Annotated in this window: 45 protein-coding genes (2 of these 45 running past the window's edge); 16 read left to right on the forward strand and 29 right to left on the reverse strand. The window is 62.5% G+C overall.

Annotation, left to right across the window (positions count from 1 at the left end; all coding sequences use genetic code 11):
- Both IF199_RS16835 and IF199_RS16840 read right to left on the reverse strand, forming a co-directional pair.
- On the reverse strand, window positions 1–458 hold the 5' portion of the coding sequence (locus IF199_RS16835) for a FecR domain-containing protein (protein ID WP_192558162.1). It extends 493 nt beyond the left edge of the window; only the first 458 of its 951 coding nucleotides appear in the window; it begins with the start codon at window positions 456–458; the stop codon falls past the left edge of the window.
- Complete coding sequence (locus IF199_RS16840) at window positions 455–961, reverse strand: sigma-70 family RNA polymerase sigma factor (RefSeq protein ID WP_096819977.1); 507 nt, start codon at window positions 959–961, stop codon at window positions 455–457. Before IF199_RS16840 ends, IF199_RS16835 begins: the two co-directional genes overlap by 4 nt.
- A 298-nt stretch (window positions 962–1,259) precedes the next feature.
- On the opposite strand from IF199_RS16840, the gene IF199_RS16845 reads away from it, so the two are divergent.
- From IF199_RS16845 to IF199_RS16860, 4 genes are all read left to right on the forward strand, one after another.
- On the forward strand, window positions 1,260–2,978 hold the full coding sequence (locus IF199_RS16845) for a hydrogenase maturation protein (protein WP_192558163.1): 1,719 nt from the start codon (window positions 1,260–1,262) through the stop codon (window positions 2,976–2,978).
- An 84-nt stretch (window positions 2,979–3,062) separates the two neighbouring features.
- Window positions 3,063–3,926, forward strand: a complete 864-nt coding sequence (locus IF199_RS16850; RefSeq protein ID WP_192558164.1) for a LysR family transcriptional regulator — start codon at window positions 3,063–3,065, stop codon at window positions 3,924–3,926.
- Between the two features lie 110 nt (window positions 3,927–4,036).
- Complete coding sequence (locus tag IF199_RS16855; protein ID WP_096819979.1) at window positions 4,037–5,182, forward strand: sterol desaturase/SRPBCC family protein; 1,146 nt, start codon at window positions 4,037–4,039, stop codon at window positions 5,180–5,182.
- Between the two features lie 56 nt (window positions 5,183–5,238).
- Entirely contained in the window at window positions 5,239–6,255 is a 1,017-nt protein-coding gene (locus tag IF199_RS16860) for an SMP-30/gluconolactonase/LRE family protein (protein WP_425220389.1), read from the forward strand.
- A gap of 77 nt (window positions 6,256–6,332) precedes the next feature.
- Here IF199_RS16860 and IF199_RS16865 read toward each other — a convergent pair whose 3' ends face one another.
- From IF199_RS16865 to IF199_RS16880, 4 genes are all read right to left on the reverse strand, one after another.
- The gene (locus tag IF199_RS16865) at window positions 6,333–6,518 is read right to left on the reverse strand and encodes a hypothetical protein (protein ID WP_096819981.1); all 186 of its coding nucleotides are present in this window, start codon (window positions 6,516–6,518) and stop codon (window positions 6,333–6,335) included.
- Window positions 6,519–6,625: 107 nt separating this feature from the next.
- Window positions 6,626–6,868 carry an HP1242/YdcH family protein gene (locus IF199_RS16870; protein ID WP_096819982.1) on the reverse strand — a complete coding sequence of 81 codons (243 nt, stop codon included), beginning with the start codon at window positions 6,866–6,868 and terminating at the stop codon, window positions 6,626–6,628.
- A gap of 141 nt (window positions 6,869–7,009) precedes the next feature.
- Window positions 7,010–9,121 (reverse strand): PAS domain-containing hybrid sensor histidine kinase/response regulator, encoded by a 2,112-nt coding sequence (locus IF199_RS16875; RefSeq protein ID WP_192558166.1) that lies wholly within the window; start codon window positions 9,119–9,121, stop codon window positions 7,010–7,012.
- 130 nt (window positions 9,122–9,251) lie between these two features.
- The gene (locus IF199_RS16880; RefSeq protein WP_096819983.1) at window positions 9,252–9,941 is read right to left on the reverse strand and encodes a GntR family transcriptional regulator; all 690 of its coding nucleotides are present in this window, start codon (window positions 9,939–9,941) and stop codon (window positions 9,252–9,254) included.
- 151 nt (window positions 9,942–10,092) lie between these two features.
- Here IF199_RS16880 and IF199_RS16885 point away from each other — a divergent pair, with 151 nt between their 5' ends.
- The 7 genes from IF199_RS16885 to IF199_RS16915 all read left to right on the forward strand — a co-directional run bounded on the left by IF199_RS16885 (window position 10,093) and on the right by IF199_RS16915 (window position 17,387).
- Window positions 10,093–11,178, forward strand: coding sequence for an ABC transporter ATP-binding protein (locus tag IF199_RS16885; RefSeq protein ID WP_096819984.1), 1,086 nt, complete (start codon window positions 10,093–10,095; stop codon window positions 11,176–11,178).
- Between the two features lies 1 nt (window position 11,179).
- A complete protein-coding gene (locus IF199_RS16890; protein WP_192558167.1) occupies window positions 11,180–12,097 on the forward strand; it encodes an ABC transporter permease in 918 nt (305 codons plus the stop codon).
- The gene (locus IF199_RS16895) at window positions 12,094–12,882 is read left to right on the forward strand and encodes an ABC transporter permease (RefSeq protein ID WP_064597101.1); all 789 of its coding nucleotides are present in this window, start codon (window positions 12,094–12,096) and stop codon (window positions 12,880–12,882) included. The genes IF199_RS16890 and IF199_RS16895 overlap by 4 nt, the downstream gene beginning before the upstream one ends.
- Window positions 12,883–12,897: 15 nt before the next feature.
- The gene (locus IF199_RS16900) at window positions 12,898–13,950 is read left to right on the forward strand and encodes an extracellular solute-binding protein (RefSeq protein WP_096819986.1); all 1,053 of its coding nucleotides are present in this window, start codon (window positions 12,898–12,900) and stop codon (window positions 13,948–13,950) included.
- An 85-nt stretch (window positions 13,951–14,035) separates the two neighbouring features.
- Window positions 14,036–15,232, forward strand: a complete 1,197-nt coding sequence (locus tag IF199_RS16905; protein ID WP_192558168.1) for an amidohydrolase family protein — start codon at window positions 14,036–14,038, stop codon at window positions 15,230–15,232.
- Complete coding sequence (locus IF199_RS16910; RefSeq protein WP_192558169.1) at window positions 15,229–16,716, forward strand: amidohydrolase family protein; 1,488 nt, start codon at window positions 15,229–15,231, stop codon at window positions 16,714–16,716. Before IF199_RS16905 ends, IF199_RS16910 begins: the two co-directional genes overlap by 4 nt.
- A gap of 11 nt (window positions 16,717–16,727) precedes the next feature.
- Entirely contained in the window at window positions 16,728–17,387 is a 660-nt protein-coding gene (locus IF199_RS16915) for a flavin reductase family protein (protein WP_085730718.1), read from the forward strand.
- A 39-nt stretch (window positions 17,388–17,426) separates the two neighbouring features.
- Here the strand turns inward: IF199_RS16915 and IF199_RS16920 are convergent, their stop codons facing one another.
- The 8 genes from IF199_RS16920 to IF199_RS16955 all read right to left on the reverse strand — a co-directional run bounded on the left by IF199_RS16920 (window position 17,427) and on the right by IF199_RS16955 (window position 26,149).
- On the reverse strand, window positions 17,427–18,086 hold the full coding sequence (locus IF199_RS16920) for a DUF799 domain-containing protein (RefSeq protein ID WP_102621786.1): 660 nt from the start codon (window positions 18,084–18,086) through the stop codon (window positions 17,427–17,429).
- A complete protein-coding gene (locus IF199_RS16925) occupies window positions 18,083–18,451 on the reverse strand; it encodes a DUF4810 domain-containing protein (RefSeq protein WP_192558170.1) in 369 nt (122 codons plus the stop codon). The genes IF199_RS16920 and IF199_RS16925 overlap by 4 nt, the downstream gene beginning before the upstream one ends.
- Before the next feature lie 29 nt (window positions 18,452–18,480).
- Complete coding sequence (locus IF199_RS16930; protein WP_162130490.1) at window positions 18,481–19,167, reverse strand: CsgG/HfaB family protein; 687 nt, start codon at window positions 19,165–19,167, stop codon at window positions 18,481–18,483.
- Window positions 19,168–19,461: 294 nt separating this feature from the next.
- Window positions 19,462–22,560: an error-prone DNA polymerase gene (locus IF199_RS16935; protein WP_208491896.1), complete on the reverse strand. Its 3,099-nt coding sequence runs from the start codon at window positions 22,558–22,560 to the stop codon at window positions 19,462–19,464.
- Window positions 22,536–23,951, reverse strand: coding sequence for a Y-family DNA polymerase (locus IF199_RS16940; RefSeq protein ID WP_192558171.1), 1,416 nt, complete (start codon window positions 23,949–23,951; stop codon window positions 22,536–22,538). The genes IF199_RS16935 and IF199_RS16940 overlap by 25 nt, the downstream gene beginning before the upstream one ends.
- A 7-nt stretch (window positions 23,952–23,958) precedes the next feature.
- Window positions 23,959–24,576, reverse strand: a complete 618-nt coding sequence (gene imuA, locus IF199_RS16945; protein ID WP_011334534.1) for a translesion DNA synthesis-associated protein ImuA — start codon at window positions 24,574–24,576, stop codon at window positions 23,959–23,961.
- On the reverse strand, window positions 24,576–25,193 hold the full coding sequence (gene lexA, locus IF199_RS16950; protein ID WP_192558172.1) for a transcriptional repressor LexA: 618 nt from the start codon (window positions 25,191–25,193) through the stop codon (window positions 24,576–24,578). The genes imuA and lexA overlap by 1 nt, the downstream gene beginning before the upstream one ends.
- A gap of 38 nt (window positions 25,194–25,231) precedes the next feature.
- Window positions 25,232–26,149 carry a LysR family transcriptional regulator gene (locus IF199_RS16955; RefSeq protein WP_192558173.1) on the reverse strand — a complete coding sequence of 306 codons (918 nt, stop codon included), beginning with the start codon at window positions 26,147–26,149 and terminating at the stop codon, window positions 25,232–25,234.
- A gap of 103 nt (window positions 26,150–26,252) precedes the next feature.
- Between IF199_RS16955 and IF199_RS16960 the strand changes: the two genes are divergently transcribed.
- A complete protein-coding gene (locus tag IF199_RS16960) occupies window positions 26,253–28,007 on the forward strand; it encodes an amidohydrolase (RefSeq protein WP_192558174.1) in 1,755 nt (584 codons plus the stop codon).
- A gap of 102 nt (window positions 28,008–28,109) precedes the next feature.
- A complete protein-coding gene (locus tag IF199_RS16965; RefSeq protein WP_192558175.1) occupies window positions 28,110–28,847 on the forward strand; it encodes a TorF family putative porin in 738 nt (245 codons plus the stop codon).
- Window positions 28,848–28,869: 22 nt separating this feature from the next.
- Here the strand turns inward: IF199_RS16965 and IF199_RS16970 are convergent, their stop codons facing one another.
- The 11 genes from IF199_RS16970 to IF199_RS17020 all read right to left on the reverse strand — a co-directional run bounded on the left by IF199_RS16970 (window position 28,870) and on the right by IF199_RS17020 (window position 39,097).
- The gene (locus IF199_RS16970; RefSeq protein ID WP_192558176.1) at window positions 28,870–29,148 is read right to left on the reverse strand and encodes a DUF971 domain-containing protein; all 279 of its coding nucleotides are present in this window, start codon (window positions 29,146–29,148) and stop codon (window positions 28,870–28,872) included.
- Complete coding sequence (locus IF199_RS16975) at window positions 29,145–30,107, reverse strand: HEAT repeat domain-containing protein (RefSeq protein WP_192558177.1); 963 nt, start codon at window positions 30,105–30,107, stop codon at window positions 29,145–29,147. The genes IF199_RS16970 and IF199_RS16975 overlap by 4 nt, the downstream gene beginning before the upstream one ends.
- On the reverse strand, window positions 30,104–30,952 hold the full coding sequence (locus IF199_RS16980; RefSeq protein WP_192558178.1) for an ABC transporter ATP-binding protein: 849 nt from the start codon (window positions 30,950–30,952) through the stop codon (window positions 30,104–30,106). Before IF199_RS16980 ends, IF199_RS16975 begins: the two co-directional genes overlap by 4 nt.
- Window positions 30,952–31,725, reverse strand: coding sequence for an ABC transporter permease (locus IF199_RS16985; protein ID WP_192558179.1), 774 nt, complete (start codon window positions 31,723–31,725; stop codon window positions 30,952–30,954). The genes IF199_RS16980 and IF199_RS16985 overlap by 1 nt, the downstream gene beginning before the upstream one ends.
- A 48-nt stretch (window positions 31,726–31,773) precedes the next feature.
- Window positions 31,774–33,177 (reverse strand): ABC transporter substrate-binding protein, encoded by a 1,404-nt coding sequence (locus IF199_RS16990; protein WP_192558180.1) that lies wholly within the window; start codon window positions 33,175–33,177, stop codon window positions 31,774–31,776.
- Between the two features lie 110 nt (window positions 33,178–33,287).
- Entirely contained in the window at window positions 33,288–33,533 is a 246-nt protein-coding gene (locus IF199_RS16995; RefSeq protein ID WP_007959413.1) for a 4Fe-4S dicluster domain-containing protein, read from the reverse strand.
- 25 nt (window positions 33,534–33,558) lie between these two features.
- Window positions 33,559–35,289 (reverse strand): fumarate reductase/succinate dehydrogenase flavoprotein subunit, encoded by a 1,731-nt coding sequence (locus IF199_RS17000; RefSeq protein ID WP_192558181.1) that lies wholly within the window; start codon window positions 35,287–35,289, stop codon window positions 33,559–33,561.
- Window position 35,290: 1 nt separating this feature from the next.
- Window positions 35,291–36,037, reverse strand: coding sequence for a GntR family transcriptional regulator (locus tag IF199_RS17005; RefSeq protein WP_192558182.1), 747 nt, complete (start codon window positions 36,035–36,037; stop codon window positions 35,291–35,293).
- Window positions 36,038–36,132: 95 nt separating this feature from the next.
- On the reverse strand, window positions 36,133–37,101 hold the full coding sequence (locus IF199_RS17010) for a Gfo/Idh/MocA family protein (RefSeq protein WP_192558183.1): 969 nt from the start codon (window positions 37,099–37,101) through the stop codon (window positions 36,133–36,135).
- 16 nt (window positions 37,102–37,117) lie between these two features.
- Window positions 37,118–38,005 carry a Dyp-type peroxidase gene (locus IF199_RS17015; protein ID WP_192558184.1) on the reverse strand — a complete coding sequence of 296 codons (888 nt, stop codon included), beginning with the start codon at window positions 38,003–38,005 and terminating at the stop codon, window positions 37,118–37,120.
- 57 nt (window positions 38,006–38,062) lie between these two features.
- Window positions 38,063–39,097, reverse strand: coding sequence for an AraC family transcriptional regulator (locus IF199_RS17020; RefSeq protein ID WP_192558185.1), 1,035 nt, complete (start codon window positions 39,095–39,097; stop codon window positions 38,063–38,065).
- Window positions 39,098–39,308: 211 nt separating this feature from the next.
- Here IF199_RS17020 and IF199_RS17025 point away from each other — a divergent pair, with 211 nt between their 5' ends.
- From IF199_RS17025 to IF199_RS17035, 3 genes are all read left to right on the forward strand, one after another.
- A complete protein-coding gene (locus tag IF199_RS17025; protein ID WP_192558186.1) occupies window positions 39,309–40,256 on the forward strand; it encodes a SphA family protein in 948 nt (315 codons plus the stop codon).
- Window positions 40,257–40,511: 255 nt separating this feature from the next.
- A complete protein-coding gene (gene relB / locus IF199_RS17030; RefSeq protein WP_192558187.1) occupies window positions 40,512–40,706 on the forward strand; it encodes a type II toxin-antitoxin system RelB family antitoxin in 195 nt (64 codons plus the stop codon).
- Window positions 40,639–40,980 (forward strand): type II toxin-antitoxin system RelE/ParE family toxin, encoded by a 342-nt coding sequence (locus tag IF199_RS17035; protein ID WP_192560966.1) that lies wholly within the window; start codon window positions 40,639–40,641, stop codon window positions 40,978–40,980. The genes relB and IF199_RS17035 overlap by 68 nt, the downstream gene beginning before the upstream one ends.
- 49 nt (window positions 40,981–41,029) lie before the next feature.
- Here the strand turns inward: IF199_RS17035 and IF199_RS17040 are convergent, their stop codons facing one another.
- The 4 genes from IF199_RS17040 to gspE all read right to left on the reverse strand — a co-directional run.
- Window positions 41,030–53,524: a filamentous haemagglutinin family protein gene (locus IF199_RS17040; protein ID WP_192558188.1), complete on the reverse strand. Its 12,495-nt coding sequence runs from the start codon at window positions 53,522–53,524 to the stop codon at window positions 41,030–41,032.
- Window positions 53,525–53,716: 192 nt separating this feature from the next.
- Window positions 53,717–54,826 (reverse strand): substrate-binding domain-containing protein, encoded by a 1,110-nt coding sequence (locus tag IF199_RS17045; protein ID WP_102621803.1) that lies wholly within the window; start codon window positions 54,824–54,826, stop codon window positions 53,717–53,719.
- A 347-nt stretch (window positions 54,827–55,173) separates the two neighbouring features.
- Entirely contained in the window at window positions 55,174–56,385 is a 1,212-nt protein-coding gene (gspF, locus tag IF199_RS17050) for a type II secretion system inner membrane protein GspF (RefSeq protein WP_085654186.1), read from the reverse strand.
- Window positions 56,385–57,671 carry the 3' portion of a type II secretion system ATPase GspE gene (gene gspE / locus IF199_RS17055; RefSeq protein WP_192558189.1) on the reverse strand. 120 nt of this gene lie beyond the right edge of the window, so 1,287 of the gene's 1,407 nt are visible here — the last part of the coding sequence; the start codon falls outside the window, past its right edge; it ends in the stop codon at window positions 56,385–56,387. Before gspE ends, gspF begins: the two co-directional genes overlap by 1 nt.

Genomic DNA, 57,671 nt, shown 5'->3' on the forward strand with positions numbered 1-57,671 from the left:
CTGCGCAAGGCCAGAAGACGCTCGACGTTATCGAATCGCGGCACCACGCGGCTGCGGGCGTTCAGCGTCAGAGCGCTGCCATCCTCCAGCGTGAATTGACGTCGCTCCCCGGTCCCGGTCGACAACTCGCCGGCCTCCGGCAGCCAGCCATAACGTCGACCGAGCAAACCGGCCAGCACCGCAATGCCGAGCACACTCAAGCTGCCGCTGATGAATCGGCGGCGACTGCTGGAGGGCGCATTCAGGCTGTGCAGCACACTCTCACGCGGCAACCCGCGCAGGTTCGAATGACGCAGCAGACTCAGTCCGCCGCCCATCTGCTCGATGATCTGTTGATGCCGTGGATCCGCCGCACGCCAGACGTCGAACGCTGCGCGCTCCTGCAGGCTGACGTCCCCTGATTGCAACAGCGCCATCCATTGCGCGGCTTCGTCGATCAGCGTTTCGTCCGGTCTCATGCCTGCATCGCCTGATAGCAACGCTTGAAGGCTTCGACCATGTACTGCTGCACGCGGCTGGTGGACACGCCGAGGCGCTCGCCGATTTCACTGTAGGTCAGGCCGTCGAGCTGATGGTAGAGAAACGCAGCCTTGGCCTTGGCCGACAGACCGTTGAGCAAGCGATCCACCGCCAGCAGTGCTTCGATCACCAACGCCCGCTCTTCGGGCGACGGATGCACCGGTTCTGGCGCCAGGGCCAGGCTTTGCAGGTAGGCACGTTCAAGATCCTGCCGGCGCCAGCCTTCATACACCAGCCGCCGGGCAATCGTGGTCAACAGTGCGCGGGGTTCGCGTATGGCCAGTGGATCGGGCAATGCCAACACCCGAAGAAAGGTTTCCGAAGCAATGTCCTGTGCGCTGTGCGGGCAACCGAGGGTACGGCTGACTGCGGCGCACAACCATCGGTAGTCCTTTTGGAACATTTGCCCGATGACCTGGTAATGCGGGTTGTGACTCCCCATGCCTTACTCCCTGAAAACGGGCTCCACCCGCTGCGAAAATCCATGGATACGCCGGGATCGTCCGGCGTTGATCAGGGGAGCGACTGTGCAATAGCGTCGAAGACATTTGAAGTAATAAAAAATCAGGATCAGCAAACCTTTGAGAATAAGGCACGTCGTCGCCACGGCAACATTGGCTGACACAACGTTGATCTCGATCAGTGGTGCCGGCCACGCCAGTCTCTAACCTTGCGCCTCCATCGATAGCCACGGACGGCTCACCGGGAGCCTGCGGCTGACCCTTCAAGGAAGAGCAATCATGCGATCACTCAACATCATTCTTTTGTCGTCGGCATTCAACGGCCTGACCCAACGTGCCTGGCTGGACCTGCGTCAGGCGGGCCATTCGCCCAGCGTGGTGTTGTTCACCGACGAAGCTGCCGTGTGCGAACAAATCGAACACAGCGGCGCCGACCTGGTGATCTGCCCGTTCCTCAAGGACCGCGTTCCCCATGCGCTGTGGAGCAACCCGCAACGTCCGGTGGTGATTATTCACCCCGGCATCGTCGGTGATCGCGGCGCCAGCGCGCTGGACTGGGCGATCATGCGCGAACTGCCGTCCTGGGGCGTGACCGCCCTGCAAGCGGTGGAAGAAATGGACGCCGGCCCGGTCTGGGCTACCTGCGAATTCAACTTGCCGACAGGCTTGCGCAAATCCGAGCTGTACAACGGCCGGGTCAGTGACGCAGCGATCCGTTGCATCCGTGAAGTGGTGGAGAAATTCATCGACGGCTTTGTCCCGATGGACCTGGATTATGCCGATCCCAAGGTTCTGGGACGCCTGCAACCGAACATGAAGCAGGACGATCGCACCTTCGGTTGGCACGACTGCTCGCGCTTCATCAAGCGCTGCATCGACGCGGCTGACGGTCAGCCCGGCGTGCTCGCGAGCCTCGCTGGCGGCCAGTATTACGTGTACGACGCGCACCTTGATCAGCGCACCGGGATACCCGGCGAGATCCTCGCGGTGCACGACGATGCGGTGCTGGTGGCGACCGGTGATCACAGCCTGTGGATCGGCTCGCTGCGGCGCAAACCGCAACCGGGCGAAGAAACCTTCAAGCGACCGGCACGGCATGTGCTGGCCGGGCAACTGGCGCACGTGCCGGTGCTGGACTGGTCGATTGCCAATGCGCCGTTCAGCGACGAGGCGTATCAGCCGATCCGTTATCGCGAATCCGGGCAGGTCGGCGAGCTGACACTGGAGTTCTACAACGGCGCCATGAGCACCGAGCAGTGCCAGCGCATGGTCGAGGCCCTGCGCTGGGCCAAATCCCGCGACACTCAGGTGCTGTTGATCAAGGGTGGACGCGGCAGTTTTTCCAACGGTGTGCACCTGAACGTGATCCAGGCCGCCGAAGATCCGGGCGCCGAAGCCTGGGCCAATATCCAGGCGATCGACGATGTGTGCGAGGAATTGCTCAGCGCGCGGCAACTGGTGGTCAGCGGCGTCACCGGCAATGCCGGCGCGGGCGGTGTGATGCTCGCCCTGGCGGCTGACATCGTGTTCGCTCGCGCCGACATCGTGCTCAACCCGCATTACAAGAGCATGGGCCTGTACGGCTCGGAATACTGGACCTACAGCCTGCCCCGTGCCGTCGGCCCGGCCATGGCCGAACAACTGACCCAGGCCTGTCTGCCGGTCAGCGCTGCTCAGGCGTTGCAACTGGGTATGGTTCAGGAAATAGGCCCGCGCTGCCCGGACGAGTTTGGTTTGTGGTTGCTGCAACGGGCCAATTCGGTACTGAGCGATCCGACGTATGCGCCAGTGCGTGAACGCAAGCTGCGGGTCGATCATGAGCTGATCCGCCAATGCCGCGAAACCGAGCTGCAAGAGATGCAGGAAGACATGCTGTACAACCGCAATCAGTTTGCCGAGAAGTGCCGGAATTTTGTGTACAAGCGCAAGACTTGCTGCACGCCGGCGCGGTTGGTGGAGGATTGGGCGCGAGTGCGTGAGGCTGAGCTCGCCGGTTGAGTCCCGATGCAGGTTCGCGATTTCACGATGACGCGATCGCGAGCCTGCACCTACAATGCGGGCACCTCAGACACCGGCCCGCCCATGGACATCGACCTCGCCCGCACCTTTCTGGAAATCGTCCGCCACGGCAGCCTCGCTGCGGCGGCCGAGAAGCTGTTCGTCACCCAGACCGCCATCACCGCCCGTGTGCAGAAACTCGAAAGCCAGTTGGGCAGCACGCTGTTCGTGCGCAACCGCGCCGGTGCGCGCCTGACCGCCAACGGTGAGGCCTTCGTGGTCTACGCCAATCAACTGGTGCAGACCTGGGAAGCCGCCCGCCGTGACCTGCCGCTGCCCGAAGGCTATGACAACGTGCTGCACATCGGCGGCGAGGTCAGTCTGTGCAACCCGTTGATGCTCAGTTGGGCTGCCGAACTGCGCGAGAAGATTCCCAGCCATGCCCTGCGCATGGACATCCGCGACGGCGAGAACCTGCTGCGCCAACTTGAACTCGGCGTGCTCGACGCAGCGCTGGTCTACCAACCGGAATACTGGCCGGGATTGCAGGTCGAGCAAGTGCTGGAAGAGAAACTGATTCTGGTCAGAACCCCCAACCGCCCTGCTCCCTACGTGTACATCGATTGGGGCGAGGACTTCCGCCGTCAACACGACGCCGCACTGCCGGAAAAAGCCAAGGCAGCCCTGAGCTTCAACCTCGGCCCGCTGGCCCTGCAATACATTCTGGAGAACGGCGGCAGCGGCTATTTCCGCACGCGGGTGGTACGCACTTATCTGGAAAGCGGCGCACTGGAAACCGTCACCAAAGCCCCGGAATTCGGCTACCCGACCTACCTCGTCTACTCCCGTGACCGCGATTCGGCGACGCTGCAGCAGGCATTCGATCTGCTGCGCGAAGTGATCAAGGCCGATGACGACTGGTCGCAACGCTGGAACCCGTTGAGCTGACGACCGCTATGCACCGGAGCATGGCAGTTGTGACCTCAAGGTAGACCCTGCACAAACGGCGGGATCGGCTAATCTGCCGGGTATAACGACAATATCCGCAGGTGACCGCAGTGAGGCAGACCACCGAGGCATTTCGCAGCCGCTATCGTGCGGCGATTCATCCGCTGTACAACCCGTGGCTGCACGGAGCCTTCGTGCTGCTGTTCGGCGTGCTGGCCATCGGCGGGTTCTGGAGTAGCGCACATCAGGTGCGTCCATTGGAATGGCTGGCCCTGCCGCTGACCTTGCTGTTCTTCAATTTCGGTGTGTACGTGGTGCACCGCCACCTCGGGCATCACAAGAAAGCCTTCGCCAAGATGTTCTATGCCCGTCATGCCGGCGACCATCACAGCTTCTTCACCCCCGGCCACATGACCTGGGACAGCGCCCGCGACTGGCGGGTGATCCTGTTTCCGGCGTGGTTGATCGTGGTGCACACGCTGGTGATCACCCTGCCCCTGTGGTGGCTGTTCGCGCAGGTCAACGCCAACGTCGCCGGACTGTTCGGCGGCAGCATGGTGCTGGGCTACCTGACCTACGAGGTGTTTCACGCCTGCGAGCACTTGCCGGCGCAACACCCGCTGAGCCGCCTGCCGTGGATCCGCCAGATGCGCCGTCTGCACGAGTTGCATCACCGGCGCGAGCGCATGCAGGAGCGCAATTTCAACATCGTCCTGCCCCTGATGGATTACCTGTTCGGCACCCTCTATTGGGAGCCGGAGCCCGTCCCTTTGACCGATTCGAGAACGCCCATGACCCGCATGCAGCATCCGATCGACATCGCCGGCGACCCGATTGCCGTACTCGCCTACGCCGCTACCGTCAGCCGCTGGCCAGAATGGCACCCTTCCTCGCTGAAAATCGATGGCCCCGCCGGGCCGCTGCATGCCGGCGCGCGTTTCGAGGAAGACATTCATGCCGGTGGCCGCGAAGGCCATTTGAGCTGGGAAGTCACCGAATACCTGCCGGGGCGGCGCTGGTGTGCCCGGGCCCAGGGCGATCATGGGCTGTCGTTGCATTTGACCTATGAATGCTCGGCCGCAGGCGAAGGCACGGCTTTCGTACGCACCCTGGATTACCGCTTCGAGAGCCTGGGCATGCGCATCGCCAACCAGTTGCTGCTCAAACGCCGCATCGAACGTGAATCGGCGGCCTCGATGCTGGCCCTGCGCGACAGGGCGACCCGGCATCTGGCACTCGCGGGAGCTCACGTGTGAAGCTGCGCCATCTGATCTTGCTGCTGATTGCCCTCATCCTGGCCTTTCTGCTGCTGATGCCGACCAAGGTTGAACCGGTGGCATGGACGCCACAACCGGCACCGTCACTGACCGAAGGGATTTACGCCGAAAATCAGCGACTCAAAAGCGCGGCACAGGTCGGCCCCAGCGACATCGAAGGCCCGGAAGCCCTGCTGCTGGAAAACGATGCGCTGATCACCGGATTGCACGATGGGCGCCTGATCCGCACCAGCCTCGACGGTCAGCAACGCAAAGTGCTGGCCGATACCGGCGGTCGGCCGCTGGGTCTGGCACGGCACCCCAACGGCTTGCTGGTGATCGCCGACGGGGTCAAGGGTTTGCTGTCACTCGATGCTCAGGGCCGACTGACCGCGCTGACCACTGAAGCCAATGGCCTGAAGTTCGGTTTCACCGATGACGTGGCCATCGACAAGTCCGGGCATTACGCCTACTTCAGCGATGCCTCAAGTCGCTGGGGTTACGGCCATGACGGCGAAGCGATCATCGAGCACGGCGGTGACGGGCGTCTGCTGCGCTATGACTTCCAGACCGGCAAGACCAGCGTTTTGCTCGATAAACTGGAATTCGCCAACGGCGTGACCCTCGGCCCGGAAGACGCCTATGTGCTGGTCAACGAAACCGGCGCCTACCGCATCAGCCGCTATTGGCTGACGGGGCCCAAGGCCGGCACCCATGACCTGTTCATCGACAACCTGCCGGGGCTGCCGGACAACCTTGCGTTCAATGGGCGGGATCGTTTCTGGGTGGCGCTGTACACGCCGCGCAATCCGTTGCTGGATCGCACCGCCGGCCATCCGTTCGTGCGCAAGATGCTGGTGCGGGCGATGACCGTCCTGCCCAAACCGCTGGAAAAACGCGGGTTCGTGTTGGGGCTGGATATGGACGGCAAGGTGATCGCCAATCTGCAGGATGCCAGCGCCGGCAATTACTCGCCGATCACCACGGCGCGCGAGTATGGCGACTGGTTGTATTTCGGCTCGTTGAAGGCCACGCACATGGCGCGGATGCCGCTGGATGCGGCCTTGAAATGAAGGCCTGAAATTCGCGTTGAACCGGCGGGCGCCATCGCTGCGATGCGGCGGGCCGACGATCCAGCGATGGCGGACGGTCAGTTGTTGGACCGATCGAATTTTTCCGGGTCTTCATCTTCCGGCAGATCCGCGATCTTCCGTTCCTCCTCAGGATGGCGGACGGTATGCGCCGGGCTGTTGGGCTCGGGATGCGTGGGAACCGGGTCGAATGCGCCCAGCTCTTCACTGGGGAACTTGTAATTGGGGAGCTTGGGTTTGTTCATGAGGCACCTCGCAGAGAGTCGCCAAGTGAAGACTCTGTACATTCGAGGTGCCGTCGTGGCTGTCGTTCCAGTCGTGCACCATCGAAGATCAATGGCGCGACTGACGGTCAGGTTCGCGCCTGCAACTGCTGAACGATCTTGTCTTTGACCTGCAAGCGTTTCTCTTTGAGTTTCTTCAGCGTGTCGTCGCTCGGCGCATCCGAGGTCGCCGTCTCGGCCTTGACGACTTCGGCGTCCGCCTGGGAGTACTTGTTGATCAGTGCATCCAGATGTGGATCCGCGGTGCGTTTTTGCTGGATCTCTTCCTTCGTAAGCTTCAAGTCCTGTAACAGATCATGGGTCACCGGCATGGAACACCTCCGTCAGTTGATCGGCAGCCAACGCGACCGATTGCGCTGGCCAGTTATCAGAATGGCCTCGGTTGACCGGTTCTGTCGACCACCTGTCAGACCAGCGGTGCCCGTTCGTCGCCCTTCGTTGATCCGCGACAGTCAGGTACTCAACACCGCACGGATCATCTGCAACAACGCCTCAGGCCCGTAAGGTTTGCCGAGCAAATGGGTGTCGGGGCTGAGCTGGTGATTGCGCGAGATGATGTCCCGGGTATGTCCCGACGTGAACAGCACGGCCACCGGCGGCATCTGCACCTTGGCCCACGCCGCCAGGTCGGAGCTCTTGATCAGCCCGGGCATGACCACATCGGTAAAGATCAGGTTGACCCGGGCGCCCTCCAGCAACATCTGCATCGCCGTGTCGCCATTGCCGGCGACCAGCACGCGGTAGCCTTCTTCACGCAGCAATTCGACCGCCGAAGTACGCACCGCTTCGTTGTCCTCGACCACCAGAATGGTTTCGTTGCCGCCCGCCTGCTGACGACGCACACCGGGCGCCTCATCGATCAGCGGCCGCAGGCTGCGCGGGAAATACAACTGCACCCGCGTGCCCTCGCCGACCTGGCTGTCGATCTCGACATGCCCGCCGCTCTGTTTGACGAACCCGAACACCATGCTCAATCCGAGGCCCGTGCCCTGGCCATCGGCCTTGGTGGTGAAGAACGGTTCGAAGACCTGCTCCAGCATGTGCGGCGCAATGCCCACGCCGCTGTCGCTGACCGATACCCGCACAAAATCCCCCGGCACGATGCCCTTGCCGGCGCAGAACGCCCGGTCGAGCGAGGTGTTGGCGGCCCCGAGCACGATGGTGCCCTCGCCTTTCATGGCGTCCCGGGCATTGATCGCCAGATTGAGAATGGCGTTTTCCAGTTGGTTGCGGTCGACGTTGATGTGCCACGGTTCCTCGGGCAACTGCACATCGATCTGGATGGTTTCGCCCAACGCCCGTTGCAGCAGCTCGCCGACGCCTTCGAATATCTGCCGCGGATCACACACCGCCGGCGACAGCGGCTGGCGGCGGGCAAACGCGAGCAGCTGCGAGGACAGCTTGGCGCCGCGCTCCACCGCTGCCAGCGAGGCGCTGACCCGGCGTTGCACGTTGGCATTGTTCGGTTCGTGACGGGCCAGCAGGTGCAGGTTGCCGGCGATCACTTGCAGCAGGTTGTTGAAGTCGTGGGCCACGCCACCGGTCAGGCCGCCGATGGCTTCGAGCTTCTGCGACTGGCGCAATTGCTCTTCGGCACTCAGGCGCGCCTCAACCTCATCGGCCACACGCTGTTCGAGGTTGCGGGTGAATTTGAGCAGGGATTCTTCAGCGGTCTTGCGTTCATGAATGTCGATCAACACACCGGGGAATCGAAATGCCTGGCCCTGCTCATCGAATTCGCAACCGCCGCTGGCCAGCACCCACAGATGAGTGCCATCGGCGCGCAATACGCGGTATTCGGCGTTGTACGGTTCACCGGTACGCACCGAGTTTTCGACACATTCCTGCACCCAACTGCGGTCATCGGGATGAATGTGCGCTTCGGCAATGTGCTGCGGCAGGTTGGTCAGGTCCTGGTCCGGCGGAAAGGAAAAGGTGCGGGCGAATCGCTCGTCGGCGGACAGCACGTTGTTACGCACGTCCCAGACAAACGAGCCGAGCAGTGCCCCGGCATTCAGCGCCAGTCGAACCCGTTCGTTGTCGGCGCGATAAGCGTCTTCGGCGGCCTGGCGCAGACGCTCGGACAGCACCAGTTCGGTGGTTTCCACCACCATCGCCATCACCCCCGAAGGCACCCCGGCATCGTTGGCCACCGGGCTGTAATAAAGGTCGAGCCAGACATCCTCGGGCACGCCGTCGCGCAACAGCACCAGTACTTTGTTGCGATATTCAAGCGTGCCGCCCGCCAGACAGGTGTCGACCACATGCCGGTTGAACTCGGCGACTTCCGGCCAGCCCAGTTCCACCGGCACACCCAACAGATAAGGGTGCCGTCCGCCGGCGAACCGCGAGTAGGCGTCGTTGTAGATCATGTAGCCGGCATGGCCCCAGAGCATGACCATCGGCAACGGCGAGGCAAGCATCAACTGCACCGTGCTGCACAGGCTGGCCGGCCAGGTTTCGAGGGGACCCAGGTCGGTCCCGCTCCAGTCAAAGGCGCGGATGCGTCCGGCCATCTCGCCCTGCCAGCCGTCACACCCGTGGCTATCGGATAAAAACTGCATCGACTGCTTCAACGCCTTGTGGTTGGTTCGCTCGATCGCTACGCCCGATGACGTGGCGCCCGTCTGTTTCGAGCGCATCGGGCAGCGATGGTTTCATAGAGGTATAGCCGATTTCACTGGCGGCCGGCGCTCAGACTTCGATCAGGTGTTTGAGCGGGTGGTAGCCGGTCTTGAGCTTCGCAGCGACGTCGAGAATCGCCTTCTGAATGCCGTCCAGGTGCATGCAGGTCAGCTCGATGGCGGCGCTCTGATTGCCGGCCTCGATGTACTCGATCAGGCGCAGATGCTCGTCGTCGCGGCAGGCTTCGTGGCTGTCGTCATCCAGCGCGGCGGCGTACAGCGAGGCGCGGGAAATCAGCTTCTGGAACCAGTCGAGCAACACCGGGTTGTTGAGGCTGCGGGCCAGTTTGATGTGGAACTCGCCAAGCAGGTGAATCAGCCGTTCGTGGTCACCGGCCGCATGGGCCTCGTCTTCCAGCAGCAGGTGCTCGCGCAGGTCCTGCATCGCGGCGGAGTCCTTGCGTCGGCACAGCTCGGTGACGATGCCGATTTCGATCAGGCGCCGGGTTTCGAACAGCGAACGGATCTCTTCATCGCTGGGCAGCGACACCGACGCACCTTTATTGGGCTCGGTGGTGACCAGGCCGTCGGCCTCCAATTGCTTGAGCGCCGCCCGAACCGACGTGCGGCTGACATTGAACAATTCCGCCAGCGACGCTTCGCCCAGTTTCATTCCCGGACGCAGCGAACGCTTGCTGATCGCCTCGTAAACCCCTTGGTAGACGCGGTCGACCGTGGTTTCCAGTTTCTTCTCGGTCATTTGAAAACTCCTTCAGTGCGGGCAACGGTTCCCGGCGCGATCCCTACAAGAGCGTCAGCCAGGGAAAAAGGGGGTTGCACCCGCAGATTAATCCGGGTATTTCTGAATCGCATTCAGATATTGCATACAATAATTAGAGGATTGCACCATTATGGGTCAACCAATAGCAATTGAAGTGCGTAATGTCTCCAAACGGTACTCTGATGATCCTGGCCTCGCGCCGGCCCTCGACAACGTGTCGGTGAACATCGCCGACAACGAGTTCTTCACCCTGCTCGGCCCCTCGGGCTGTGGCAAAACCACCTTGTTGCGCACCATCGCCGGTTTCGAACACGTCAGCGACGGCGAGATCCGTCTGGCGGGCGAAACGGTGAACCACCTGCCGCCGTTCAAGCGTCGGGTCAACACGGTGTTCCAGAGTTACGCGCTGTTTCCGCACATGAGTGTCGCGCAGAATATCGCCTTCGGCCTCGAGATGCAGGGTCTTGATCGCAAGACGATCCCCGGACGGGTCGACGAGATGCTCGCGCTGGTGCAGATGGAGCACCTGGCCGGACGTAAACCGGCGGAATTGTCCGGCGGCCAGCAGCAGCGCGTGGCGCTGGCCCGGGCCCTGGCGCCGAAACCGAAAGTGCTGTTGCTCGACGAGCCGCTGTCGGCGCTGGACTTGAAGCTGCGCAAGGAAATGCAGGTCGAACTCAAGCGCGTGCAGCAAGAAGCCGGGATCACCTTCATCTTCGTCACCCACGATCAGGAAGAAGCCCTGACCCTGTCCGACCGGATTGCGGTGATGTCCGCCGGCAAGATCCTGCAGATCGGCACCCCGACCGACATCTATGAACGCCCGCAGCACCGTTTCGTCGCCCAGTTCATTGGCGACATCAATTTCCTTCCCGGACAGCTCAAGCGCGGCGAGCACAACGAAAACATTTTCGTGCCCAACGGCATGCCGGTGGAAATCCCCTGCCCGCCGCAAGGCGTCAATGGCAGCAGCGTGCAACTGGCGTTTCGTCCCGAGCGTTCGCAACTGGTCACGGCGGACCAGCCGCATCATCTGCGCGGCGTGATCGAGGCCGTGCTGTATGTCGGCACCGCGACCCTGTACCAGTGCCGTTTGAACAACGACATCAAAGTCATGCTGCGGGAAAACAACGAAGGCCTGAACCGTGGTCGGGCGGTCGGCGAGCGCGTGGCGGTGCACCTGCCGCCCCAGGCCTGCCTGTTGATGGAGGCCTGAGATGAGCGTCAGCAGCACTTCCCCCTCCCTCAACCGCGCGCTGTTGCTCAGCCCGGTGGTGTTGACCCTGCTCGCCCTGATCGCCATTCCGCTGGGGATCATGGGCTACATCAGCCTGCTGCCGCGCAACACCTACGGCGGCGTCGACTGGCAGGCCCAATGGCAACTGCAGAGTTACGTGCAGCTGTTTTTCCAGGAAGGTTTCGACGGCGAACTGGAGCTGAACTGGGTCTACGCCCAGGCGCTGCTGCGCTCGGTGTTCCAGGCCGGTGGCACCACGGTGTTGTGCTTTTTGTTCGGGTTTCCGGTGGCGTTATGGATGTCGAGCCTGACCCCGCGCCGACGCAACCTGATGGTGTTGCTCATCACCATTCCGTTCTGGACCAACCTGCTGATCCGCAACTACGCGTGGCTGATCATCCTGCGCGAACAGGGCTGGGTCGCCCAAAGCCTCAACGCGCTGTTCCCGAGCGCCGGCGGCATCACCCTGCTCTACAACGACTTCGCCGTCAGCGTGGGTCTGGTCTACAGCTTCCTGCCGTTCATGATCCTGCCGATCTACTCGACCCTGGAAAAACTCGACTGGCGTCTGGTGGAGGCCGCCTATGACCTGGGCGCCAATCGCTGGCATGCGCTGCGCCGGATCATCCTGCCGCTGTCGATGCCCGGCGTGATTGCCGGTGCGTTGCTGGTGTTCGTGCCGAGCCTCGGCGCCTTCATCACCCCGGCGATCCTCGGCGGCGGCAAGACTTTGATGATCGGCAACCTGATCCAGCAGCAATTCGGCACCGCGCGCAACTGGCCGCTGGGCAGTTCGCTGTCGTTCCTGTTGCTGGGGATTCTGCTGCTGTCACTGGTGCTCTACGCCCTCTACAGCCGCAGCTCGGCGAAAACCCTGAATCGGGGAGCGAAAGCATGATCTCTCTGCACCTGAAGAAACTCCCGGCGACCCGGGAAATCAGCCTGCTGATCCTTGCCTATCTGTACGTACCGATCCTGGTGTTGATCGCCTACAGCTTCAACGCCAACCGCTCGGCGACGGTGTGGACCGAGTTCTCGTTTGCCTGGTACGGGCGGATCCTGGCCAACCCGTCGATCCAGACGGCGGCGCTGAATTCGATCATCGTCGCGACCATCGCCACCGTGTGCGCCACGGCGATTGCGCTGCTCGCAGCACTGGCGACATACCGGCCGTTCTACGGGCAGAAAATGGTCGAGGGCGGGATCAACCTGCCGCTGATCCTGCCGGAAATCGTCACCGCCGTGGCCACCCTGCTGCTGTTCATGGCGCTGGGGATCAAGCTCGGCCTGATGACGGTGATCGTCGCGCACATCGGCTTCTGCATTCCGTTTGCCTACCTGCCGATCCGCGCACGGCTCAACGATCTGGACAAGAGCCTGCTCGAGGCCGCCAACGATCTGTACGCCAACCCGTGGCAAGTGTTCCGCCGCGTGACCTTGCCGCTGCTGTGGCCGGCGGTGTTGTCCGGTTCGGTGCTGGCGTTCGTGGTCAGCCTCGACGATTTCATCATGACCTTCTTCGTCGCCGGCCCCGGTTCGACCACGTTGCCGGTGTACATCTTCTCGGCGATCAAGGCTGGCGTAACACCTGAGATCAACGCGATTTCGACCCTGATGCTGGTGATTTCCATCGTGCTCGTGGTGCTGGCCTTCTGGCTCGGCCAACGCGGCAAACAACAATAAACCTGGAGCGCTCTCATGAAATTGAAAAACATGCGTCTGGCAGTATCCGGTCTGGCCCTGAGTTGTTTCACCGCGTTCGGCGCCCACGCCGCCGAGCCCAAGGAGTTGTTCTTCTACAACTGGACCGATTACTACCCTGTCGATCTGCTGGCCAAGTTCGAAAAAGAGACCGGCATCAAGGTCACCATGGACGGCTACGACAGCAACGAAACCCTGCTCGCCAAGTTGCAGGCCGGCGGCGCCGCGTATGACGTGATCGTGCCGTCGCAGTCGATCATGCAGACGCTGATCAAACAGGATCTGCTGCTGGAAATCGACACCCCGACCTTGAGCAACTTCCAGTACGTCAAAGGCCCGTTCCGCGATCCGAGCTTCGACCCGGGGCGCAAGTTCTCGGCTCCGTACCTGTGGGGCACCACCGGTTTTTCCTATGACAGCGCCCGCGTACCCGGCGGCAAACTCGACGATTCGTGGAAAGAGTTCTTCGAACCGCGCAAGGAACTGCAAGGCCAGCTCGCCGCCCTCGACACCTCCAGCAGCGTGATCAACGCCGCCAGCCATTACCTGAATGTCGACGAATGCACGGAAAACCCGCAGGACGCCAAACGCATCCTCGAACTGCTGCAAAAGCAGAAACCGTTTTTGAAGATGTACAGCTCCGACAACACCGTCGACCGCATGGCCTCGGGCGAAGTGATCATGATGCAGAACTGGAACGGCTCGACGGCCCGCGCCACGTTGCAGAAGAGCACGATCAAATACGTGTATCCGAAAGAAGGCCTGGCGATGTTCCAGGACAACTTCGCCGTACCGAAAAGCGCCCCGCATCCGGGCAACGCGAAGATCTTCATCGACTGGATGATGAAACCGGAAAACGCGGCGGCCGTGTCCAACGCGATTGCCTATGCCAACGGGATTCAGAGCGATCAGTTGCTGGATGCGAAATGGAAGGTCATGGACGCGATCAACATGCCCGAGGAATACGCCTCGCGCCTGCGGCCGGAGAAGGAATGCAGCAACAAGGCGCGGGAGCTGCAGGATCGGATCTGGTCGAAGCTTAAGGGTTGATTGCCTGACTTGAACCGGTGGCGCGGCCATCGCTGGCATGCCAGCGATGAGGCCCACCCAGACAACATAGAAACAGAGGTATGAAATGTCCCACCCCCGCTGGCTCAGAAACATCCGCCCCTACGGCGCCCCCGCCGAAGACCTGCTGATCGAAAACGGCCGGTTCAGCCAACGCCGCCCGGCCTCCAGCACCCCGCTGGCCGCCACCGACATCGACGGCCAGAACCAGTTGCTCACCGCGCCGTTGGTGGAAAGCCACGTCCACCTCGACAAGACCCTGTACGGCCAGCCCTGGCGCCCGAACAGCGCCGGCCCGACGCTCAAGGACTACATCAGCAACGAGCGCCGCGTCCTGCGCGAAGTGAAAGCGCCGATTGCCGAACGCGCCGGCGCCCTGCTGGAAAACTGCATCGCCCGGGGTTCGCTGACGATGCGTTGCCATGTCGACATCGACCCGGAATTCGGCCTGCGTCACGTCGAAGCCATGCAACAACTGCGCGAAACCTACAGCGACCTGATCGACCTGCAACTGGTGGTGTTCCCGCAAACCGGCCTGATCAGCCGCCCCGGCACCGCCGAGCTGATGCGCGAAGCCATGGCCCTGGGCGTGGAAAACGTCGGCGGGCTCGACCCGTGCGGCATCGACAACGACCCGATCGCGCAACTGGATTTCGTGTTCAAACTGGCCAGTGAATTCCAGCGTGGCGTCGACATTCACCTGCACGACAAAGGAGAACTGGGCCTGTGGCAGATCGCCCGGATCGCCGATTACACCGAGCGTTTCAACCTGCAGAACCGGGTGATGATCAGCCACGCCTATTGCCTCGGCATGCTGCCGTGGAGCCAGGTCAAACCCGTCGCCGAACGCCTCGCCGCGCTGGGCATTTCGCTGATGAGTTCGGCGCCGGCCGACTGCGCCGTTCCGCCGTTTCTGGCGCTGCGCGAGACCGGGGTCAACGTGTGCCTGGGCTCCGATGGCATTCGCGATGCGTGGTCGCCGATGGGCAATGGCGACATGCTCGAACGGGCGATGTTGCTGGCGTTCCGTTTCGATCTGGGCAAGGACGATGAATTGGCAGCGGCGTTCGAAGCGGCGACAGTCAACGGTGCGCGCGCATTGGGGATCGAGGATTACGGTTTCGCCATCGGCCGGCCGGCGGACTTTCTGCTGATGCCGGTCGAGACGCTCGGTGAAGCGGTCGTTTCGCGCCCTGTGCGTCAGGTCTATCGCGGCGGCGAATTGATCGCCAGCGGCGGTCGCTTGCTGGGCAGCCGTCTGTGAATCGGATCGGCCTGAAGGCCAGTTGCGTTGTCGGTTTCGACGGCACGCAGCATGTGCTGTGGCGTGACGGAGAAGTGGTGTTTGCCGGCTCGCGGATCGAGTTTGTCGGGCGCGGTTATCAAGGGCCGGTGGATCAGTGGATCGATTACGGCAATGCGCTGATCGGTCCCGGCTTCATAGACCTCGACGCCCTCGGCGATCTCGATTCCACGGTACTGACCCTGGACAACGGCGACGAACGCAGCATGGGCCGGATGTGGTCGGCAGAGTATCTGGCGGCCGGCCCGCGTGAGTCGTTCAGTCCGGAAGAAGAGGTCTTCAAATACCGCTACGCCTTCACCCAGTTGATCCGCAACGGCATCACCACGGCGATGCCGATCACCTCGATGTACTACCGCGAATGGGCGGAAACCTACGACGAGTTCGCCGCTGTCGCCGACGTGGCGAGCGAACTCGGGCTGCGCACCTATCTCGGCCCCTGCTACATGAGCGGCATGAGTTACTGGCGCGCCGACGGCACCCTCGCCCATCACTGGGATGAGGCGCGGGGCCTGGCTGGACTGGACGCGGCTGAACGGTTTTTCAAGGATTTTGATAGTGCACACGCCGGGCTGATTCGCGGTGCGCTGCTGCCGGATCGCATCCAGACCTGCACCCCGGCGCTGCTTCAGCGCACCTCCGCCCTGAGCCGCGAACTGAACGCACCGATGCGTCTGCATTGCTGTCAGGCGCCCGGCGAAGTGGCGATGGTCGAGCAGTTGCGCGGCACCACGCCGCTGGGCTGGTTGCAGCAACTGGATTTGCTCAACCCGCGCAGCCTGTTGCCCCACGGCATCTACACCTCGGGCGATGACGATTTGCAGCGGGTCATTGATGGCGGTGCCAGTCTGGTGCACTGCCCACTGGTGTTCGCCCGCGACGGCGAGGCACTGAATTCGTTCGGACGTTATCGCGCCAAGGGCATCAATTTCGCCCTCGGCACCGACACCTGGCCGGCGGACTTGCTGGCAAACATGCGCCACGGTTTGAACATCGCACGGCTGATGGAGGGCGGCTCGGCGCTGACAAGCAGCCTCGATCTGTACAACACCGCCACCCTTGGCGGCGCCAAGGCGTTGGGCCGTGACGACCTCGGTCGGCTGGCGCAGGGCGCCAAGGCCGACATCACCGTATTCAGCCTGCGCGGCCTGCATCTGGGCCCGTTGTTCGACCCACTGAAAAACCTGCTGCTGGCCGGGCGCGGCGACGACTGCATTGCCAGCTACATCGACGGTCGTTGCGTGATGCACGACGGTCAGGTCAACGGCGTCGATTACCCCACTCTGCAACGCCAGGCCCAACGCCAATACGAAAAACTGATGCGCAGCCACAGCGACCGGGCCTTTGGCCGACCGGACTGGAAAACCCTGTTCCAGCCGGCCATTCCGTTCGCCGATGACTACAGCGCCGAAGCGCCCTTGAGCGCCATCGATCCACTTCTTTAGAGAAAACTGCCATGCACAGCTTCGATTTCAGCCAACTGAGCCCACGGGAAAAATACAAGATTCTGATCGGCAGCGTGGTGCCGCGCCCGATTGCCCTGGTCACCACCATCGACGGCGAAGGCCGGGTCAATGCGGCGCCGTTCAGCTTCTTCAATGCGCTGTCGGCGGACCCGCCCATTCTCGCGCTCGGCGTGGAGAACTACGGCGACCAGAGCCCCAAGGACACCACCCGCAATATCCAGATGAACCAGGAATTCACCGTCAACATCGTCAACGATGCGCTGGTGGAAGCCATGAACGTCTGCGCCGTGCCGTTCGCGCCGGGCTTCGATGAGTTGACCGCTGCGGGCCTGACGGCGATCCCCGGCACTTCGGTCAAATGCCCACGCATCGGCGAAGCACCAGTGGCGCTGGAGTGTCGGCGGATGATGGCACTGAACATCGGTCAGTCGCGGGAGATCATTTTTGGCGAGGTGTTGATGGCGCATGTGCGCGACGAGTTGATCGACCCGAAAACCCTGTACATCGATCAACTGGGGCTGGATGCGATCGGGCGCATGGGCGGCCATGGTTATGCACGGACCCGGGATTACTTCGATTTGCCGACCCGCTCGTTGCAAGCGTGGACGGAGGCGCCGGGGGGTGGCGAGCGGTTCTGGCCCGCCAAATAAAACGGCGGCTCACCGAGGTGGGCCGCCGTTACAGGTCGATCAGTCAGTGCCGTACTTCGGCGACCGTGGCCCGTACAGCAGGCCTGCCGGATGACCGGCCGACAGCAGACGATTGCTGGCCACACCGGCAATCGGGTAGCCGGCATCGGTGGAGCTGTTGACGATCTGTTTCACCGCAGCGGTGATCAGTGCGCCGATCAGGCCGCCGCCACTGTTGTTGCCGCCCTCTTCGCTCGACGCCCGGGCCGAACCGGTCCACAGGGTGGTGCCGGTTTTCAGGTCGACCAGTTTGGCGCTGGCGGTGACAGCGGTTTCGCTGCTGATCACCATGTAGCGTGTGCCGTACTCACTGACGGTGATGTACAGCGCCGCGTCGGCGCCGAAGATTTCGTGCAGTTTGTTGGCCGGCGCCTGATGGATGTCATCCGGCGTGGTCAGGCCGTTCTGGCGGAACGTCTCGTCGACCAGCGTGATCGGCAATACGTAGTAACCGGCTTCGGCCAGCGGGAACGTCACTTGCGACAACAGGCTGTAGGACGCCTTGACGTCCGGCGAGGTGTTCAGCGGTGGCAGCACCAGTATGGATTTCGGGCGCGCTTGCTTGTACGCCGAATAGTCCACGGCCTTCGGGGCAACGCAGCCGCCGAGAACGGTCAGCGCCAGGCCCGCGGCCAGCAGTTTCAGGGCGCGCGCGATCATTTGGCGTCCCCGGTCTTGGCGTTTTTAAGCAGAAAATCCATGTACGTGCCGGACTCGGGGAACAGGGTCTTTTCGGTGCGCAGTTGCTGCACCATCTGATCGTCCTTGCCCATGCTCAGGTACAGCAGACCGAGGTGTGCGTGGTAACCCGGCGGTACGGGCTTGCCACTGGCGCGGATCTTTTGCAGATCGGCTTCCAGCGCTTCGGCCTGGGCCTCTTTCGGCGTTTCGCTTTTGAAGTATTCGTAGACTTGTGGCTGGTAGCCTTCCCACTGGTACAGGGTTTGCGGGCTGCTGCAACCGGCCAGCAACGCGCTGGCAGCCAGTGTCATGGCCATCAACGGCCGGGACAGGGACAGATTCATGGTGTGTTGCTCCTTGCGTTGGGCGTCTATCAGTTGCCCGGTTTCCAGGCACCGGCGTTCATGCCATCGACCAGGCGATTGATCGCCTCGCGCATGGCCAGATCGAGGACTTTGCCGTTGAGGGTGGAGTCGTAGGCAGCAGTGCCGCCGAAGCCGATGATTTCGCGGTTGGACAAGGCGTATTCGCCGGCGCCCTGGGTCGAATACACCACTTCGGACGTGCTGATGTTGACGATGTTCAGGTTGACCTTGGCGTAGGCGACCTGGGTCTTGCCACGGCCGAGAATGCCGAACAGTTGATGATCGCCGGTCTCTTTGCGGCCGAACTCGGTGACGTCACCGGTGACCACGTAATCGGCGCCTTTCAGACGCTGGGCCTGCCCCTTGATCGCCGCTTCCTGCTGGATTTCGCCCATGTTGTCGCGATCGAGTACGGAGAAACGGTTGGTCTGCTGCAGGTGAGTGATCAGGATGGTCTTGGCCTGACCGCCGAGGCGGTCAACGCCGTCGGAGAAGATCCCGCGCATGTAGCTCGAACGGTTGTCGAACTTGCCCACGGCCATCGGGATACGGACACCGGACCAGGCCTGAGAGGCGCTTTCCACCTTGGCCACCGGCAGTGCGCGGGAGCTTTCGGTGGCGCAACCGGAAAGCGAGCCGGCCAGGGTGCCGAGGACGGCAATCGCAACGCCCGAGACCAACATCCGGGAGATCATTCTCACTGTGCATTCCTTCTGAAAAATGATGTGTCCCGGCACGGCAAAAATCGTGGGGGATCGGGAAAGGGCGCGCATTATGCCAAAGTGCCATCAGTGAAGACAGGTTTTTTTGACGTCAGCGAATTGGCTTTCGTATCGGCCAGCAGCCGTCAGTTGCCGATCGTTCCCACGCTCCGCGTGGGAATGCATCCCGTGACGCTCTGCGTCACAGTGGACGCGGAGCGTCCATGGCGGCGTTCCCACGCAGAGCGTGGGAACGATCACTAACGATCAACACAGGTTCAGAGGTTGTCAGTGGAAATCGCGGCTTTGCACCCGAATGCCGTTGAGCAACGGGCTGAGGTCACTCAAGCGTCCGGCAATCAGATGCCGGACTTCGCCTTCACGCTCCCAGCGGCCATCGACCTTGAGCAGTTGCGAGCCCACCAGCACCTGACGCTGGCGCTCGGCCAGATCGCGCCAGACCACCACGTTGACGTTGCCGAATTCGTCCTCCAGCGTCACGAAGGTCACGCCGCTGGCGGTGGCCGGTCGTTGGCGGCCGGTCACCAGCCCCGCCACGCTGACCGGTCGCCCGTGCTCGACCTCCAGCAACTCCCGGGAACTGCGACAGCGTCGTGCCCGCAACTCATCGCGCAACAACGTCAGCGGGTGCGGCCCCAGCGTGGTGCCCAACGTGGCGTAATCGGTGAACAAATCTTCGCTGACACTCGGCGTCGGCAGCAGCACATCCGGCTCTTCCTGACTCGGCAACCCGGCAAACAACCCGAGCTGTTTCTGCACCCCGGCCACTTCCCAGCGCGCCCGATGGCGGTGACCGGCCAGCCCCCGCAGCGCTCCTGAGTCCGCCAGCAACGCCTGAGCCCGACTGTCGAGCCCGGCCCGCTCGCCCAGATCGGCGACATCGGCAAACGCGCCCCTCGCCCTAGCGTTTTCAATGTTCCGCGCATCTTCCTCGCGAAAACCCTTGATCATGCGCAAGCCCATGCGAATCGCCGGTTGCTCGCCGGCAATCGGCTCCAGACTGCAATCCCAGTCACTGGCGCGCACGTCCACCGGGCGGATCTGCAAATGATGGCGGCGCGCATCCTGGAGAATCTGATCCGGGCTGTAGAAACCCATCGGCCAGCTGTTGATCAGCGCACAGGCAAACGCCGCCGGTTCGTGGCACTTGAGCCAGCAACTGGCATAGGTCAACAAGGCAAAACTGGCGGCGTGGGACTCGGGAAAACCGTAACTGCCGAAGCCTTTGATCTGTTCGAAGATCTGCGCGGCGAATTCCGGGGTGTAGCCGTTTTTCTTCATGCCGGCAGCCAGCCGCTCCTTGTGCGGTTCCAGCCCGCCATGGCGCTTCCACGCGGCCATGGAGCGGCGCAACTGATCGGCCTCGCCGGGGCTGTAGTCGGCGGCGACAATGGCGATCTGCATCACCTGCTCCTGAAACAGCGGCACGCCGAGGGTGCGCTTGAGCACCACTTCCAGCTCCGGTGACGGATAGGTTGCCTTTTCCTCCTTGTTTCGGCGGCGCAGGTACGGATGCACCATCCCGCCCTGGATCGGCCCCGGCCGGACGATGGCCACCTCGATCACCAGGTCGTAGAAGTTCTGTGGGCGCAGGCGCGGCAGCATCGACATCTGCGCCCGGGACTCGATCTGGAACACGCCGATGGTGTCGGCGCGGCTGATCATGTCGTAGGTCGGGCGATCGTCAGGCGGGATGGTGGCCAGGCTCAGATCCTGATGGCGATGGCGACGCAGCAGGTCGAAACAACGGCGGATCGCACTGAGCATGCCGAGGGCGAGGATATCTACCTTGAGCAGCCCGACCGCATCGAGGTCGTCCTTGTCCCACTGGATGATCGTGCGGTCGGCCATGGCGGCGTTTTCCACCGGCACCAGCGTGTCCAGCGGTTGCTCGGAAATCACGAAACCGCCGGGGTGCTGCGACAGGTGCCGGGGGAAGCCGATCAGTTGCCCGGTCAGGCTCAGCACCCGGTGCAGGATCGGACTGTCCGGGTCGAAGCCACTTTCGCGCAGGCGTTCCACGGGCGGCGTTTCATCGCTCCAGTGGCCGCAGCAGTCGGCCAGCGCATTGATCTGGTCCGGCGGCAGGCCCAGCGCCTTGGCCACATCGCGCACCGCGCCGGCGGCGTGATAGGTGCTGACCACCGCCGTCAGCGCCGCACGACGGCGGCCATAACGACGGAACACGTATTGCAGGACTTCTTCCCGGCGCTCGTGTTCGAAATCCACGTCGATGTCCGGCGGTTCGTTGCGCTCCCTCGACATGAAGCGCTCGAACAGCAGCGTGGTGCGATCCGGGTCGATCTCGGTGATGCCCAAGGCAAAACACACCGCCGAGTTGGCTGCCGAACCTCGGCCCTGGCAGAGGATTTTCTGCTCCCGGGCGTAACGCACCACGTCGTGCACGGTGAGGAAGTAGCTTTCGTAACCGAGTTCGGCGATCAGCTCCAGCTCATCGTCGATCTGTTTGAGCACCTTGGGTTGCGCGCCTTGTGGCCAGCGCCAGGCGATGCCTTGCTCGGTCAAATGACGCAGCCAGGAACTGGCGTCGTGTTCCTCGGGCACCAGCTCTTTGGGGTATTGATAGCGCAACTGGCCGAGGTCGAACGTGCAGCGGCGGGCCAGCCTCACCGATTCGTCCAGCAAGGTCTGCGGATACAACTCGCTCAATGCGTCGAGACTGCGCAAATGCCGCTCGCCATTGGGATGCAGACGCAACCCGGCCTCAGCCACCGGGACGTGATGACGGATCGCAGTCATGGTGTCCTGCAAGGCACGGCGGCCACGGGCATGCATGTGCACATCACCGCTGGCCACCGCTGGAATCTGCAACTCACCCGCCAGACTCAGCAGCGCGGCCAGCCGCTGTTGATCGTTCTGCCCGCGATGCAACTGCACCGCCAGCCACAAACGTTCGCCGAAGGTCTGTTTCAGCCAGCGGCCCTCTTCCACGTCGTCGACCGCCTCCGGCACCCACAACACCAGCAACCCCGGCAACGGTTCGCTGAAGTCCTCGCGCAGCACTTGATACTGGCCTTTCTGCGTACGCCGTCGAGCCTGGGTAATCAAGCCGCACAGCGCCTGATAACCCTCGATGTTTTCTACCAGCAACACCAGTTTCGGGCCGTTCTCGATGCGGATTTCGCTGCCGATGATCAGCGGCAGCTCCACGGACTTGGCCGCCTGCCAGGCACGGACAATTCCGGCGAGGGTGCACTCATCGGTGATCGCCAGCGCCTGATAGCCGTGTTTTTTCGCCCGTTGGAACAACTCCAGCGCACTGGAGGCGCCGCGCTGGAAACTGAAGTTCGACAGGCAGTGCAGCTCGGCATAACCCTGGTTCACGCGAACCAGCCCTGCAGCCACAAGGGACCGCCCTCACCCACCGCCCGGTACGCCCAGCCTTGCTGGCCGGCGCGGTTCTGGATCAGGTAATAGTCGCGGCGCACGTCGTCACCGTCCCACCAGCCGGACTCGATACGTTCCGGCCCCATGAGGATGCGCGCCGAACCTTCGGGCACGGTCTGCGGCTCGCCCAGCAACCAGCCCGGACGCTGCACGCCCGGCAACGCAGCGCAACGCTGTTTGTCATCGGCGCTCTGCCACGCGCACTCCGGTCGATGATCGGCCTGGAAGCGCAGGCCCTGCACCGCTTCATCCCCCAGCCGCGCACGCAGGCGTTCGCGCAGTTGCTCCCAGGGCAAGGTCTGCTGCGGGCGGTCGTCGAACAGTTCCTGAAACTGCGGCACGAAACTCGGCAGATCCTCGGCGCGCAGACGAAAACCGCGTACCGGGGCTTCGACCTGCACCTGCTCCAATCGACCACGGGCCAGCTCGAAGAGCATCGCCGGATCGCGCTCGGCGCTGAGCAGGCCGACCTTGATCAGAGTGTCCGGCAACCCGGCGTGTTCCAGGTGCAGATCGAAGCGCTGCACGCCGCTGTCGCGCCCGCACAGAAACGCCGACAGATCGCCCGTCAGGCGGCGCAACGGGAACAGCAGCGCCTGATGAGACTGCACGTCGAAATTGAGTTCGATGCGCACATCGAAGCGATCCGGCGGCAGGTAGAACGCCAGCGCAAGCGGCCGTGCGCCGAACAGCGTGTCCAGATGCTTGAGCATCGGCGCCTCGAAACGCCGGGCCAATGCCTGACGCGGCAGGCTCTGCACCTGATGAAGGTTGCGCAGGCCCATGCGCGACAGCGCCGTGGCCACGCTCGGCTCAAGCCCGACACGGTCAACCGGCAGTTGCCCGAGGTGATGGCGCAGGGCTTCACCGTCGGGCACCACCAATCCGTCATAGGCGTTGGCCAACACCCGCGCCGCCACTGGGTTGGGCGCGGCAACGATGCGGTGACGAAAGCCCAGCTCCGTCAGCTCAGTACGTAATCGCGCCTCGAACTGCGTCCAGGAACCGAACAGCCCGAGGCTCGATTCGATCTCGAACACCACGGTACGCGGGTAATGCACGCTGACCTGGGCGCTGAAACGATAGGCCCAAGCCGCGAGAAACTGCTGCCAGTGCTCGACCTCGGCCGCGTCGTAATCGACGGTGGCGAAACCTTTGCTCATGGCCTGCGCGGCGGTCATCGACTGCCCCGGACGCAAGCCCAGCGCCCGCGCCGCCGGATTGACCGCTTGCAGCACCCGGCGCTGGGCCGGGCCGCTGAGCAGCGCCAACGGTTGGTCGGGATCGGGGCGCTGACGCAGCACGGCGTCGAGGGCCAATTGCGGGAACAGAATGCAAACCCAGCGCATGGCGACCTCAATGCCCCACGGTAAAGGCAATCGGTGCGCTGCGCGCCAGCCCGCCCCGGCATTTGAGTACGCGCAATTGCGCCGGGCGGGCATCGATGGCAATGCGCAATGCGGCCGGCGACGGATTGACCGCTTCGCTCAAGGGTCGCCACGCGAACGCCAGGGTCTGGCCGGTTTCCGCCGCTACCTGCAAACGGCGCAAGGCGCGGTCATCGGCCTTGTGCGGCCAGCACAGCACTGCACCGCAACTGCCCGAACGCAGGCATTGTTCCGCCGCCCACAACGCATCGCGCTCGCTGGCCTGGATCACCGACAACTGCCGCAGATCGACCCCGGCATTGGCCCAGGCCTGCGGATACGGCACGAACGGCGGCGCCACCAGCACGATGCGCTCGCCCGCCGCCGACAGCCGCGCCAGGGTCGGCCACACCAGTTGCAGTTCGCCGACACCGGGCCCGGCCAGCAGTATTTCGCTCAGCGCCGCTTCCGGCCAGCCGCCACTGGGCAAGGCGGCATCCAGCGCCGCGTGCCCGGTGGGTTGCGGGCTGGCGGCCGGTGGCGCAGGCCGGCCCTTCCAGACCTGGCCACCATTGAACAGCGTATCCAGCGCGACGACGGCACCCATCAGCCTTGCCTCACCAGACCGCAGAACACCCCTTCGATGGCCAGGTCCTGATCGGCCCGCACGACAATCGGCTGGTACGCCGGGTTGCGCGGCAACAGGCGAACCTCATCGCCGGTCCGCTCGAAACGTTTGATGGTGACTTCACCGTCGAGCCGCGCCACCACGATCTGGCCGTTGAGCGCCTCGGGGTTGCGCCGCACGCCGACCAGATCGCCATCGAGAATGCCGTCCTCGATCATCGAATCGCCCTGCACCCGCAACATGTAGTCGGGCGTACGGGAGAACAGCGCGGGGTCGAGCATCAGCCGATTGTGGATGTCGGCATCGGCGCCGATGGGCGCACCGGCGGCCACCCGGCCAAGCACCGGGACTTCGAGCAGTTCCGGCCGCGCCGGTTGCCCGAGCAAACGAATGCCCCGGGCCTGATTCGGATTGACCTCGATAAACCCGGCTTCGGTCAGCGCCAGCACATGCTTGCGCGCCACGCTGCGGGAGGCAAAACCAAAAGCCTCGCTGATTTCAGCGAGGCTTGGGGGCTGACCGTGTTCGGCGATGCGTTCGCGGATAAAGGTCAGGATGGCGGTACGGCGGGGAGTCAGAGTCGTCATGGAGTACATTTGTACTCCTGTGGGAATTTCCTGACAAGCACCGCCAGTCAGCTCAAACCGCGTTCGGCGAGAAACTCTGAAATGTAATCAATGAACGCCACAACCTTGGCCGTCGCCCGCCGATGGCTCGGGTACACCGCCAGGATGTGCGGGCCGAAACTGTCCGGGTCGATCTCGTAATCGGCCATGACCCGCACCAGTCGCCCGTCAACGATGTACGGCGCGGCGCTCCACAGCGGTGTGTGCAGCAAACCGCGCCCAGCCAAAGCGCTGGCCAGCAGCAAATCGTAATTGTCGCTGCGCAACAGCGGCGCCGCCGGTTGCGCCAGGCTCAGGCGCTGGCCGTCGCGTTCGGCCCACCAGAATTCGCGGCTGAGCAACGGATGCCGGTACAGCAACCATTCATGTTGATCGAGGGTTTGCGGCGTGACCGGCAAGCCCTTGCGCGCCAGGTATTCGGGGCTGCCGCACAGCGCCAGACGATTGCTGCCGACCACCCGGGCAATCAGCCCCGGCAAGTCGTCATGCCCCTCGCGCAGTGCCAGGTCGTAACCGCTTTCCAGCAGATTGACGAATTCGTCGCACAAATCCACTTGCAGGCTGATCTGCGAGTATTGCTGCAAAAAGCCGTCACACACCTGATCGAGAAACGCCCGCCCGTAAGCCAGCGGCGCGGTGATTTTCAGGCTGCCGCGCAGGCCGTGCTGCAACTGCTCGATTTCCTCGCTGGCCTCATCGAGGCGCTGCAACACCTGTCGTGCGGTTTCCAGATAGAGCCGGCCGATTTCGGTCAGCAGAATCCGACGCGTGCTGCGCTCGAAGAGCCGCGCACCAAGTTCGGACTCCAGATGATTGACCGCTTTGGTCAGGGCCGACGGGGTTTTGCCCAGTTGCTCGGCAGCGCGGCTGAAACTGCCGAGCTGCGCGGTGACCACGAACATTTTCAGTGCACCCAGCTTGTCCATGCTTTTTCCATTCAGGCAAAAACGTTTTTCGTGAGGGAGGCGTTCTGTCGGGCGTTGACAGCCACTAATCTGGCCATCAGACGCAATAACAAGGAAATGTTCAATGAAAAGATTCATCCCGCTTTTCACCAAAAATGTCTTGATCGCCGCTGTGAGTTTTGCCTCGATGGAAGCCATGGCCGCCACCGATCTGGTGCTGCTCAACGGCAAGATTTTCACCGCCGACCGTGCTCAGCCGAAGGTTCAGGCGCTGGCCGTGGAGAACGGCAAGGTGCTGAAAGTCGGCACCGATGCGCAGATCAAAGCCTTGATCGAGCCCGGCACCCAAGTGATCGACCTCAAAGGCCAGACGCTGATGCCCGGCCTGATCGACAGCCATTCCCACGCGATTTTCGGCGGGCTGGAAATGGTCTCGGCGAACATGGAAGACGACGTGGTCGGTCTTGATGAACTGGAGAAACGCCTGCGCGGCTGGCGTGACGACGGCAAGGCCCGGCATGGCGATGTGTTGAGCGTGGCCGGCATGAGTTCGGCGTACTGGGCCAAAGCTGAGGCCCTGGGCAAAATCTTCAACCATGGCGAATGGGCTGAAGTACCCGTGGTGTTCACCGGCAGCGATCACCACACGGCGTGGGCCAACAACGTCATGCTCAAGCGCGCGGGCATCGACGCCGCACTGCTGAAAAACTTGCCGGACGCGGAAAAAGACACCATTGGCAAACTGGCCAGCGGTGAGCCGAACGGCTTTGTGGTCGACGCCGGTTGGGATCGCGTCGCCTCGAAAATGCCGGTGCCGAGCCCTGCCGATATGCTCAAGGCCGCGCAATCGGCGGTGCGCTTCAACAACAGCCTCGGCATCACGGCGTGGATGGACCCCGCCGCCAACGCCGCGCCGGGCGAGCCGGTGTTCGCCCTCAAGCCCACCGAGAAAACTGTCGGCGTGCTGCCGGCCTACAAAGCCCTGTCGGAAAGCGGTGGCATGACCGCCCACGTCGCCGCGCTGCTGGTGGCCAACCCGAAAAGCGTCCCGGCCGATCTCGACACCCTCGACAAGGTTCGCCAGCAGTTCCAGGGCATCCCCAACCTGACGCTGCCGGGGATCAAGATCTTCGCTGACGGCGTGATCGAATACCCGGCCCAGAGCGCCGCGATGATCGATCCCTACAGCAACTCCCACAAACAGGGCGAACTGCTGATTGATCCGCAGCACTTCGGCGAACTGGTCAGCGCCATCGACCAGCGCGGCTGGCTGGTGCACATCCACGCCATCGGCGACCGCGCGGTACGCGAATCCCTCAACGGTATCGCCCAGGCGCGCAAGGATCGACAAAGCGGCGTGACGCACTCGATCACCCACCTGCAAATGGTCAATCCGAAAGAGTTTGCGCGCTTCAAGCCATTGAACGTGATTGCCTCGATGCAATTGCTCTGGGCCAGCGCCGACGACTACACCACCGACATGATCAAGCCTTACGTCAGCGCCCTCGCCTTCCGCTATCAATACCCGGCGCACTCGCTGCTCAAGCAAGGCGCGACGATTGCCGGCGCCAGCGACTGGCCGGTGTCCTCACCGAACCCGTGGAACGCCATGGCCCAGGCCATCACCCGCACCGGGCCGCTGGGCGTGCTCAACGCCGACGAACGCCTGGACCGCGAAACCATGTTCTACGCCTACACCGTCAACGCCGCGCGGACCATCGGCCTGGAGCAACAGATCGGTTCCCTGAGCCCCGGCAAACAGGCCGATTTCATCGTGCTCGATCGCGACGTGTTCAGCGTCGACGACAAGGCCCTGCATGACACCCAGGTTCTGCAAACCTGGTTCGCCGGCCGCCTGGTCTACGCACCGACCCTCTAATAACAATCGCCGTACCCCCTGCCCGCCCCCGCGCCAGCCGCCGGGGTCCGGCGCAGCCTTGCCCGCTTCCTGCCCATAACAATCACAACATCGGGACTTCACATGAAAGCCATGCCCCTGCTCGCCCTCACTTCCTTGAGCCTGCTGCCCTTGAGCAGCCACGCGATCCCCTTGAACGATGATTTCGCGGTGCTGGTCGACCTGACCCTGGCCAGCGACTACCGCACTCGCGGCATCTCCCAGACCCAGAACGACCCGGCCGTGCAGGCCGGTCTGACCCTGGCCCACAGCAGCGGCCTGTACCTCGGCGCGTGGAGTTCGAACGTCGATTTCGGCGGCGGCCTGAAAACCCGTCAGGAAGTCGATTACTACGCCGGCTGGCTGTGGCAGGCCACCGAGCAGGTGAGCCTGGACCTCGGCACCATTCGCTACGTCTACCCCAGGGAAAGCCAGTTCAATCAGACCGAGGTCTACGGGATTCTCGGCGTCTACGGCGTGAAGCTGGCGGCGTACTACTCCAGTGATGCGCCGGGCATCGACAGCAAACAGAGTTCGCTCTACAGCTACATCGGCTATGAAACCGAATTGCCGTTCGACTCCGGGCTGAAGCTGCGCTACGGCAACATGGACTTCAAGGACCCGCATATGTATTCGGCATCCGGTCACAGCGAAGAGTCCTACCGGGAGTGGGAAGTCAAACTGACCCACAACCTGGCCGGCGTGGTGCTGGGCCTGAGTTACATCGACACTGACCTGTCGCAGAACCAGTGCCTGAGCAACTGGGGCTTCAAGGATGTGTGCACGGCGACGGTCGTGGCCAGCGTCAGCAAATCCTTCTGAGCCCCGGTTGATTGCGGTGAGTTCAGGGCGAGAGTTGCGCAAGGTATTGCCACGGGTAGATCCCGCGCTGATGACCATCGCTGAACACCAGTTGCAGGCCGTAACCCTGGGGGTTGAGCTCGATCACACGCACTCGATCATCCACCAGCGGAATCGAACCTCGCAGGCGAAACGCCCGGCACTGCGAACACGGGCACTGGCGGCGCAGTTCGGCATGGTCGAGCAACTGCTCGCGGCCATCCGGCCAGCTCAGCCGCAACCGGTGTTCACTTTGGGAATTGCCGATCGCCAGCGGATTCATTGCAGCTGACTCAAGGCAATTCGCACCGCTTTGCGCACTTCCGGGTCGCCGTCATCCTGCGCGGCCTGCAACGCGGCCACGGCCCCGCGATCATTCAGTTCGCCGAGGGCCAGCGCGGCTTCCTTGCGCAGGTTGCTGATGCGATGGCCGAGAGTGTCGATCAGGGCGTCGAGGGCCGGCACGTAACGCAAACGGCCGAGGCTGCGAGTGGCGCGCAGGCGCACTTGCCAGTAGTCGTCGGCCAAGGCTTCGATCAGCGCCGGGCCTGCGTCGGTGTGGCCGACCTTGCCGAGGGTGGTCGCGGCTTCTTCGCGTACTTGCCAGGCTTCGTCCTGCAAGGCCTGACGCAAGGCCGGCAGCACGTCAGCGCCACTCGCCAGGCCCAAGGCGCCGGTGGCGGCGCGACGTACTTCGGTGTCCGGATCATTGCTGGCCAAACGTGCCAGCGCCGGCAAGGCATCCAGCTGTTTGAGCCAACCGAGCACGCCGACGGCTTCGCGACGGACACTGGCGTCGGCATCGCTCAACGCTTGAATCGCGGCGGGTGCGGCGCCGGGGAAGCGCAACTCGCGCAACGCCCGGAACGCGGCAATCCGCACGCCGGTTTCGGCATGGGCGGTCCACGGCAGAATCACCCTGCCCGCCGCTTCGGTTTTGAGCAGGCTCAGGCTCTGCGCCGCAGCGGCTTGCACCGCTGGCGACGGATCCGTCAGCGCCTGGCACAGCGCTTCTACCACCGGTTCGTCTTCCCAGGCTTCCAATAGACGTGCCGCTTCGGCACGCACTTCTTCGGCCGGGTCTTCGGCCAGACGCTCGACCAACCAGAGCAGACCGTCCGGCTCTTCGAGGTCGGCCAGGTCGATCAGGGCAATCCGGCGCACTCCGGCGTCATCAGCAGTCAGGCGCGGTTGCAGGGCAAGAATGTCGTCGTTATCGGTCACAGCAAAAAATGAGGTCACAGGGCAAATCTCGGCAAGGCGTTTTCAGGAGGCAAACCGAGCGGATTGAGGCGCGGCAGCGGTCGGTCGTTGTCGTGGCGCAGCAGGTCGAGGCAGTGGCGCTTGAGGCGCGAAAACTCGCTGCTGGTGACCAGTTCGGTGGTGCGTGGCCGGGGGAAGTCCAGACGCAGGTCTTCGATGATCCGCCCTGGTCGCGCGCTCATCACCAACAAGCGGTCGGCGAGAAACAGCGCTTCGTCGATGTCATGGGTGACGAACACCACCGTGGTGCGAATCCGCGTCCAGATGTCCAGCAGCAGTTCCTGCATGTTCAGTCGGGTCAGCGCATCCAGCGCGCCGAAGGGTTCATCCATCAGCAACAGCCGTGGCCGGTTGACCAGCACCCGGGCGATTTCCACCCGTTGCTGCATGCCGCCGGAGAGTTGATCCGGCCAGCGTTCGGCGAAGCCTTCAAGGCCGACCAGTTTGAGGATTTCATCAGCGGCGCGATGGCGTTCGGTCTTGCCAATGCCGCGCATCTTCAGCCCGAAGGCGACGTTGTCGCGCACCGTGCGCCACGGGAACAGGGTGTGATGCTGGAACACCATGCCGCGCTGTGGCGACGGGCCGGACACCTCGGCGCCGTCGACTTTCAACTGCCCGTCATGGGGTTGCAGATGCCCGGCCAGCGCGCCGAGCAAAGTCGACTTGCCGCAACCGGACGGGCCAAGAATGCACACGAACTGGCCGGGTTCGATCTGGCAATCCAGCCCCTGCACCGCTTCAAACGCTTGCCGGCCCTCGCCGAGGACGATGGATAACTGGCGGATGTCGATCCGCCCTTCCGGGGTTTGCATCACGCTCATCAGGCTTTTCCTCGCGGTCGGTGCCAGGGCGTGAACAGACCGCCAAGGCGTTTGATCAGCAGGCTGCTGCCCATGCCCAACACGCCGATCAGCAACATGCCGACCACGATGTCGGCGTAGTTCTGAATGGTGTAGGACTCCCAGGTGTAGTAACCGATGCCGAACTGGCCGGAGATCATTTCGGCGGTCACCAGACAGAACCATGAGGTGCCCATGCCGATCGCCAACCCGGTGATGATGCTCGGCGCGGCGCCCGGCAGGATCACTTCCAGCAGGATCGCCCGGCGTCCGGCCCCGAGGCTTCTGGCCGAGGCGATCAGGCGCGGGTCGACACCTTCGACGCCATGCACGGTGTTGAGCAGGATCGGGAACAGCGCGCCGGTGAAGGTGATGAACACCATCGACAGCTCCGACGACGGGAACATCAGGATGGCCAGCGGAATCCATGCGACGGCGGGGATTGGGCGCAGCACTTCCAGTGGAGGCAGCAGCAGGTCTTCGGCCCATTTCGAGCGGCCGATGGCCAGGCCCAGGGCGATGCCGATCACCAGCGCGGCGAGGTAGCCAGCGAAGACTCGGCCGAGGCTGGCGCTCAGGTGCTGGATGAGCTTGCCGGAGTCGCCCAGGCCGAGGGCGGCTTCGATGACGGCCAGCGGGGTTGGGACGTTGGCGAAGGTGACGAGGCCGAGGTTCCAGTGATGGCTGGCGGCGAGTTGCCAGAAGAGCAGGCAGAGCAGCAGTGAGGCGGCTCGGGGGATCCAGCGTGAAAGCATATATCACCTCTGATCGTTCCCACGCTCTGCGTGGGAACGATCTGTAAATCAGCGGGTGGCAACGGCCTGCGCGGTGGCGTCGGTGAAGTCGAGGACTTTTCCGCCCTGCACCGACGCGTATTGCTGAGCCTGCCCTTTGAGCAAAAACGCACTCAACCGCCCCTTCCCATCACTGGCAAACCACGCCTGCTCCGCCAGCAACTTGATCCCGCTGTCACTCGCCTGCGCATACACCGCGCGGATGTTCTTGCCTTCTGACTTCAGGCCGGCCAGTGCGGTAAACGCCTCTTCAGCCGAGGCATAACGCCGGACCTTGTCCTCACCGCGCACCCAGATTTCCGCAACATGGCTGAAATCAGAAATAACTTTCCCAGTCACCGCATCGACAGACTTCAACGGTGTCTGCGCGTAATTGGCCAGTTGCGCGGTGTAATCCAGATTCGAGGCCTTGAATGCCGCGCGGATGTACTGGTCATCGATAAAGGTGTTCAGGTCGAGCCCGCGATCCGCCTTCTTCAGCAGCTTCAGCGTGTCGATGGCCGTGCCCACGGCCTGGCGATATTCCGGTTTCCAGCTCAGGTCGCGGGTCTGCACGCCGAGCGGGCCGTGGAACAGGTAATTGACCTCGGCATCGACGCCGGTGACTTTGGCGATCAACTCGCTGTATTTCTCGGGTTCGGCGGCCAGCAACTGATTGGCTTCGATGCTTGCGCGCAGGTAGGCGACGACGATTTCCGGGTACTTCTTGGCGTAGGCCTGATCGACCAGCGCACCGTGGAAGGTCGGCGCATTGGCCTGGGCGCCGTCGTAGATCTTGCGGGCGAAACCACGACTCGGGAACAGTTCGGCGAACGGTACAAAATCAGCGTGGGCGTCGATCTTGCCGGCCTGCAACGCCGAGCCTGCGACCTCTGGCGGCTGGGCGATGATGTTCACATCCTTCAGCGGGTCCCAGCCCTGCTCCGCCACGGCGCGCAACAACATGCCATGAGCTGTGGAGGCGAACGGTACGGAAATGGTCTTGCCCTTGAGTTCGCTCAGCGACTGCACACCAGACGCGCTCGGCACCACGATGCCATTGCCGCTGCCCTTGATACTGCCCGACAACACGCTGATGAACAGGCTGTGTTTGCCAGCGGTTTCGAACGCCACACCATTGAACGCACCCGGGAAATCGGCCATGGCGCCAAAGTCGAGTTTGCCGGCGACCATCTCGTTGGTCAGTGGCGCGCCGCTGGTGAAATTCTTCCACTGCACGTCGTATTTGGCGTCCTTGTAGGCGCCGTCGTGAGGCAGGTATTTGTCGAGCAGGCCCAGCTCGCGAATCAACAGGCCGCCGGCGGCGCAGTTGATGGTGGTGTCCTGGGTGCCGATGGCAATGCGGATGGTTTCGGCCGAGGCCGACAAGGTGAACGAAGCCAGTACCAGACCAGCGATTGCTGCACGCAACATGGTTGAATCCCCTCGAATCATTTATAGGATGTTCGTCTCCGCCGCGATCAGGGCGCGGTGGGAAACGAGGGGTGTCTTGAATCAGGCGTCCGGTGTTGCCGGATAGCGTTTTAGCGGAGCAGATACGGGATTTCGACTTTCACCGCACCGGTCGGGCAGTCCTTTTCGCACGGCATGCAGTACCAGCATTCGTCGAAAGCCATATAGGCCTTTTGCGTGGCCGGGTTGATCGCCAGCAGGTCCATCGGGCAGACGTCGACGCACACGGTGCAGCCCTTTTCGGCGATGCATTTATCCTCGTCCACGGTGACGGGGGCGTTGGAGCGGAAGAAGATTTCCTGGGCTTGGTAGGCCATGGTTCGGACTCTCTCTAGTGATGCCTCAAGCGGCGAAAGCGCCGACCCGCAAGCGGTCGTAAGCCTGCATTTCCTCGGCATCGAGCGGGATGATGTAAGGCTCGACGGCTTTCTTGAAACTGGTCATGCGCCCGTCTTCGCCCTTCTTCAGGTGGCAATGGCAGAACCATTCGCGGTCGTCCCGTTGCGGGTGATCGACGCGGTAGTGGTACAGGCCCCAGCGGCTTTCAGCGCGGAACAGCGAGGCCCGGGCGGCCATTTCGGCGCAGTCGCGAATCACGCTGGTTTCCATGGCGCGCATCAGTTCGTGGGCGTTGTTGGCCTTCATCTCGTTGAGATCGCGTTCGATGTCACTGAAACGCTGCAGGCCGATTTCCATCTTCTTGGTCACTTTCGGCGGTTGCAGGTAGTCGTTGACGAAGCGCCGCAGCTTGTACTCGACCTGGGCCGGCGGCAGACCGTGCTCGCGATCCAGCGGTGCATAGACCCGGGCCTTTTCCTTCTCGATCTGCTCGGCATCCAGAGCGGAGAACTCGCGCCCGGCAACAAATTCCGCCGCGTTGTGGCCGGCGAACCAGCCATAGGTGAACGCGCCGAGCATGTAGTTGTGCGGCACGGCGGCCATGTCACCCGCCGAATACAAACCTTTCACCGAGGTCTCGGCGCGCTCGTTGACCCACACGCCGGACGCCGAGTGGCCACTGCAAAAACCGATTTCCGAGATGTGCATCTCGACCATCTGCGTGCGGTAGTCGGTGCCGCGATTGGCGTGAAACTGGCCGCGACTCGGGCGCTCGTTGCTGTGGAGGATTTCCTCGATGTTCTGGATGGTTTCCTCGGCCAGGTGATCGAGCTTCAGGAATACCGGGCCGTTGCCGCTTTCCAGTTCCTGGTGGAATTCCCACATCATCTGCCCGCTCCAGTAGTCGCACTCGATGAAGCGTTCGCCCTTGTTGTTGGCGGTGTAGCCACCGAGCGGGCCGGTGACGTAGGCGCAGGCCGGGCCGTTGTAGTCCTTGATCAGCGGGTTGATCTGGAAGCACTCGAGGTTCGCCAGTTCCGCCCCGGCGTGATACGCCATCGCATAGCCGTCGCCAGCATTGGTCGGGTTTTCATAGGTGCCCATCAGGTAACCCGAGGACGGCAGACCGAGTCGCCCCGCGGCGCCGCAGGCGAGGATCACTGCCTTGGCTTTGATCACATGGAAGTCGGCGGTGCGGCAGTCGAACCCCATCACACCGTTGACGGCGCCCTCCTCGTCGGTCAGCAAACGGGTGCAGACGAGACGATTGGTAATGCTCACCCGCGCCCGCTTCAACTGGCGATACAGGACTTTCTTGATGTCGTGCCCTTCCGGCATCGGCAGCACGTAGGCGCCCATGTGGTGGACTTTCTTCACCGCGTAATCGCCGGTTTCGTCTTTCTCGAACTTCACACCCCAGCGGTCGAGCTGCTCGATGGTTTCAAAGCTGTGGGTGGCATAGGCGTACACCGCTGCCTGATTAACGATGCCGTCGTTGGCGATGGTGATTTCCTTGGTGTACTGCTCCGGCGTCGAGTGGCCGGGGATGATCGCGTTGTTCAGGCCGTCCATGCCCATGCTGATCGCGCCGCTGCGCTTGACGTTGGCCTTGTCGACCAGCAACACGCGCAGCTCCTTGTTTTTTTCCTTGGCCTTGATCGCCGCCATCGGGCCAGCGGTGCCGCCGCCGATCACGACGATGTCGTATTCCTGCTCTAAGGTATTGCGGGTCATGTCACGCCCCTTTTTGCCGGTCGATCCGCAGGCGGTACTGGAACGCATCGCCGCGGTAGTAAAGGTGTTCGAAGTCCAGCGGCTGGCCGTAGGCGTCGTGGGTCAGACGCTCGATGCGCATGATCGGTGAGCCGGCCTCGACGTTCAGCGCCTGGGTCAGGTCGCTGTCGGCCAGCACCGCGTCGATGGCCAGATCGGCGTGGCCGAGGGCAATGCCGCAGTCGTTTTCCAGAATCAGGAAGATGTCGCGGGTGACCAGATCGGCCTTCTCCAGCCGTTCGCCAACCGCTTTGGGCAGGTAGGTGATTTCCAGCGAAATCGGCTCGCGGTTGATCAGGCGTACGCGTTTGATCTGGGCGACGATCTCGCCTTCCGCGACCTGCAAACGCTCGGCCACCAGTTTGTCGGCGGCGATGAATTTGAAGCTGCGCAGGCGGTTGATCACCTCGTAGCCACGGCCGGTCATGGACTCGGCGAGGCCTTGCAGGGTGCTGACGTTCTGGAAGGTCTTGGGTTTGGCGACGAAGGTGCCTTTGCCATGGATCTTGAAGATCAGCCCTTCTTTCTGCAGATCGCCCAGGGCCTGGCGCACGGTGATGCGGCTGACTTTGAACAGCGTGCCGAGCTCGCTTTCGGACGGCATCTGGCTGTCTTGCGGGTATTCGCCGTCGAGAATCCGGGCGCGCAGCACGTCGCGCAGTTGGGTGTGCAGCGGGACGCTGCCCAGGGAGAGAACGTTATCAGTCATCACGGAATCACTTGTCATAACGAGTTATGACGTGATCTTAGAGACGTTATGACAAGCTTGAGAAATATTGTTTGGGCATAACCTTAGATGCGCCTTCAGTGGCGCTTGAGGATCTGATCCATGACCCAATCGGTCTTCAGTGCTTCGGCGGCGACTGCCGGGTGCCGGGACTCACCGCGAATCTGCGCGTTCATGCCGAGTACGTGATGCCACTGGATGTGTTCGTGATGGTCGATGATGAGGCTGAGCGACTCATCGGCATGCAACTCGACCGGATGCTCATCGAACACCGAAAAACCGATTCGCCCTTGGCTGCCGATGATCTCGACCCGATCCTCACGGCGATCTGCAACAAAGCTCCAGCACCCCATGCCTAACGCGCCCGAGGCGAATCGCCAACTGGCGCTGACCGCATCCTCCGCCGCGTACAACCCGGCCTGACGCGCCGTGAATCCGGCGACTTCAACGATATCGCCGAGCAGGTACTGGAACAGGTCAAAACCATGGCTGGCCAGATCCGCGAAGTACCCGCCCCCCGCCACCGCCGGATCGGTGCGCCAGTTGGTGCTGCCGTCCAGATCCTTCGGTGATGGCGCCTTGGTCAGCGTCCAGCTCAAGTGCCGCACTTCGCCAATGCGGCCCTGCTCCAACCACTGCCGAACCTGCTGGAAACGCGGCAACGAACGGCGGTAATAGGAGACGAACAGGTGCAGACCGGCATCGGCAAACACCTGCTGCATTTCGCGGCTTTGCCCGGCGTTGAGTGCCATGGGTTTTTCCACGCAGCAATGCTTGCCGGCGGCAGCGACTTTCAGGCTGTAGGCGTGGTGACTGTCGGGTGGCGTGGCGATGTACACCGCGTCCACTTCGGGGTCGTTGATCAGCTCATCGATGTCGGTGTAAGTCCGGGCGATGCCGTGGCGCGTGGCGTAATCGGTCACCGCTTCGAGACGTCGCCCCATCACCGCCACCAACGCCGAACCGGGGGCCTTGTAGAAGGCCGGCCCGCTCTTGCGTTCGGCGACGCTGCCGCAACCGATCATGCCCCAACGCACCACGTTCATTGCCCTTCCTTGATTCTTAGCCGATGCGCAAGGCGCGCAGGTCGAGGTGGCCGTCCTTGAGCGGCGGGCACCAGTAGTAACCGCCGGTGATCGGCCGGCTGATGCGGTACAGACCGTCGGTGATGCCGTCTTCCAGACCGCTCATGCGGCGCAGTTGCGCTTCGAACGCGTCGAGGGAGAAACCGAACGCCAGGAACATCAGACCGGCGCGGTCGCCTTCGATCCACGGCATCGAACGGCGCACGACGAAGGCTTCCGGAGCGAAGCTTTCCTGGGCGGTGCGCTTGACGTGGGCGGACACCGGGGCGTCGTCGAGCTCTTCGTTGTCGCTCAGGCGACGGCCCATGATGTTGTCTTTGTCTTCGGCGGACAGTGCATGGAAACCCTTGAGGTCGTGCTGCCACTGCTGGATCGCGGCAAAGCTGCCACCCACCAGACCTTCGGCGCCTTCACTTTGCAGTGCGGCGGCGATGGCGGCTTCGTCGTGAGGGTTTTCGGTGCCGTCTTCATAACCGGTGAGGTCATGACCGTCCTTGTGACGGAAGGCTTCCTGCATCTGAACCAGACGCAGCGCCGGGGCCAGTGCGGCCTCAAGCGCGGTGCTGCGGTTGAGCAACTCGCCACGGTCGACGCCGTGCAGCCAGACCCACAGGGCGTGCTGGGTCGATGGGTTTTCCACGCCGACACCGGTCAGCGCCGGGAAGCTGCGCAGGCCGTCGATGTTCACATTCAGGGCCTTGGCCAAGGATTCACCGAAACCGACCACCGCCGACTTGCTGTCCACCAGGTTCAGCAGGTTGTCGATCGCCTGCGGCAGTGCTTCCACCGATTCGAGGGCGAAAAACAGGTGACGTGCTTGCGGCGGAACAGGGGTGGCGAGGATGCCCGGCTGGTAGTAACTCATGTGAACTCCTTGGGAAAGAGCGCGGAGTTTAACTGTAGCCGGAGGGTTTGTGTGGGATCAGATGACGCACTCGTTGCGCCACGCGCTCGGGCTCTTGCCCGTCCAGCGCTTGAACGCCCGGCGAAAGCTGCGCACGTCGCTGTAGCCAACTTCTTCGGTGATGCGCTCGATGGGCATGTCGGGATTGGCCAGCAGACTCATCGTGCGCGCCTGACGCACTTGCTCCAGCAGCGCTTCGAAGGTCAGCGAGTGCTCGGTCAGCCGCCGACGCAAGGTGCGGCTGCTCATGTTCAGGTCGCCAGCGATCTTTTCGATGTGGCTGCCCCGGCTCAGGTCCCGGGCAATGGCGCGCTCTACGGCCTGAATCAGATCGAGCTTCTGGTGGACTTGCGCCGCTTCCAGCTCCAGCAGTGTGACCGCCTGACGCAGCGCCAGCGAATGATGATTGGGCAGGTTCACATCCAGCCACTGCACATCGATCAGCATGCGATTGTGCAGACAACCGAAGCGTACGTCCGGCCCCAAAAGCCGCCGGTATTCATCAACGTAATCCGGCGCCGCGTGCATGAACTCCACGGCAATCGGTTTGAACGTCTCGCCCACCAGCGCCCGGCCGTAGACCAAAAGGCTGGCGAAAAACTCTTCGACCGCAAACACCTGCACCTCGGCGAACGGCAAGCGGCATTCCACGTCCAGGTACACCTGCTCGCCCACGACATCGACGCTGGAAACGACAATCCCGCCGGACGTGTGCTGATGACGAATCCCCAGTTCGAACGCATCGCGCAGGTTCTTGCACAGCGACAGCACATGCCCGAGCAGACCGAGGGTGCCGAGCACGTTCTGCGCGCCAACCCACAGGCCCAGCCCCTGATTGGGCAAAGCCTTCAGCGCCCGCTGAATCATGGCCACGGCCTGGCGGTAGGAGATCCGCTGCGAAGGATCCTGCAGGTCTTCGAAAGTGAAACCGAGGCCACGGCACAGGCTTTCGGCCTCAATACCCTTGTTGGCAGCAACTTCGGCCAGGGTCTGCAGCAGAAACGGCGACACCAGCGCCAGTTCGAAGGTGGGGTCTTGGACTTTTACATTCATGGGGGCTGACATTCCGGATCACGCTGAATTGTTATTTTTGTAACCGGTTATGTCGAAGGAAGTTAGCACAGGGTTGGCGGACTGTCCGCAGAAGTCCCCTTCTGTGTCCGCCAATACCCTGCCCCGCTGTGCGCCAAGGGCTTATTTCTATAGTGGCCGGGCGTCCTGCGCGCCGGCGGTGCGCCCAAACACAATAATAATGAGGACGGACATGACCCCGAACCGCGCGACATTCCCTGTGCGACTGGTGCTGAGCCTGCTCGGCTGCGCCGTGACCCTGCCGGCGCTGGCCACCGAAGCCGGTGTCGACAACATCGGCACCGGCACCGACGGCTTCTTCATGCTGCCGCTGGAAGTCGACAGCCTTCCCGAGAACATGGTTGCCTTCAACCTCTACTACAACCACTACAAGGCGACCAAGCTCAACATCAGCTCGTTCGGCGGCAAGGTGCCGAATGTCGAGATCGAATCCACCGCCGTCATCCCGCGTATCGACTACCTGAGCCCGGTACGGGTGTTCGGCGGACGCCTCGCCGGTTACATCGCCCAGCCGTGGCTGAAACAGGAAGTGTCGGTGTTCGGCCTGAGCGATACCCGCGAAGGCATGGGCGATACCACCATCGCGCCGATCATCCTCTGGGACATGGGCAAGAACCTGACCCTCGGCGCCGCTCTGGAAATCACCGTGCCCACCGGTGAATACAGCGTCGATCGCCTGGCTAACACCAGCAACAATTTCTACACCTACAAACCACTGTTCTCCTTCACCTGGCTGCCGACAGACAAGACCGAAGTCTCGATGAAGACCACCTACAGCTTCAACGAGAAGAACAAGGACACCGACTACAAATCCGGGCAGATCTTCCATTTCGATTACTCGGCCAGCTACAAGATCACCGACGACCTGATGCTCGGCATCAACGGCTACTACCTCAAGCAAACCACCGACGACAAACAGTTCGGTCACACCGTGCAGTTCGCCGGTCAGGACGTTGATGACGGCGTACGCGGCAAGGTGTTCGCCATCGGCCCGGCGCTGCACTTCACCTTCCTCAAGTACGCCAGCGCGGAGATTCGCTGGGCCAAGGAATTCGACGTGGAGAACCGGCCGGAGGGGGAAATGTTGTGGGCGAAAGTGAGTATTCCGTATGCGTTCTGAGTGCATTTGTAGGAAGGCGCGCGCAGATTTGTAGGCTGGAAACCTGAAAAACAAAGAGGAGGAATAGGCCTACAGCGGCGGTCGAGATTGCCGGACAACGGAGAGAAACGTCCGGCAGATTTCAAAGGGGGTGTTTGCAGATACTGGATCCCGCAGCTTCATGGTTCTTCAAGGGCTCATGGAGTGCATCGTCTGCCAGTGACGACAATGGGCCAATCCCCCCTTAGACTGCTGAAATTGATCACGGAGATCACTATGAGCATATTGCATTCCCCGTTTTACTCTGACTTCGAATCCGAAGAAGAGGCAGAGAGCTACGATCGCTGGTTTCGTGCCAAGGTGCAGGAGGCACTCGATGACCCCAGCCCCGGCATTCCACATGATGAAGCTATGGCAATGCTCGACCAGATGCTGGAAGAGATGCGCAGGAAGCGCCGCGCTGCTGCTTGAATGGAGCGATCAAGCTCTGAACGATCTGGCTGACATTATTGATTACATTGAACAATACAACTCAAACGCTTCAGTTGCTCTGCAACACAAGGTTGGTGCAGCAACGAAAAGGCTTTCATCAATCCCCTATGGTTACCGGTCCGGTCGAGTGCCAAGCACTCGGGAAATGGTGATCAATCCAAACTATCTGCTGGTCTATCGGGTGAACGGGCGCATCAGAATACTGACGTTAGTCCACACCCGACGACAATACCCACGGACCTCATCGCCATAAAAAAAGGGCGGCCAAATGGCCGCCCGAAGCGTACTACACGAGAGTCCTTTTACAACGTCAGCTGCCCCCGCTCCTCCTCCGTCAGCTGCTGTTTCGCCTGTTCATCCAGCGCCCCGGCGCCCAGCACCTGCACCGGGCTGTTGGGGTTGTAGCCCGGTGTCGGTGCGCGGCTGGCGCCATCGCGGGTCGGGGCCAGTTGTTCGTTGCCGAAGCTCAGCACCTGCACGGTGAACACCGAGGCCTGGTTCTGGCGCGAGGCGGCTTGCTGCTGACGGGCGACGTCTTCCGCTGCCTGGGTCGCCGACGACGCAGCCGAGCTGGCCGAGGTGATCGCCCCGGTGTTGACCGCCGAGACCACCGGTACACCGGTCGCCTTGCCCTGCACCGCAATGTTGGCGGCGTTGACCACCGTCAGCGCGGCGATGTTGACGTTGCCCGAGACGCGAATCCCCGCCTCGCCCGCATCGATGGTGCCCAGCGGCGCAATCAGGTCGATGTCCCCCGGTGCCACTTCGGCAATCGGGTTGAGCGTGGCGATACCGGCGCCGGTGCTCGGCACCGATGGCGACAGGGTCACGTTGCCCCAGGTGTCGTACACGCGTTTCGGCGGTGTGTAGACCACGGTGGTTTTCGAGCCGCGACCGGCGTTGATGTCGCCCTCGGCGGACCAGCCGAGGATCGAACCGCCAAACGTGGTCATGATCCGGCTCTGCCCCAGCAGAATGCTGCCCTGGGAGTAGAGCTGAATGTTGCCCGAGCCCTGGGTGATGATGCCCGCCGTGGACGGCGGCGCCGCGCCCTCGATGCCGAACACCTGACCACCGCCCGGCGTAAGCATCTGGATGTCGCCACCGAACAGCGTCTTGACCCCGGCGCCGCCGTAAAGCGTGATATCGCCGTCGTAACGGATCGGGTTGCCGGCCACATCGGTGGTCGGGAAAAGCGCAGCAATGGCGTTGCGACCGCGCAAGTAACTCCCTTTGCGTGGACCATCGACATCGTTGTACTCAAGGCCACCAGCACGCAATTCGGCGAAATACACCTTACGGGCGAAGACCGCTTGCTCAACACTTGGCAATTCGGCGAAGAAGGCTTGCGCCTGTTCCGCGTTGCCGCTGAAGCCGTAGCCGAGGGTCAGCCAGCTCTGCAGTTCGTCGAGGTAGGTTTTGACCACCTTGCCCGGTTGACCACTGAGGGGCACATCAGGATTGGCAAGGTTCTGCGAGTTCAGGTAATGCGCAATGAACCGCGAATAATCCACGCCCTGCGCGCCCGCACCCGCCTGCATGACCACACTGGCGCCAGGCCGGTTATCCCCTGCCACTAGCGGCCCGATACTGCTGATGCCGGCACGATCCTCCATCAGGATGTTGCGCCCGGCACTCATATCCAGCAGACCAGGACCGGCGATGTCGAAGCTGCTGTAGAGGATGTCGCGGCCGGCGGAAACCCGTGACACGTCATGCGCACTGTTGTGAATGAACAGGTTGCCCGAAGAACTGATGGCTTCGTTATTCCCCATTTCCTTCGGCGCCCTTGTCGGCTGGCCCAGATTGGCACCCGACGCCACGATATCGCGCCCCGCCAGCATCCATACCGGTGCTGCCGCTTCGTACCAGGTGCGCAGTGTGGTTGCAAAAGACAGGGTTTCGCCGCTGCGCACACCCACCAGATCACCGGACAATGCATAAAAACGAGCCGGTGCCTGTACGCCGCTCAATCCCGAGTAGGTGTCGGCACCAAAAGCGAACAATGGATAACGCGAGTTCAGACGCGGTGCTATGCCATCGTTGCTGTAGTTACTCGTTGTCGGCCTGCTGTCGGTGTATTGCGCATACCCCGTGAACGCAGGGGCAAACGGCGTTGCAATGGCCAACAGGCTGGCGCCGGACTGATTGATCGCGTAGCCACCGGCGTAGATCGAGTCACCGGCCAGCATTTCCAGTTGCCCCGCCCTTGAAGGCGCCAGCAAGAGTGAATAGTTCGTTGCGGCAGGCGTCCCGTTTTCACTGAACGTGGCCGAAGCACCGGCATAGATGGAACCTTGCCCTGCCACGGCACGCAAAATCGACGGATACACGAAGCGTCCGTCAGTGGGGGACGTGTTGAGATTCGGGACAGTCCCCTGCGAGTCGGTTTCGGCCAATTGGGTACTTGGCGTCAGGTTGCCCCCCGCCGAAAACAGGTCGATAGCCGTGTGATCGGTCCACAACGAGAAAGCCGACAAGCCGCCTCCTGCGTGAACAACACCGTTTGCATCCGTGAACGGCGTGGAGTTCTGCAGTTGGACCCGCCCAGGGTCGGCTGCGCCACCGAGGACCAGATCACCACGGGTGCTCAAGCGCATGCCCGAGTCGCCGGGTATCAGCACCAGCCCACCGGAAGCACTGCCCAGAGTCGAGGTAAACGGATCGAAAGCCCGGGTTTCGCGCGGGTCCTGATAGGTTGCGTAAGCACCATACTGCAGCTTGATCGCACCCGATGCGCCAGCCGACATTTGTGCCGCTCCGCGCAGGTTGATCAACGCACCCTGCAAATCGTGGCGTGGCGTGGCAGTACCGGTTTGCCCGGCACGTGCCTGCAATGACGGGTTCAGCATGCCGCCAATGCGAATGTCCATGTCGCCGCCACCGGTCAATTGCAGGCTGCCATCACTGCCCACTCGCCCGGTACTGCCCACTGCAACGATCAGACCCTGACTGCGTGGGTTGGTCACGCTGTCGCCCAGCGGCTTGAGCATACCGGCATCGCCTCCGGCTCGCAGGCTGACGTTGCCGCCGCCGAGTGCGCCGAAACCGGTAAAGCCCACCAGGTAAGGGGCGGTATCACTGCCCGCGCCAGGCAGCGGCTGGGTAGCATAGCTGCCGAAGTTGATCCACCACGCCGTCGGCACATTGCTGTTGCCCGTGCCCTGACGCCAGAGCCAGTTGCCCACCGATGCGCTGGCCACCTGCTCTCGATAGACCGCCGTGTTGCTCGGCCCACGACGTCCGACCGCATCACCGGACACCGAGCCGCCGGCATTGATCGTCAGGTTGCCACCCAATGTCGGGTACCAGGCCTGATAAAGACTTTCGGTACCGCCATTGACCCATTTTTCGTAGTCCGCCCCTTTACTGCCCAACACCGAGTTGTCGTCGGTCAAACGTCCACGTGGCTGGTTATATCGCTGATCGATGTCGCTGGACTGAGTGCCGGCCGTGTACACACCGTAAGGTGAATCCATGCTCAGGTTGCCGGCCGCCAACAGATCGAGATCGCCGGTACCGGTGCGCAGCACGCTGAACATTTGCGAGTGAGTGGTGACAGCGATGCCACCCTTGTTCGGCATGCAGCCACCCGGATCGATGTCGCACCAGTACAGATCCTCTTCACTGATCGGTGTACCCGGCTCCTTGCCCAACCAGTTGCCTTCGGCCCACAGGAACTTGGCGGGAGCGACACAGTCCGCCGGATTTTCATCGCAGAAATGCAGATCGGCATCGGTCACGACCGAACCGGCCGGGCGGTTCTTGGAGTTGCCTTCAGCCCATTTGGTGTCGAGCTTTTTCTCGGTCACTTTCAACCCGTAATGGGTATCCGCCAGACGCAGATTGCCGTCAGCCGTCAGCGGCTTCAACGCACGGCTGTCGGCGGACTCAAGGTCGGCGCCGGCCACTACGCGCATCGACCACGACGTGCTGCCCGGTGCCAGCATGCTCGCGATGGCCCAGTTGCTGCCCTGCTGTGTTGTGCTTGAGTAACCGCGCAGCTCAATGAATGCAGTGCCATCGGCAAGTACGACGTCGGTCATGGACGGAATCAGCGAGCCGCGCAACAACGCCAGCGGGCCGCGCAATTTAACGCCCACAGCGTTGTTATCCGCCCCGATCGCACGAGGCAGCGGCACATCTTTTGGCCAGAGCATGGCAAGCAGGCTGGTGGCATCGTTCAATCGAGTGCCAGCCCCCAGCCGACTGCCTGCCGGCAATGTCACGCGGTCATTGAGCAAGGTGCCGGCGGCGTACAACAGGTTGCCCGATGCATCATGCACGGCGCCTGACAATACCGTGCCGGCGCTGATCGTATAGGCGTTGACCAGAACGCCTTCGGTCGGCAGCAACGTACCGCCCGCCAGCGTGGCCGCTTGAATCGGCAAGTCGTAATTGAGCGTGGTGCCCGCCGGAAACAGAGTGCCTTCGGCCAGAGTCACGCCGCTGCCCGGTACAATCAGGTCGCCGCCAAACGGCTGGACACCCGGCAGCAGTTTCCAGCCAGCATCATCGACGGTTTCCAGGGGCTTGGCGAAACCGTCGTTGATGCTGCCGTAGATATCCAGATTGCCGCCGGCACGAATCACCAGGCTGCCGGACTCACCAGAGCCATAGACCGGCGTCTTCTGCGAGTTCGGGTTGAGGCTGGCGTAGCGGTAATGCGACAGGTCGACATCACCTTCTACCACCAGATCGCCATCGGCCGTCTTGCTGACGATCTCGACACCGGGTCGCAGATGGAACGCATCGGCGTAGGACGCATTGTTGAGCCCGGCGAGCTTGCGTTGCAGCAGATCATTGTTGGCCAGCGCCGCATCGATGAACGTGGTGTTGTCACCGTCGATACGAACGAACATGGCCTGATCGATCACCTGATACGGCCGGCCGCTGGCGGCCGGATCGACACCATCGCGGGCATCCGCGTAACGTCGCACGCCATTGAGGCCGATGGAGCGCGCCCCTTCAATGGTCAGCGTACCGCTGGCATCAATGGCGATATCACCGACGCCAAGCCGTGGCGCGTTCAACTCCAGCGTACCGCGCGGCATCCCGTCGTTTTGCCCTGGCAGCTTGCCATTGACTGCATCGGTGCCATGACGCAGATCGATCCGAGCACCGGAGGCCAGTGTGAGCAAGCCATCACCGGAATTGAGTTCGACCATGGCGCGGTTCGGCGCGTCGATGATCTTGCCGTAGCTGTCGACCCGCAACACACGACCATGGGCATCGAGCACGGCATTACCGGAGAGGGTCAGGCCGTTTTTGCCGGACAGGCGAATGCTGCCGACCCGCTCACCACTGGCATCGACACGACCGCCAATGGTGAGGCTGCCATTGTCCACCACCACATTGACTTCGCCGGCCTTGAGCCCGTCGCCGATCAGCAGGTCACCCTGTTTGAACTGGAAGCTGCGACTGCCGAACACCTGCCCGGCATTCAAGCGCTGATTGAGTGCGGCGAACTGTTCATTCAAATCGCCACCCAGCCGTTGCGCGCGAATATCCACACCGGAAGCCTTGTACGGCACCAGCGTACCGCCGGCATCGTAATAGCCGCTGCTGGCACCGAGGATTTCACCTTGCAGATCGACCTCCCCCGCATTCACCGCCAGTGCCACAGCACTGAGATTGCCGGCCTGATTGTTCTGCGCCGACAAGTCGATACGTGAGCCCGCCGCCTGGCGAATGTTGCCGTTGTGGCTATAGAGCGACACGTCTCCGCCCCAGCTGTATTTCTTCACGTCATTGAACGGCAAGGTGCGCCCGGCCAGATCCAGTTGCGCGTTGCCGGTCAGGCTCAGGTCGCCTTCTGCCTTGACCTGCAGCTTGCCGCTGGCCAGCACGATACGGCCGTCGAGTACGACGTTGCGCGCTTCAAGACTCAGCTCTGCGCCCAGCGCATCGGCCAATGCAGCGCCACCAGTACCGGTGAGCGTCAAATTGTTGCCCGCCTTCAATGCGTTGACCGATGCTACTTCGCCCGTCAGCAACGGCGTCAGCAGCGTAAGGTTGCCGCCGCTGTAGGTGTAGCCCTTGACCGGGTCATACGCGCCCTGTTCCTGGTACACCGACAGGCTGCCTTTGTGGTTGGCGGTAATGCGCTCACTGGCCGTGAGATTGACGTTGGCGAAACCCAACGCCAGGCGATCGTTCTGATCCAGTCCACTCGGTTGCGGACTTGGCCCATAGCCCAATTCGATCCGCTGCGCCTGGATGTCGAGGGTCCCGTGACCGCTGCCGGCCCCGCCCTTGACCACTGCACCCGGCTCTTGCGGGGCACCATTCCAGATCAGGTTGGCGGTACGGATGGTTGCGACATCCCGGGCATCACCCTGTCCGTAGATCGCCGGTGTGGTCAGGATCAGGTTTTGCAAATTGCTGCGACCGGTTTGCGGGTCCAGCGTATCGAGCGAGACAGTGCCGAAGAAGTTGAAGGCGTCACGGGCTGTCAGGCTCAAGGACTCCAGCGCCGGAGCACCGAATTGCGTATCGCCCCGCAGCAGACGATCAAGCACGTTCTGGCTCAGCGTGAGGCCGACTGGCACGCGCCCTTCTGCACCCGTCAGCGCCTGCGCATTACCGACATTGATCGCACCCACCGCAAGCCCCAGGTGGCGTGTGCCGAAACGCACCGCGTCGCTCAGCTCAAACTGATTGTCGGTCGCCGCGGTGATGCTGCCGTTGGAGTAAAGTATCGCCGGGTTGCTGCACGGCTCAAGCGAACAGCTGCCGATACGGATACTGCCCGCTCCATTGATACTCACGGCCTTCGCCGGTGCCAGCACGCTGTTCCAGCCATTGGAAACCAGCAGCAGGCTGGCATTGCCGGGGTCGTAGACAAACCCGTCGGTTGAATCGAACGGGGCGTCACCACGTCCCAGCGTGTTGATACCCGCGCCGGCCTCAAGGGTGATGGTGCCGTCGATCTTGCGAGTCCGCAGAACCACCTCCGGCGCAGAAAGCACGGCACCTTCGCGCACCGTGATGTTGTCGGAGCCGATGTTGTTGGCGAAGGTGACAATATTGCCCCCACTGCCGTAGTCCACCGTTGGCAAGGCGCCAATCGCCAGCCTCCCGGCATTCATTTGATTCAGGCTGTCGGCGTACAGCGAAATACCCGTGAAACCCTGTGTACGCTGTCGACCCGCACCCAACACCTCGATGGTGCCATCGACTGAACGCACAACGGCGGTACCCGCCACACCGCCCTCGGTCGGCTTGAACAGCACCTGTCCGTTGAAGTCCAGGGCAATGTCACGGTCCCCGCCACTGTTGAAACGCAGCTCCAGCAACTTGCCATCCATCGGCGCCAGCGCCCGTGACACGCCCAGGCGCGCCGCATCGTTTTTGATGAACTGGGTGAAGCCGGTTTCGTTGTATTGCGAATAACGCCGCAGTACATCGGCCGAGGTCAGAATCAGCGCGCTGGAGAGACTGTCGCGTACACCGCTGTTGGCGATCGACATCTGCCCGTTGCTGGTCCATGAACCGTTGCGCATCTGCAACGCAGCACCGGTCTGCCCGCCCATGACCTGACCGTTGACTTCGACGCGAAATGCACCGGGCAACAAGGCGAATGTCGACGGCAGCAAGGTATAAGTGCCGGCCGCCAGCCCCGGCACACCGGCGGCGATGGTAATTTGCTGGCCGATACGCGGATCGACCGCCCCCGCCTCGGCGAGCACCGGCGCATAAACACTCTGATTACCCGGCACGATGGCATAAACCGGATTGCTCGCCAGCCCCGGCAGGCTGAAGGTGCCGTCATTGGCATTGCGTACCAACGGGTTGAAACGCGCATCGGTCGAACCGCCACGGCCGGAGACAAAGCCTGCGCCACGCAAGTCGCCGCCACCCGAAAGATCAATCACGGCACCTGGCGCGACGTCGATGTATTGCGACAGCAGGGTCACTCCCGTCGAAGCGCCGACAATCCCTTTGAGCGCTACAGGGTTGCCGTTGTAGCGATAGTCGATGCCATCGGTTGTACCGCCGTAAGGCATGACCAACCCGGCAGCGCTGACGGACGTGAGACTGCCGGGCAATAGCTGGACTTCACGGGTCAGCACTGACTTGGTGTTCTCGCCCAGCATGATCGAACCGAGCGGCGCCCGCAGCACACCACCTTGCTCGATGCGGCTGGCAGCGAGCGTCAGATTGCCGAACACCGAGTAAGGCAGCGCAGTCGGCGCCGCGCCGTTGGAGAGAATGCGCAGAGTACCTTCAGAGGGTGACGTCTCCTGCTGAAAACCGGCACGCACCCTGGCACTCGCCCCAGTCACCGGGTAGACCTGAGCCGCGCTGAGGCTCAAGTCACCCGCCGCCCAGAGTTCGGACTGTGTTCCAGTGGTGGAGGCAAGAAACCGCATGTCACCCGAACTGGCGAGAGAAACCTGGGCGAAGCCACGGCGACCAACCTGCCGGGCCGGGCCATTGAGCTGCGCAATCGAACCCGACGTACCGAATGACAGACTGTTGCCGATGTCCAGCAGGTTCGACGTGGCGACGAACTGCGCCGCCGACAGGTTCGGTGTCGGCGCATTCATGACCCTTGGGCGGATGACGGCGTTGGAGCTGTAATAGACGCCCGTGCCCAGCATTCGCAGGTAAGGCGCAGACAGATTGATTCGCGCGGTTCCTTTCGAGTTTTCGGCCAGCGACACGGCGCCGGCATACAGGCTCAAGCTCTGATTCAGATGCAGGTCGACATCGCCGTCGAAGGAAATCAAGCCGTTGCTCAACAGGCCAAGATGATCGAAACCGCCTGTCATCAATGCATCGGCACTCAGCCGCGTGCGACCGTAGACCAACTGCCGGTCTGCCTCACCGGGCTCAAGATCCGCCGGCAACAGCGGCTCGCCCTTACCCTGGCCAATGATCAGTTCCCTTGGCAGGCGTACCTCGTTGGTGGCCAGGTTGGGATTGTAGATCGGCGTTTCCAGTGCGATGTCCAGTCGACCACCGGCAGCACCTGCACCGCCCGCCGCCGCCCGCAGATCGCCGTCGATAAACAGGCCGTTGTAGGAACTCAGGGAAATCTTGCCGCCATCCGTGGCAACCGTGGTCGGCCCCTGACCGGCGATGTCCAGCACCGCCTGAGTGCCAGAAGCGTCAAGACGTGCACCGTTGCGCACGATGACATAAGCGTCGGCCGACGTGGCGGTGGCCTTCTTCGCATCGATTTCACCGCCGATGATGATGCTGCCACCCTTGCCGACCTGGCCGTAGACGCGTCCCAGTGCATCGACTGCCGTGGTCGCGCGACCGGCCACATCCAGCACGGCGCGTTCGCCAATCCAGATCGAACGGTTATGGGCTTGATTGGCGGCTTCCAGGGCATTCTCGGCCGGATCGCTCAAGCCGAACTGCTGCTGGCGAATATCAAGGGTGCCGCCCCACGCGTTCAGTTCGCCATTCACCGTGATCTGCCCCGGCCCGCGCAGACCGATCCGTTGCCCGGGATCGACGCTGATGCGTGAACCCGCGCCAAGCGTCAACGCGGACTTGAGCGGATCGATCAGGCCGGCCTCGCTCGATCCAGCCTGCAACGACAGGCTGGCGCCACCTCGTTGAGTCAACACAGCCTTGGTCGGATTTTCCTGGAACAGCGTCGGCGTCCACAACTCCAGTGCCGTCTGCGGATCGACGCCGCTGACCTGTTTCGACGCCGCTTCAGCGAAACGATAGACCGGCATCGTGACGTCGAGCACGCTGTTGTCGGCGACCTCCAGGCCGTTCAAACCAATAATGCTGTACGCCGAGAAGCCCTTGCCGAACAGGTTCGGGGGCAGTTGCAAGGTGCGTTCGGCCAGCGTCTGGTCGGTCTGCCCGATCATGACCTTGTTGGCCTGTACCAGCAGCGTGCCGCCCCCGGTGACACCGTATCCGCGCACATCACCATCAAGGATGAGCTGTGTGTTACCTGGCGCGGCGTTGGCGCTGGACTCCAGCGTCACACTGCCGCCCTTCCCGCCGCGAGTCTTGCCGTTCGCCAGCACAGCGGCGCCAGACGAAACATCCAGCAAGCTCCCGGCCTGGACGTCGATATCGCCACTGCTGCGGATCGAAATCAGGCCACCGTTCAAATACGCAAGGTGGCTGCCGTCATCCGGGTTGGTGCCCAGATTGCTCCACAGACCGCGCGTATCCAGTTGCACACCGTCAGCCACAGTGACGCGGGTTGCGTGCCCTGTCGCGGCAGAAATCTTCGTGTCAGCGACCTTGTTGAGCTGCAGCTGATTGAGCACGTTACCCAAACGCACACTGCCACCGCGGGCCGTGAGATCGGCATCGATCTGCACATCCGGCGCGTACAGCGTGATGTCGCCGCCGGCATCGACCTTGAGCGCATCGTTAACGTCGATCAGGTCTTTGGCAGACACTTTCAGAGCGCCCAGCCTGAAACCGTTGAGTTGATCGGCATCGAGAAACAGTTTGCCTTTGCGCGCCTCGGACACTGAAGCGAGCAGATTCTGGTCATTGCCATCGGCCGGTTTCTCACCGCCAATACGTACCTGGTCGAACGTTGGATTGAGGCCGTACAACAGGCCGCCAGCGGAGGCAACATAGGCCGGGTCATAACTGCCGACGATCAGTTGCGCACGCCGCGCCACGGCTGTCTGAGACTGTTCATAACCGTCCAGTACAGCACGCGATGTCTGGGTCTGGCGCTCACCCTGATACACCTCGCCGAGCATTTGCCCGTTGAGCACGGCGCTGCTGGTCGCAATCACCAGTTGCCCGGCATCGCGGCCCACGGTGTAGCCCGACTCGACACGTTTGGTCGGCGCGATCAGCGGGCTGTAGTAATAATTCGTCTGGCCCCAGCGCTTGCTGCTGTCCTCGTAGCCTTTGTACAAACCGCTGTAAAGAATATCTCCCGGCGCTCGAGAGATTTCATACAGATGCCCGTCGGCACCGCGCAGCCAGCTCTGGCGAATCTCGCCGCTCTGTACATCCAGCGTACCGCCGGACAGGTTGATCAACGAACCTTGCTCGGTGACCACATCATTGCCGGCGAAACTGACCCGGCCGCCTTGCGCCATCCACTCACCGATGCTGTGGTTCTGCGTGCCCAGATAGCCGCCGACTTCGAGCAAGCCGCCGGCGGTGTACCAGCGGTCCGTGGCATAGCCGTTGGTGCCGGCGGGGACATACACCAGTTCGCGCACATCGACCCACACGTCATTGCTGTTCAGCGCACCGCTCTCGCGGTTGACCGACGCATCACGCTGCTCGTTGCCCTGTACGTTGATTTTGATGTTGTTGGATTCCATCGCGACTTTTACGCCGATGGCGCCGGACACATCGATCATCGCGCCGTCACGCACCAGGCTGCGACGCCCTGCCGTCACGGCGACCTGACCGCCTGTGGCAAGCGTGATCGAGCCGTTCTGGAACTCGACGCTGCCGCCGCTCTGCACCTCGATACGCGACTGGTCGCCGCGCACCTTGTTGTTGGCGTTGACACCGGTCAGCGCGGCTTTGTGCTGACTGTCGAGTGCCGTCAGATCGCTGCTGTCGAGCATGATCGCCGTGGCGCTGCCCTGCCCCAGGGTGACGCTGCCGTTGGTGTCGGTGGCCGGGTTGAGCAAGTGGATGGTGCCGCGCGTTGCCACCGAAGTGCTGGCCAGCAGCACACCGTTTTGCTGCACCTCATGGCCGGTCAGGGTGATGTCGCCCGTGGCGGCCTGAATCAAACCGCTGTTGCTGACCTTGCCGGCACTGCTGCCAGCCTTGAAGCCTGGAACGACTTCACTGCCGAACGTCGTGGAGAAGCCGTTGCCTTCGGTGCCCGAGCCTTTGCGGATATAGAAACGATCGCCGGCGCCGAGCACGGTCTGGCCTTTGGCGGTGTTGATGCTGCCGTCGTTCTGCACCTCGTTGCCCAGCAGCAAGGCATAGCCGCCGGCATCGGTGGACGTCGCGGGCGTGTGAGTCGCAATCGCTGCGCCGCGCTCTACCAGTACCTTGCCGGCAGCGTCGGTAAAGGTCGGCTGACTGGCGTTGCTGTCGAAGTACAAGCCGCGGTCACGGAACTGGATGTCGGTGATATTGGCGGCAGCGGCCACCAGGTTACGCACGTTGACCTGGCTGCTGCCGCTGAACACGATGCCGTTGCGGTTGATCAACATCACCGTGCCGTCGCCCTTTATCTGCCCCTGAATCTGACTGGCGCGGGCGCTCGGATCATTGACCCGGTTGAGCACTGCCCAATTCGATTGCTGGGCAAACTCGACCGTGGTGTTGCGGCCGACGTTGAAGGTTTCCCAGTTGAGAATCGCCTTGTCGGCGGTCTGTTCGATCTTCACCGTAGTCTTGCCATCGGCCTGGGACTGCTGCGGGCCTTTGGCATTCTGCCAACCCTGGGCAAGGCTGTTATCGACCTTCAACCCGCCCTCGCCCAGACCATCCGGCACAAACTGCACCGTACCCAACGCCGCCGAGCGCCCGGCAGCCTGAGCCGCTTGCTGCGCGGCAATCGCGGCCACGGTGTTGTTCAACGTCTGAATCGAACGTTGCAATTGCTGATTGGCTTTCTGTTGCTGCGCCAATGGCGGCGTCATTCCCGGTAACCCACCGGTGCCGGGCCTTGCAGCGGCGGCTTGCTGGGCGGCGCCCTTGGCGGCAAACCAGCCCGAGCTGAACGCCGTTTGCGCGTGCGCACTGCCTGCCACCAGACACAACGCCACCGCCTGAGCCAGCGGCTTGAGCAGCCACAATGCCGGGTCCATGGCATCACGCTTGAAAGACTGGACGTTGGTACGACGACGGGATGGGCGAGCGAGCATCACTACGAGATCCTTTTAAGAGCTGCAGGTCGGCAACCACCTGCTGTTAGGACATAGGCGGTTGGCAAGGGGCACGACCGAACGGATGTCACACAAACTTCATGTTGGGGGAGTAATTGCGCGCGGTTCCGGCAAAAAAAATGGCAGCCCCAAAAGGGGCTGCCATTCAAACCGCTGACTTGAAGTGAAACCTTACAGAGGACGGCCAACAGTGTTGCAGACGCTGGCGTTGTTGATGTCCAGGTTGTTGCCGGTGGAGTTGGTGATGAAGTTGGCGGTCACAGCGTTTTTCCAGTTGGTCGGAACCACGCTGAAGCCGTGAGCCACGGTCGCAACGGTGTTGCCTGGAACGCTGTAGTGAGTGGTCAGGAAGGCCTTCACGTCAGCAGCCACGGATGCATCCTTGTAGCACTGGCCGAAGATGAAGTTGGTGTAGGCAGCAATTGGGTAACCGGTGGCTGGGTTGGCAACAACCGGAGCCCACTGAGCTGGATCAGCCGGGTTGACTGGCAGTGTGGCCGAAGACAATGCGGTAGTGACGTTTGCGGTGGTCGGCTGAACACCGTTGACGCGCGAAACGACGGCATTGCTGTTGGCATTCACGCCATCCGGACCCACGTAGCCGATGGAACCGTCAACAGCGTTCACGGCAGCAGCGACGTCAGAGGTGTTAACCACGCCTACGAAAGTGGTTGGCAGTGGAGTGCCGGCTGGCTTCAGGGTGTTGGCGAACGTGGTGGTGACGGCGAACTTGGTTGGGCAAACCGCGTTCAGGTGGCGAGTGAGGATTTCCGAAGTGCCGCTGGAAGTGGAGCGATACACAACGCGAATCGGGGTGGCGTCAGAGTTGTTCAGCAGGTCGCCCCACTTGGTGGCAGTGCCCGAGAACACGTCGCACAGCTGAGCGCTGGTCAGGTTCAGAGCGGTCTGGCCGGTCTTTTTGTAAGGAATGGCAACCGAAGTGGCGACCGAAGGCAGTTGGATCAGCGGGCCGTAAGTGGTGCTGTAAGCGGTGTTGTAGTTACCGATTTCGGTAGCGCTGAGCACCGAGTCGCTGCCAGCGAAGTGAACCGTACCGGTGGTTTTGAACTGCGTCGAATCGTTGGTCAGGAAAGCCACTTTACCCACGCCGCTGCCTGTGCCCAGGTAGCTGAAGTTGGCTGGCAGGATGCTGTTGGCAGAACCTTTGTACAGAGCGGCAGGCAGAGTCGCGCCACCACCGGTTACGTTGGCGGCCATGGCCTGGGCGGAAGCCAGGGCAGCGACGGTCAGGGAAGCTGCGATCAGAGTGCGCTTGAACATGAAGAATCTCCTTTTCAACTAGGTTGGGAACACAGGTTTTCGGATTGCTTGCATGACACTGGGAGGACTCACCGCTGACCTTCGCAAGCGGGGTCCGTGGTTAAGTCGCACTGAGAAATTCGCAGTTTCCGGTGACAGATAAAGGAAAAAACCTCGGGAGGTGCAGGCTGATTTTCGAGGGATTTTCTCGGGTGTTCTGGTGGTTATCCGGAGGGTCTAAGACACGCTTTTCGAGGGAGTCGGCCACAGCCCTTGAAGGGCCGTTGCAGATGACAGAAAGGAGAACCCGAGGATGCTGTTTTTGGCGCTCGGGTGAGATCCGGCGCCGGTAAAAAAAGTTGAGAAAACTACTGCACGAGTTGGTTGATCTCGATGATCGGCAGCAACACCGCCATCACAATCACCAAAACCACCCCGCCCATCACCACGATCATCAACGGCTCCAGCAACGCAGTCATGCCCATCGCCCGGCGCTCGATATCACGAGACAGGGTTTGTGCCGCACGCTCAAGCATCGGTGGCAGCGCGCCGGTTTTTTCGCCGCTGGCGATCAGGTGAATCAGCACCGGCGGGAACACGTTCTCCACTTTCAGCGCTGCCGCCAGGTTGACGCCCTCGCGCACCTTGGCGGTGGCCTCATTGACGCTCAGGCTCAGACGATCATTCGACAGCGTCTGCCGCGCCGCTTCCAACGCGCGCAACAACGGCACCCCGGCGCCACCGAGAATCGCCAGGGTCGAGGCGAACCGTGCGGTGTTCAGCCCCAGCACAAACCGCCCGATCAGCGGCAACTTCAGCACCCGATGATGCCAACTCAAGCGCGCCGCCGGATTGCGCAGATACAGGCGCCAGCTCCAGAACGCGCCGGCCATGACGCCGGCGCACAGCCAGCCCCACGCACGGATGAAATCACTGGCATTGAGCATCGCCAGCGTCAGCCCCGGCAGATCCTGCCGCGCCTGGGAAAACGCACTGACCACCTGCGGCACCACGTAGCTGAGCAGAAAAATCACGATGCCGATCGACACCAGCCCCACCACGCCGGGATAGATGAACGCGGTGAGGATCTTGCCGCGCAGGTTGTTGCGTTCCTCAATGTAATCCGCCAGCCGCTCCATCACCTGCGCCAGATCACCAGACTCCTCGCCCGCCGCAATCAGTGCCCGGTAGATTTCCGGAAAATCCCGTGGCCGCGCCGCCAGCGCTTCGGCCAGGCGCATGCCGCTGCGCACGTCGGCGCGTACGGCGCTGAGGGTGTGGGCGATGTGCTTTTTCTCGGCCTGTTCGACCGTGGCACTCAGCGCGGCCTCCAGCGGCAGGCTGGCGCCGAGCAAGCTCGACAGTTGCCGGGTGGCCCACGCCAGATCGTTATCCGACAGCCTGGCGCTGAACAATCCACCGCCGCCATGCTGGGAGACGTTGCTTTCCTTCTCCACCGACAACGCCGTCAAACCTCGACCGCGCAGCACGCCAAACGCGGCGCCCTGACTCTCCGCTTCCAGATGCCCGGATTCGATCTTGCCGCTGGCATCGGCGGCCTCAAAACGATAGCGATTCATCAGGCGTCCCGTGTCACACGAAGGATTTCTTCCGGCGCCGTGGCACCGCTGCGAATCCAGCGCTCGCCGTCCTCGCGCAGGCTGAACATCCCGGCCTTGCTCGCCGCCGCACGCAGCGCCTGCTCCCCTGCCCCTTGGTGAATCAGGGTGCGGATGTCGTCATCGATGCAGAACAACTCGTGAATGCCGGTACGGCCGCTGTAACCGGTGTGATTGCATGCCGCACAACCCACAGGGCGCCAGGTGCCGGGTGTGGCCGGGTCTTCCTGTTTGCACTGGTTGCACAGCCGCCGTACCAAGCGCTGGGCCAACACGCCGAGCATCGACGAGGCCAGCAGAAACGGCTCGACGCCCATGTCGACCAAGCGGTTGACCGCCGACACCGCGTCGTTGGTGTGCAGGGTCGCGAGCACCAGGTGACCGGTCAGCGAAGCCTGCACTGCAATCTGCGCGGTTTCGAGGTCGCGGATCTCGCCGATCATGATGATGTCCGGGTCCTGGCGCAGAATGGCGCGTAGCGCGAGGGCGAAGGTCATGTCGATCTTGGCGTTGACCTGAATCTGGCTGATCCCCGGCAAGTCGTATTCCACCGGGTCTTCCACGGTAAGAATGTTGCTGGTGCTCGCATCCAGTCGCGCCAGCGCCGCATACAAACTCGTCGTTTTGCCGCTACCAGTCGGGCCGGTGACCAGCACAATGCCGTGGGGCTGGCGGATCAGGTGATCGAGCTTGGCCAGCACCTGCGCGTCCATGCCCAACGTTTCCAGATGCAAACGCCCGGCCTGCTTGTCCAGCAGACGCATCACCACCCGCTCACCATGACCGGTGGGCACGGTGGAAACACGAATGTCGATCGGCCGTCCCGCTACGCGCAAGGCAATGCGACCATCCTGCGGCAATCGTTTCTCGGCGATATCGAGCTGCGCCATGATCTTGATCCGCGACACCAGCGCGCCGTGCAACGCCTTGCGCGGCGAGACCACGTCGCGCAGCGTTCCGTCGACCCGGTAGCGCACCACCGAATGGGTTTCGAACGGTTCGATATGAATGTCGCTGGCCTCGTCCCGCGCCGCTTGCGTGAGCAAGGCGTTGATCATGCGGATCACCGGCGCGCCGTCCTGGGTGTCAAGCAGATCGGTGATTTCCGGCATGTCCTGCATCAGGCGGTCGAGGTCGACTTCGTTTTCCGCCGCGCCGACCACCGCCGCCGCGCTGCCAGTATCGGCGTAGGCAGAGGCCAGCAGGCCGTCGAGTTCGTCATCGCGCACCCGCTCAAGCCTCGTCGC

Origin of the sequence: Pseudomonas allokribbensis (genome assembly GCF_014863605.1) — a bacterium.
GTDB lineage: Bacteria > Pseudomonadota > Gammaproteobacteria > Pseudomonadales > Pseudomonadaceae > Aquipseudomonas > Aquipseudomonas allokribbensis.

Excerpts from the sequence above, each read along its gene's own strand:
- IF199_RS16840 (WP_096819977.1), bottom strand. The coding sequence starts at position 961 with ATGGGGAGTCACAACCCGCATTACCAGGTCATCGGGCAAATGTTCCAA.
- IF199_RS16845 (WP_192558163.1), top strand. The coding sequence starts at position 1,260 with ATGCGATCACTCAACATCATTCTTTTGTCGTCGGCATTCAACGGCCTG.
- IF199_RS16850 (WP_192558164.1), top strand. The coding sequence starts at position 3,063 with ATGGACATCGACCTCGCCCGCACCTTTCTGGAAATCGTCCGCCACGGC.
- IF199_RS16860 (WP_425220389.1), top strand. The coding sequence starts at position 5,239 with ATGCCGACCAAGGTTGAACCGGTGGCATGGACGCCACAACCGGCACCG.
- IF199_RS16865 (WP_096819981.1), bottom strand. The coding sequence starts at position 6,518 with ATGAACAAACCCAAGCTCCCCAATTACAAGTTCCCCAGTGAAGAGCTG.
- IF199_RS16870 (WP_096819982.1), bottom strand. The coding sequence starts at position 6,868 with ATGCCGGTGACCCATGATCTGTTACAGGACTTGAAGCTTACGAAGGAA.
- IF199_RS16875 (WP_192558166.1), bottom strand. The coding sequence starts at position 9,121 with ATGCAGTTTTTATCCGATAGCCACGGGTGTGACGGCTGGCAGGGCGAG.
- IF199_RS16880 (WP_096819983.1), bottom strand. The coding sequence starts at position 9,941 with ATGACCGAGAAGAAACTGGAAACCACGGTCGACCGCGTCTACCAAGGG.
- IF199_RS16885 (WP_096819984.1), top strand. The coding sequence starts at position 10,093 with ATGGGTCAACCAATAGCAATTGAAGTGCGTAATGTCTCCAAACGGTAC.
- IF199_RS16890 (WP_192558167.1), top strand. The coding sequence starts at position 11,180 with ATGAGCGTCAGCAGCACTTCCCCCTCCCTCAACCGCGCGCTGTTGCTC.
- IF199_RS16895 (WP_064597101.1), top strand. The coding sequence starts at position 12,094 with ATGATCTCTCTGCACCTGAAGAAACTCCCGGCGACCCGGGAAATCAGC.
- IF199_RS16900 (WP_096819986.1), top strand. The coding sequence starts at position 12,898 with ATGAAATTGAAAAACATGCGTCTGGCAGTATCCGGTCTGGCCCTGAGT.
- IF199_RS16905 (WP_192558168.1), top strand. The coding sequence starts at position 14,036 with ATGTCCCACCCCCGCTGGCTCAGAAACATCCGCCCCTACGGCGCCCCC.
- IF199_RS16915 (WP_085730718.1), top strand. The coding sequence starts at position 16,728 with ATGCACAGCTTCGATTTCAGCCAACTGAGCCCACGGGAAAAATACAAG.
- IF199_RS16920 (WP_102621786.1), bottom strand. The coding sequence starts at position 18,086 with ATGATCGCGCGCGCCCTGAAACTGCTGGCCGCGGGCCTGGCGCTGACC.
- IF199_RS16925 (WP_192558170.1), bottom strand. The coding sequence starts at position 18,451 with ATGAATCTGTCCCTGTCCCGGCCGTTGATGGCCATGACACTGGCTGCC.
- IF199_RS16930 (WP_162130490.1), bottom strand. The coding sequence starts at position 19,167 with ATGATCTCCCGGATGTTGGTCTCGGGCGTTGCGATTGCCGTCCTCGGC.
- IF199_RS16940 (WP_192558171.1), bottom strand. The coding sequence starts at position 23,951 with ATGCGCTGGGTTTGCATTCTGTTCCCGCAATTGGCCCTCGACGCCGTG.
- imuA (WP_011334534.1), bottom strand. The coding sequence starts at position 24,576 with ATGGGTGCCGTCGTCGCGCTGGATACGCTGTTCAATGGTGGCCAGGTC.
- lexA (WP_192558172.1), bottom strand. The coding sequence starts at position 25,193 with ATGTACTCCATGACGACTCTGACTCCCCGCCGTACCGCCATCCTGACC.
- IF199_RS16955 (WP_192558173.1), bottom strand. The coding sequence starts at position 26,149 with ATGGACAAGCTGGGTGCACTGAAAATGTTCGTGGTCACCGCGCAGCTC.
- IF199_RS16960 (WP_192558174.1), top strand. The coding sequence starts at position 26,253 with ATGAAAAGATTCATCCCGCTTTTCACCAAAAATGTCTTGATCGCCGCT.
- IF199_RS16965 (WP_192558175.1), top strand. The coding sequence starts at position 28,110 with ATGAAAGCCATGCCCCTGCTCGCCCTCACTTCCTTGAGCCTGCTGCCC.
- IF199_RS16970 (WP_192558176.1), bottom strand. The coding sequence starts at position 29,148 with ATGAATCCGCTGGCGATCGGCAATTCCCAAAGTGAACACCGGTTGCGG.
- IF199_RS16980 (WP_192558178.1), bottom strand. The coding sequence starts at position 30,952 with ATGAGCGTGATGCAAACCCCGGAAGGGCGGATCGACATCCGCCAGTTA.
- IF199_RS16985 (WP_192558179.1), bottom strand. The coding sequence starts at position 31,725 with ATGCTTTCACGCTGGATCCCCCGAGCCGCCTCACTGCTGCTCTGCCTG.
- IF199_RS16990 (WP_192558180.1), bottom strand. The coding sequence starts at position 33,177 with ATGTTGCGTGCAGCAATCGCTGGTCTGGTACTGGCTTCGTTCACCTTG.
- IF199_RS16995 (WP_007959413.1), bottom strand. The coding sequence starts at position 33,533 with ATGGCCTACCAAGCCCAGGAAATCTTCTTCCGCTCCAACGCCCCCGTC.
- IF199_RS17000 (WP_192558181.1), bottom strand. The coding sequence starts at position 35,289 with ATGACCCGCAATACCTTAGAGCAGGAATACGACATCGTCGTGATCGGC.
- IF199_RS17005 (WP_192558182.1), bottom strand. The coding sequence starts at position 36,037 with ATGACTGATAACGTTCTCTCCCTGGGCAGCGTCCCGCTGCACACCCAA.
- IF199_RS17010 (WP_192558183.1), bottom strand. The coding sequence starts at position 37,101 with ATGAACGTGGTGCGTTGGGGCATGATCGGTTGCGGCAGCGTCGCCGAA.
- IF199_RS17015 (WP_192558184.1), bottom strand. The coding sequence starts at position 38,005 with ATGAGTTACTACCAGCCGGGCATCCTCGCCACCCCTGTTCCGCCGCAA.
- IF199_RS17020 (WP_192558185.1), bottom strand. The coding sequence starts at position 39,097 with ATGAATGTAAAAGTCCAAGACCCCACCTTCGAACTGGCGCTGGTGTCG.
- IF199_RS17025 (WP_192558186.1), top strand. The coding sequence starts at position 39,309 with ATGACCCCGAACCGCGCGACATTCCCTGTGCGACTGGTGCTGAGCCTG.
- relB (WP_192558187.1), top strand. The coding sequence starts at position 40,512 with ATGAGCATATTGCATTCCCCGTTTTACTCTGACTTCGAATCCGAAGAA.
- IF199_RS17035 (WP_192560966.1), top strand. The coding sequence starts at position 40,639 with ATGAAGCTATGGCAATGCTCGACCAGATGCTGGAAGAGATGCGCAGGA.
- IF199_RS17040 (WP_192558188.1), bottom strand. The coding sequence starts at position 53,524 with ATGCTCGCTCGCCCATCCCGTCGTCGTACCAACGTCCAGTCTTTCAAG.
- IF199_RS17045 (WP_102621803.1), bottom strand. The coding sequence starts at position 54,826 with ATGTTCAAGCGCACTCTGATCGCAGCTTCCCTGACCGTCGCTGCCCTG.
- gspF (WP_085654186.1), bottom strand. The coding sequence starts at position 56,385 with ATGAATCGCTATCGTTTTGAGGCCGCCGATGCCAGCGGCAAGATCGAA.